At 61.7% G+C, this 57671-nt stretch carries 47 protein-coding genes (1 of these 47 running past the window's edge); 29 read left to right on the top strand and 18 right to left on the bottom strand.

Features of this window, described 5'->3' with window-relative positions; translation table 11 throughout:
- The 5 genes in view from folC to CSZ94_RS13450 are tightly spaced (at most 42 nt apart) and all read left to right on the top strand, a layout consistent with a single transcriptional unit that may run on beyond the window.
- On the top strand, nt 1–830 hold the 3' portion of the coding sequence (folC, locus tag CSZ94_RS13470; protein ID WP_102121962.1) for a bifunctional tetrahydrofolate synthase/dihydrofolate synthase. 469 nt of this gene lie to the left of the window's left edge; 830 of the gene's 1299 nt are visible here — the last part of the coding sequence; the start codon falls outside the window, past its left edge; its stop codon occupies nt 828–830.
- A 24-nt stretch (nt 831–854) separates the two neighbouring features.
- Entirely contained in the window at nt 855–1835 is a 981-nt protein-coding gene (locus CSZ94_RS13465) for an SPOR domain-containing protein (RefSeq protein ID WP_102121961.1), read from the top strand.
- A gap of 20 nt (nt 1836–1855) precedes the next feature.
- The gene (locus CSZ94_RS13460) at nt 1856–2344 is read left to right on the top strand and encodes a CvpA family protein (RefSeq protein WP_102121960.1); all 489 of its coding nucleotides are present in this window, start codon (nt 1856–1858) and stop codon (nt 2342–2344) included.
- Nucleotides 2345–2382: 38 nt separating this feature from the next.
- Nucleotides 2383–3906, top strand: coding sequence for an amidophosphoribosyltransferase (purF, locus tag CSZ94_RS13455; RefSeq protein ID WP_102121959.1), 1524 nt, complete (start codon nt 2383–2385; stop codon nt 3904–3906).
- Nucleotides 3907–3948: 42 nt separating this feature from the next.
- The gene (locus CSZ94_RS13450; RefSeq protein WP_102121958.1) at nt 3949–5190 is read left to right on the top strand and encodes a cystathionine gamma-synthase family protein; all 1242 of its coding nucleotides are present in this window, start codon (nt 3949–3951) and stop codon (nt 5188–5190) included.
- 78 nt (nt 5191–5268) lie between these two features.
- Here the strand turns inward: CSZ94_RS13450 and lexA are convergent, their stop codons facing one another.
- Nucleotides 5269–5916: a transcriptional repressor LexA gene (gene lexA / locus CSZ94_RS13445; RefSeq protein ID WP_102121957.1), complete on the bottom strand. Its 648-nt coding sequence runs from the start codon at nt 5914–5916 to the stop codon at nt 5269–5271.
- 276 nt (nt 5917–6192) lie between these two features.
- Between lexA and rpsF the strand changes: the two genes are divergently transcribed.
- From rpsF to CSZ94_RS13410, 7 genes are all read left to right on the top strand, one after another.
- Nucleotides 6193–6585 (top strand): 30S ribosomal protein S6, encoded by a 393-nt coding sequence (gene rpsF / locus CSZ94_RS13440; RefSeq protein ID WP_058049076.1) that lies wholly within the window; start codon nt 6193–6195, stop codon nt 6583–6585.
- A 20-nt stretch (nt 6586–6605) separates the two neighbouring features.
- Entirely contained in the window at nt 6606–6914 is a 309-nt protein-coding gene (gene priB, locus CSZ94_RS13435) for a primosomal replication protein N (protein WP_102121956.1), read from the top strand.
- A 15-nt stretch (nt 6915–6929) separates the two neighbouring features.
- Nucleotides 6930–7220, top strand: a complete 291-nt coding sequence (gene rpsR / locus CSZ94_RS13430; protein ID WP_010400024.1) for a 30S ribosomal protein S18 — start codon at nt 6930–6932, stop codon at nt 7218–7220.
- A 27-nt stretch (nt 7221–7247) separates the two neighbouring features.
- Nucleotides 7248–7703 carry a 50S ribosomal protein L9 gene (gene rplI, locus CSZ94_RS13425; protein ID WP_102121955.1) on the top strand — a complete coding sequence of 152 codons (456 nt, stop codon included), beginning with the start codon at nt 7248–7250 and terminating at the stop codon, nt 7701–7703.
- A 135-nt stretch (nt 7704–7838) separates the two neighbouring features.
- Nucleotides 7839–9224: a replicative DNA helicase gene (locus tag CSZ94_RS13420; protein WP_071076107.1), complete on the top strand. Its 1386-nt coding sequence runs from the start codon at nt 7839–7841 to the stop codon at nt 9222–9224.
- 93 nt (nt 9225–9317) lie between these two features.
- On the top strand, nt 9318–9944 hold the full coding sequence (locus CSZ94_RS13415) for a DUF47 domain-containing protein (RefSeq protein WP_010400015.1): 627 nt from the start codon (nt 9318–9320) through the stop codon (nt 9942–9944).
- 42 nt (nt 9945–9986) lie between these two features.
- A complete protein-coding gene (locus CSZ94_RS13410) occupies nt 9987–10997 on the top strand; it encodes an inorganic phosphate transporter (protein ID WP_102121954.1) in 1011 nt (336 codons plus the stop codon).
- 52 nt (nt 10998–11049) lie between these two features.
- Here CSZ94_RS13410 and CSZ94_RS28015 read toward each other — a convergent pair whose 3' ends face one another.
- Nucleotides 11050–11220, bottom strand: coding sequence for a hypothetical protein (locus tag CSZ94_RS28015; protein WP_180977459.1), 171 nt, complete (start codon nt 11218–11220; stop codon nt 11050–11052).
- Nucleotides 11217–12194 (bottom strand): MBL fold metallo-hydrolase, encoded by a 978-nt coding sequence (locus CSZ94_RS13405; RefSeq protein WP_308410560.1) that lies wholly within the window; start codon nt 12192–12194, stop codon nt 11217–11219. The genes CSZ94_RS28015 and CSZ94_RS13405 overlap by 4 nt, the downstream gene beginning before the upstream one ends.
- A 198-nt stretch (nt 12195–12392) precedes the next feature.
- Between CSZ94_RS13405 and CSZ94_RS13400 the strand changes: the two genes are divergently transcribed.
- From CSZ94_RS13400 to CSZ94_RS13365, 8 genes are all read left to right on the top strand, one after another.
- Entirely contained in the window at nt 12393–14015 is a 1623-nt protein-coding gene (locus CSZ94_RS13400; RefSeq protein ID WP_102121971.1) for a GAF and HD-GYP domain-containing protein, read from the top strand.
- Nucleotides 14012–16267 carry a CHASE2 domain-containing protein gene (locus tag CSZ94_RS13395; protein WP_258000966.1) on the top strand — a complete coding sequence of 752 codons (2256 nt, stop codon included), beginning with the start codon at nt 14012–14014 and terminating at the stop codon, nt 16265–16267. The genes CSZ94_RS13400 and CSZ94_RS13395 overlap by 4 nt, the downstream gene beginning before the upstream one ends.
- A 211-nt stretch (nt 16268–16478) precedes the next feature.
- Complete coding sequence (locus tag CSZ94_RS13390) at nt 16479–18089, top strand: ShlB/FhaC/HecB family hemolysin secretion/activation protein (protein WP_102121953.1); 1611 nt, start codon at nt 16479–16481, stop codon at nt 18087–18089.
- A 16-nt stretch (nt 18090–18105) separates the two neighbouring features.
- Nucleotides 18106–25158, top strand: a complete 7053-nt coding sequence (locus CSZ94_RS13385; RefSeq protein ID WP_102121970.1) for a YDG domain-containing protein — start codon at nt 18106–18108, stop codon at nt 25156–25158.
- 4 nt (nt 25159–25162) lie between these two features.
- Complete coding sequence (locus CSZ94_RS13380) at nt 25163–25909, top strand: FecR family protein (protein ID WP_180977458.1); 747 nt, start codon at nt 25163–25165, stop codon at nt 25907–25909.
- 105 nt (nt 25910–26014) lie between these two features.
- Nucleotides 26015–28438, top strand: coding sequence for a heavy metal translocating P-type ATPase (locus CSZ94_RS13375; RefSeq protein ID WP_102121952.1), 2424 nt, complete (start codon nt 26015–26017; stop codon nt 28436–28438).
- A gap of 1 nt (nt 28439) precedes the next feature.
- Nucleotides 28440–28859 (top strand): Cu(I)-responsive transcriptional regulator, encoded by a 420-nt coding sequence (gene cueR / locus CSZ94_RS13370; RefSeq protein ID WP_102121951.1) that lies wholly within the window; start codon nt 28440–28442, stop codon nt 28857–28859.
- A 21-nt stretch (nt 28860–28880) separates the two neighbouring features.
- The gene (locus tag CSZ94_RS13365; protein ID WP_102121950.1) at nt 28881–29609 is read left to right on the top strand and encodes a glutathione S-transferase; all 729 of its coding nucleotides are present in this window, start codon (nt 28881–28883) and stop codon (nt 29607–29609) included.
- A 50-nt stretch (nt 29610–29659) separates the two neighbouring features.
- Here CSZ94_RS13365 and CSZ94_RS13360 read toward each other — a convergent pair whose 3' ends face one another.
- Entirely contained in the window at nt 29660–29860 is a 201-nt protein-coding gene (locus CSZ94_RS13360; protein ID WP_102121949.1) for a heavy-metal-associated domain-containing protein, read from the bottom strand.
- Nucleotides 29861–29943: 83 nt separating this feature from the next.
- On the bottom strand, nt 29944–30885 hold the full coding sequence (locus tag CSZ94_RS13355; protein ID WP_102121948.1) for a bestrophin family protein: 942 nt from the start codon (nt 30883–30885) through the stop codon (nt 29944–29946).
- Between the two features lie 481 nt (nt 30886–31366).
- Between CSZ94_RS13355 and CSZ94_RS13350 the strand changes: the two genes are divergently transcribed.
- Both CSZ94_RS13350 and CSZ94_RS13345 read left to right on the top strand, forming a co-directional pair.
- Complete coding sequence (locus CSZ94_RS13350; RefSeq protein ID WP_102121947.1) at nt 31367–33049, top strand: serine hydrolase; 1683 nt, start codon at nt 31367–31369, stop codon at nt 33047–33049.
- A gap of 157 nt (nt 33050–33206) precedes the next feature.
- Nucleotides 33207–34574, top strand: a complete 1368-nt coding sequence (locus CSZ94_RS13345) for an NAD-dependent succinate-semialdehyde dehydrogenase (RefSeq protein WP_102121946.1) — start codon at nt 33207–33209, stop codon at nt 34572–34574.
- A 23-nt stretch (nt 34575–34597) separates the two neighbouring features.
- On the opposite strand, the gene CSZ94_RS13340 is transcribed toward CSZ94_RS13345, so the two are convergent.
- The 10 genes from CSZ94_RS13340 to CSZ94_RS13295 form a co-directional block, all read right to left on the bottom strand.
- Nucleotides 34598–35272: a site-2 protease family protein gene (locus CSZ94_RS13340; protein WP_102121945.1), complete on the bottom strand. Its 675-nt coding sequence runs from the start codon at nt 35270–35272 to the stop codon at nt 34598–34600.
- Nucleotides 35273–35411: 139 nt separating this feature from the next.
- Nucleotides 35412–37217 (bottom strand): PhoH family protein, encoded by a 1806-nt coding sequence (locus CSZ94_RS13335; protein ID WP_102121944.1) that lies wholly within the window; start codon nt 37215–37217, stop codon nt 35412–35414.
- A 311-nt stretch (nt 37218–37528) separates the two neighbouring features.
- Nucleotides 37529–37999 carry a peroxiredoxin gene (locus CSZ94_RS13330; protein ID WP_102121943.1) on the bottom strand — a complete coding sequence of 157 codons (471 nt, stop codon included), beginning with the start codon at nt 37997–37999 and terminating at the stop codon, nt 37529–37531.
- 76 nt (nt 38000–38075) lie between these two features.
- A complete protein-coding gene (locus CSZ94_RS13325; RefSeq protein ID WP_102121942.1) occupies nt 38076–39035 on the bottom strand; it encodes a polysaccharide deacetylase family protein in 960 nt (319 codons plus the stop codon).
- Nucleotides 39035–40087 carry a bifunctional UDP-4-keto-pentose/UDP-xylose synthase gene (locus CSZ94_RS13320; protein WP_102121941.1) on the bottom strand — a complete coding sequence of 351 codons (1053 nt, stop codon included), beginning with the start codon at nt 40085–40087 and terminating at the stop codon, nt 39035–39037. Before CSZ94_RS13320 ends, CSZ94_RS13325 begins: the two co-directional genes overlap by 1 nt.
- Before the next feature lie 21 nt (nt 40088–40108).
- The gene (locus CSZ94_RS13315; RefSeq protein ID WP_102121940.1) at nt 40109–41026 is read right to left on the bottom strand and encodes a formyltransferase; all 918 of its coding nucleotides are present in this window, start codon (nt 41024–41026) and stop codon (nt 40109–40111) included.
- Entirely contained in the window at nt 41026–42021 is a 996-nt protein-coding gene (locus CSZ94_RS13310) for a glycosyltransferase (RefSeq protein WP_102121939.1), read from the bottom strand. Before CSZ94_RS13310 ends, CSZ94_RS13315 begins: the two co-directional genes overlap by 1 nt.
- An 11-nt stretch (nt 42022–42032) precedes the next feature.
- On the bottom strand, nt 42033–43169 hold the full coding sequence (locus CSZ94_RS13305; protein WP_102121938.1) for a DegT/DnrJ/EryC1/StrS family aminotransferase: 1137 nt from the start codon (nt 43167–43169) through the stop codon (nt 42033–42035).
- A 205-nt stretch (nt 43170–43374) separates the two neighbouring features.
- Nucleotides 43375–45048 (bottom strand): glycosyltransferase family 39 protein, encoded by a 1674-nt coding sequence (locus CSZ94_RS13300; protein WP_102121937.1) that lies wholly within the window; start codon nt 45046–45048, stop codon nt 43375–43377.
- Entirely contained in the window at nt 45045–45437 is a 393-nt protein-coding gene (locus CSZ94_RS13295) for an Mth938-like domain-containing protein (protein WP_102121936.1), read from the bottom strand. The genes CSZ94_RS13300 and CSZ94_RS13295 overlap by 4 nt, the downstream gene beginning before the upstream one ends.
- A 427-nt stretch (nt 45438–45864) precedes the next feature.
- Here CSZ94_RS13295 and CSZ94_RS13290 point away from each other — a divergent pair, with 427 nt between their 5' ends.
- Nucleotides 45865–47094, top strand: coding sequence for a pyridoxal phosphate-dependent aminotransferase (locus tag CSZ94_RS13290; protein ID WP_102121935.1), 1230 nt, complete (start codon nt 45865–45867; stop codon nt 47092–47094).
- An 89-nt stretch (nt 47095–47183) separates the two neighbouring features.
- The gene (locus tag CSZ94_RS13285) at nt 47184–48506 is read left to right on the top strand and encodes a homoserine dehydrogenase (protein ID WP_102121934.1); all 1323 of its coding nucleotides are present in this window, start codon (nt 47184–47186) and stop codon (nt 48504–48506) included.
- A gap of 21 nt (nt 48507–48527) precedes the next feature.
- Here CSZ94_RS13285 and CSZ94_RS13280 read toward each other — a convergent pair whose 3' ends face one another.
- From CSZ94_RS13280 to CSZ94_RS13270, 3 genes are read right to left on the bottom strand one after another with little or no spacing between them, the layout of a single operon-like run.
- Entirely contained in the window at nt 48528–48893 is a 366-nt protein-coding gene (locus CSZ94_RS13280) for a ribonuclease E inhibitor RraB (RefSeq protein ID WP_102121933.1), read from the bottom strand.
- A 21-nt stretch (nt 48894–48914) separates the two neighbouring features.
- Nucleotides 48915–50435: a sensor histidine kinase gene (locus CSZ94_RS13275; RefSeq protein ID WP_258000965.1), complete on the bottom strand. Its 1521-nt coding sequence runs from the start codon at nt 50433–50435 to the stop codon at nt 48915–48917.
- Nucleotides 50432–51154: a response regulator gene (locus tag CSZ94_RS13270; RefSeq protein WP_102121932.1), complete on the bottom strand. Its 723-nt coding sequence runs from the start codon at nt 51152–51154 to the stop codon at nt 50432–50434. The genes CSZ94_RS13275 and CSZ94_RS13270 overlap by 4 nt, the downstream gene beginning before the upstream one ends.
- Nucleotides 51155–51356: 202 nt before the next feature.
- Between CSZ94_RS13270 and CSZ94_RS13265 the strand changes: the two genes are divergently transcribed.
- From CSZ94_RS13265 to CSZ94_RS13245, 5 genes are all read left to right on the top strand, one after another.
- The gene (locus tag CSZ94_RS13265) at nt 51357–52418 is read left to right on the top strand and encodes a porin (protein ID WP_102121931.1); all 1062 of its coding nucleotides are present in this window, start codon (nt 51357–51359) and stop codon (nt 52416–52418) included.
- Nucleotides 52419–52421: 3 nt separating this feature from the next.
- Complete coding sequence (locus CSZ94_RS13260; protein ID WP_180977457.1) at nt 52422–53402, top strand: Bug family tripartite tricarboxylate transporter substrate binding protein; 981 nt, start codon at nt 52422–52424, stop codon at nt 53400–53402.
- Nucleotides 53403–53446: 44 nt separating this feature from the next.
- Nucleotides 53447–54544 (top strand): ABC transporter substrate-binding protein, encoded by a 1098-nt coding sequence (locus CSZ94_RS13255; RefSeq protein WP_102121930.1) that lies wholly within the window; start codon nt 53447–53449, stop codon nt 54542–54544.
- Between the two features lie 78 nt (nt 54545–54622).
- The gene (locus tag CSZ94_RS13250; protein ID WP_096237142.1) at nt 54623–56413 is read left to right on the top strand and encodes an ABC transporter permease; all 1791 of its coding nucleotides are present in this window, start codon (nt 54623–54625) and stop codon (nt 56411–56413) included.
- 22 nt (nt 56414–56435) lie between these two features.
- Complete coding sequence (locus tag CSZ94_RS13245) at nt 56436–57509, top strand: ABC transporter ATP-binding protein (protein ID WP_102121929.1); 1074 nt, start codon at nt 56436–56438, stop codon at nt 57507–57509.
- Nucleotides 57510–57671: the final 162 nt, after the last annotated feature.

Genomic DNA, 57671 nt, shown 5'->3' with positions numbered 1-57671 from the left:
ACGTGGCCATCGTCACCAGCATCGATATCGACCATACGGATTACCTGGGCGATACGCGCGAAGCGATCGGCTTTGAAAAGGCCGGCATCTTCCGTCCGGGCAAGGCGGCCATCTGCAGCGACCCCGTGCCGCCGCAATCCCTGATCGACCATGCCGAGGCCATCGGCGCCGACCTGTGGCTGATGGGCCGCGATTTCAATTATTCGGGCGACAAGCAGCAATGGAACTACGGCGGGCGCGAGCAGCGCCGCAATTCGCTCGCGTATCCAAGCTTGCGTGGCGCCAACCAGATCCTCAACGCGGCCGCCGTGCTGGCCGCGCTGGAAGTGCTGAAGCTGACACTGCCTGTGGGCGCGCAGGAAGTGCGCACGGGTCTGGTGACGGTGGAGCTGCCGGGCCGCTTTCAGGTCTTGCCTGGCCGCCCCAGCGTGATTCTCGACGTGGCGCACAACCCGCACGCAGCCTCGGCGCTGAACCAGAACCTGGGCAATATGGGCTATCACCCGTACACCTATGCCGTGTTCGGTTCCATGCACGACAAGGATATCGATGGCGTGCTGGCCGCGATGAGCGAACACGTCGACCACTGGTGCCTGACGGGTTTGCCTTCGCCGCGCGCGGCGACGGCTTCCGAACTGGCCGCCAAGGTGCAGATCATGCTCGACGATAAGCCCGACAGCAGTGAACATACTGTGTCTATTTTCGATGATCCGGCACAAGCTTTTGCAAATGCAATGAGCCGGGCCGGTGAGAATGATAGAATTGTGGTCTTTGGTTCTTTCCTCACCGTTGCCGGCGTGATGAAGGCCCGAAAATCCTCACTTCACTGAAACGCACTCGACTGAAAATCACGCATGGGCTTGTTCTCGAAACTGTTTAAAAACAAGCAAGAATCCTCTGGCGAAGACAGCGGCTTTTATGTCCCTGGCGAAGCACAGTCGCCGACCCGCAAGCGCGCCGCCAACACTTCCGGTGGCGGCGGATCGCGCCGTGGCGGCAAGGAAGCGCCGGACCCGGTCTTGCCGGAAAAAAAGCGCGCACGCCGCCGTCTGGTCGGGGCCATCGCCCTGGCCCTGGGCGTGGCTGTCGGCTTGCCGATGCTGCTTGATTCCGAACCGAAGGCGCCACTCAACGATATCGCCATCGACATTCCCTCGAAAGAAAAGGTAGTTGCGCCTACGCCTACGCCTGCGCCCGCTGTGCCCGCCCAGGCAGCTGCGCACAATGGCCTGGACCAGTCCGAGGAAATCATCGACGCGCCCCTGCCGCCTGCGACCAGGCCCACGCCGGCACCCGTGCTGGCCGCCGTCCAGCCTGCGCCTGCCAAGCCGGCCTATGTGGAACCCAAACCCGAGCCCAAGCCTGTCAAGGTGGAGCCAAAACCCGAGCCGAAGCACGAAAGCAAGCCGGAACCCAAGGCCGAGCCGAAACACGAGCCCAAGCCTGAACCGAAGCATGAGGTCAAGCCGGAAACCAAGCCTGAGGCTAAGCCTGCCAAGCCGGCGCAATCTGCCGACGATGCGGCGCGCGCCATGGCGATTCTGGAAGGCAAGCCACTCGACAAGCCACAAGAAAAAGCACAAGACAAGACACACGACGCCGGCAACGGCAAGTTCGTGGTACAGGTGGCGGCCCTGGCGACGCAGGACAAGGTCGATGAATTGCAGGACAAGCTGCGCGAAGCGGGCATCAAGTCCTATACGCAGAAAGTCTCCAGCCCGGCGGGCGAGCGTATCCGCGTGCGCGTGGGGCCGTTCGGCAACCGCGAAGATGCCGAAAAGACCCGCGCCAAGCTGCAAAAGCTGGGCCTGGGCGGCAGCCTGGTGCCGGCGTGATGTTGCAAGGCTGAGCGCGCGTGACCATCTTCGATTATCTGGTGCTGTTCGTGCTGGTGACTTCCGTGCTGATCAGCATGATGCGCGGCCTGGTCAAGGAAATACTGTCCTTGGTCAGCTGGATCGTGGCTTTCGTCATTGCCAACGCGTATGGCGCCACCCTGGCGAAATTCCTGCCGGAAGCCGTGCCGGGCGAAGCCGTCCGCCTGTTGCTGGCCTTCGTGGTGCTGTTCATCGGCGTGCGCATTTTGATGGGATTGCTATCCATGACGGTCGACGCACTGGTCAAGGTGACGGGCCTGAGCCTGGCCGACCGCAGCCTGGGCAGCCTGTTCGGCGTGGCGCGGGGTCTTGTGATCGTGCTGACCGCCGTCATCTTGTGTGGCATGACTTCCATACCGCAGCAGCCATTCTGGGAAAATGCGCTGCTCAGCCCGCTCGCGGAGCAGGGCGCGCGTGCCATCAAGCCTTATCTGCCTGCCGCTTACGCGCAGCATGTGAAATTTTGAATTTTTTTAAAATCAGTAGCACAGTTTAGGAGCACACCATGTGTGGCATCGTCGGCGTCGTTTCCCATCAACCTGTCAATCAATTGCTCTATGATGCATTGTTGCTCTTGCAACATCGCGGTCAGGACGCGGCAGGGATTGCGACCAATCACAGCAGTATGTTTTCCATGCACAAAGCCAATGGCCTCGTGCGTGACGTCTTCCGTACGCGCAACATGCGTTCGCTGCAAGGCACGACGGGCATCGGCCATTGCCGCTACCCGACGGCCGGTTCGTCGAGCGAAGAGGAAGCACAGCCGTTTTATGTGAATGCACCGTTTGGTATCACCCTGGCGCACAATGGCAACCTGACCAACTGGGAACAGTTGAAACAGGAAATGTTCAAGAACGACCGCCGCCACATCAATACCGATTCCGATTCGGAAGTGCTGCTCAACGTGCTGGCGCATGAAATCCAGGAAGCGACGACGGGCCTGAACCTGGACCCGGAAGCCATCTTCAAGGCGATCACCGTGCTGAACCGCCGCGTCAAGGGGGGGTACGCTGCCGTCGCGCAAATCGCCGGCGTGGGCTTGCTGGCTTTCCGTGACCCGCACGGCATCCGTCCGCTGTGCCTTGGCATCAATGAAACGGAGCTGGGTCCTGAATACCTGATCGCCTCCGAATCCGTGGCCCTGGAAGGCATGGGCTTCCGCTTCGTGCGCGATATCGGTCCCGGCGAAGCCGTCTTCATTGATGCTGACAAGAAATTGCACAGCGCCCAGTGCGCCGACAACGCCAGCCTGAATCCCTGCGTGTTCGAATTCGTTTACCTGGCCCGTCCCGACTCCGTCATCGACGGCGCCTCGGTGTACGCCACGCGCTTGAAAATGGGTGAATACCTGGCTGAAAAGATCCGTGCCGAATTGCCTGACGTGCATATCGACGTGGTCATGCCGATTCCCGATTCCTCGCGTCCGGCCGCCATCCAGCTGGCGCTGGCGCTGAACCTGGAATACCGCGAAGGCTTCATCAAGAACCGCTATATCGGCCGTACCTTCATCATGCCGGGCCAGGCGGCGCGCAAGAAATCCGTGCGCCAGAAGCTCAACGCGATTCCTTCGGAATTCAAGGATAAAGTGGTGTTGCTGGTCGACGATTCCATCGTGCGCGGCACCACTAGCCGTGAAATCGTGCAGATGGCGCGCGAAGCGGGCGCGACGAAAGTCATCTTTGCCTCGGCCGCGCCACCGGTGATCTACCCGAACGTGTATGGCATCGACATGCCGACGCGCGATGAGCTGATCGCCTACGGCCGCACGACGGAAGAAGTGTGCCGCGAAATCACGGCCGATTACCTGGTGTACCAGGATATCGGCGCGCTCAAACAGGCGATTGCCGATGTCAATCCGGCATTGACGAACTTCGAGGCTTCGTGCTTCGATGGCGTGTACGTGACGGGTGACGTGTCGCAGGAATACCTGGACCGCCTGGAATATGCGCGCCACCATCCGAAGGCGGCAGCGCCCGAAGATACGCCGCGTTCCCAGCTGAACCTGAACCTGGCGACAACGGAAGCATAAGTAACCTGCCCGGCCTGCGCCGGGCTTTTTTTTTCTGCGATCATGAACGATAAAAAAAACTACGGCTTTACCACCACCATCCTGCATAACGACCGCCGCAAAAGCATCGAGCACGGCTCCCTGCACAAGCCCGTGCACACCTCGGTCGCTTTTGGCTATGGCGATGCGCGCCAGCTCGCTTCCGTGTTCCAGGGCAAGGAACCGGGCTTTCGTTATGGCCGCCAAGGCAATCCGACCGTTTCCGCGCTGGAAGACAAGGTCAACAAGATGGAAGACGGCGTGGCGACCCTGTGCTTCGCCACCGGCATGGGCGCCATCGGCGCCGTGGTGCAATCCTTGCTGCGCGCGGGCGACCATGTGGTGTCGTCGGCCTTTCTGTTTGGCAATACCAACAGCCTGTGGCAAACGGTGACGGGGCAGGGCATCGCCGTGTCGTTTGTCGATGCCACCGATGTGGCCAACGTGGCCGCCGCCATCACGCCAGCCACGCGCATCGTGTTCGTGGAAACCATCGCCAATCCGCGCACGCAGATCGCCGACCTGGCGAAGATCGGTGCGCTGTGCAAGGAACGTGGCATTTTGTATATCGTCGACAACACCATGACGACGCCATACCTGTTCCGCCCGAAGGCGGTGGGCGCGGGGCTGGTGGTCAATGCATTGACGAAGTCCATCGGCGGCCACGGCAATGCGCTGGGCGGCAGCTTGACGGACACGGGCGTGTTCGACTGGACGCAGTACCCGAACATTTTCGACAATTATAAAAAGGCGGCGCCCGCGCAGTGGGGCATCGCGCAAATCCGCGCCAAGGCCTTGCGCGATTTCGGCGCCTCGCTGGGCCCGGAAGCGGCGCACCACATCGCCGTCGGCGCGGAAACCATGGCCTTGCGCATGGACCGCAGCTGCTCGAACGCCCTGGCGCTGGCCAGCATGCTGCAAGCGGACCCGCGCGTGGCTGGCGTGCACTATCCTGGCTTGGCGTCGCATCCGCAGCACGCGCTGGCGACGGACTTGTTCCGCAGCTATGGCTCGCTGTTCAGCTTTGAATTGAAGGACGGCATCGACTGCTTCGATTTCCTCAATCGCCTGAACCTGGCCATACCAGCGAGCAACCTTGGCGACACGCGTACCCTGGTCATTCCCGTCGCCCATACGATTTTCTACGAGATGGGTGCCGAACGGCGCGCCAGTATGGGCATTGCCGAGTCCCTGATCCGCGTGTCAGTCGGTATCGAGGATGAGGCAGACTTGCTTGAAGACTTCCGTAGCGCGCTTGAGCATTGAAACTTGCGTGTCAGGCATGAGAGGGGCCACAACTAAAAACTGGGGTCAGGCCCGGCGGGTCTGACCCCGGCATGCAACTTAATGCCAGCTGCGCATCAGTCCCACAGCCAGGCCCTCAAGGGCGAATTCATCTTCCGGCGACACGGTAATGACCTTGAAGTCGGGGTTTTCCGGCAGCAGTTCGATGACGGAGCCGGTTTTCCTGTAGCGTTTGACGGTGACTTCATCGCCGATGCGGGCCACGACGATCTGGCCGTTCTTGGCGCTGTCGACTTTCTTGACGGCCAATAAATCGCCATCCATGATGCCGGCGTCGCGCATGGACCAGCCGCGCACCTTCAGCAGGAAGTCGGGCTTGGCCGAAAACAGGGCCGGGTCCACGTTGTAGCTCGCTTCCAGGTTTTCCTGCGCCAGGATGGGCGAGCCGGCTGCCACGCGGCCGATCAGCGGCAGTGACATCAGCAGTGCTGCCGGCACCTTCGAGGACAGCGTGTCGGCGGCCGCACTCGCCGCGGCACCGATCAGGCGGATGCCGCGCGAGGTGCCGGGCGAAATCTCGATCGCGCCCTTGCGGGCCAGGGCTTGCAAATGCTCTTCGGCCGCATTGGCCGATTTGAAACCCAATTCATTGGCGATTTCGGCACGGGTAGGAGGGAAACCCGTATTTTCAATCGCGTCCTTGATCAGGTTCAGGATTTGTTCTTGTCGTGCTGTCAGCTTGATCATGAGCGGTGGGTGCATATTAAAATGCTGTCTATATGAACAGTCTGTATTTTTGTACAGTATCGCCCACTATGCAAGGGAATTTGCCATATTTGCGTGATTTTCGTGCGAAATACTGGAATGCGCAGGAAAAAGCGCCTGGCGGGCCCCGTGCACCGGCCGCGTGGTGAAGGAATGATTGAAACGTTTGCAAAAGGCGGTTATAATCTTCGGCTGACCTTCCCACACCCGTCTTGACGCCGGGGTGGGCGATTATTAATCCGACCTGAAGGAGTTTGCATGCGTCATTATGAAATAGTCTTTATCGTCCATCCGGACCAGAGCGAGCAAGTGCCCGCGATGATCGAACGCTACAAAGCCAGCGTAACCACACGCGGCGGTTCGGTTCATCGCGTGGAAGATTGGGGCCGCCGTCAAATGGCTTACTCGATCCAAAAGCTGCCTAAAGCACACTACATCTGCCTGAACATCGAATGCGACAACGAGACCCTGGTCGAGTTGGAAACAGCATTCAAATTCAATGATGCCGTGTTGCGTCACCTGACCGTTAAAATGAAGAAAGCTGAAACAGCTCCTTCGCCGATGATGAAATCGGTACAACGCGAAGACGCGGCCAAAAGCCACCGCACCGAAGCACCAGCAGCAGCTCCAGCCGCCGCAGCAGCAGCTTAATTCTTGACCAGGATCGTGCGCTGAACCAGCTACAAGTCACCGCCATCATTGCCGAGCGCGAAATATTGCGCTATACCCCGGCAGGGCTGCCGATTGTGAATGCAGTATTGCAGCACAGTTCGCAGCAGATGGAAGCAGGGATTGCCCGTTTGACCGAGTTTGATGTTGCCGCGCTTGCCGCTGGCGAAATTTCAGGCCGGTTCAGCCAGGCAAGCTTGGGCGGGGTCTATCAGTTCACGGGTTTCCTGGCCAGGAAGAGCCGCAACAGCAAGAGTTTGGTGTTTCACATCATTGATTTTAGTGCAGTCACTTTGACTAGCGCATTTTAGATACAGGAGCCTGATATGGCATTCGGTAAAAAGTTCGACAAAAATAAGCTCAAGCTTAAAGAAAAACGCAAACAGCAAAATCCGTTGTTCAAACGCAAGAAGTTCTGCCGCTTCACCGCAGCTCACGTTGAGCAAGTCGACTACAAAGACGTCGACACGCTGAAAGACTTCGTCCAAGAAAACGGCAAGATCATGCCAGCACGCCTGACCGGTACCAAAGCGCACTACCAGCGCCAAGTCGACACCGCAATCAAGCGCGCTCGCTTCCTCGCGCTGCTGCCATACACCGATCTGCACCACGCTTAATCGGTCAGATATTCCTGGAGAAGAACTATGCAAATCATTCTGTTAGAAAAAGTTGTTAACGTCGGTAACCTCGGCGAAGTCGTCAAAGTCAAAGACGGTTACGCACGTAACTTCCTGATCCCGCAACGCCTGGCACGTCGTGCTACGGCTACCGCTGTGGCTGAATTCGAAGTCAAGCGCGCCGAACTGGAAAAAGCTGCTGCCGCCAAACTGGCTGCATCGCAAGCCCAGGGCGAAAAACTGAGCGGTCTGACCGTTCAAGTTGCTCAAAAAGCTGGCGTCGATGGCCGTCTGTTCGGTTCCGTCACCAACTTCGACATCGCTGAAGCGCTGACCAAGCAAGGTTTTGCTGTTGAAAAAGCACAAATCCGCATGCCTACCGGCCCGCTGAAGATCGTTGGCGAGCACAGCGTTTCGGTTGCTCTGCACACCGACGTGGTCGTGGAAGTCGTTATCGCTGTCGTTCCAGACGCGAACGCGTAATCGTTTGCGGGCCTGGCCCGCAAGCATTGCCGCACTATGAAAAGCCGGGTTCGCCCGGCTTTTTTGTGGCCTTTTTTTCGCTCAATTTTAGCCCTTTATTTTTGCCAGCACGCCGAAGCGGGTATAATTCGCGCCATGAACGCCCCCTCTGATCCGCAACTAGATTCCCTCCGTATTCCGCCGCATTCGATCGAAGCAGAACAATCCGTTATCGGTGGTCTGCTGCGCGACAATGCAGCATATGACCGCATCGCCGACTTCATGCATGCGGAGGATTTCTATCGCTATGACCATCGCATCATCTTCGAACAAATCGTCAAGATGATTAACGGCTCGAGGCCAGCCGATGTCATTACTGTTTTTGAAACCCTGACCCAGCTCGGCAAGGCCGATGATGTGGGCGGACTCGCTTATCTGAACGCCATGGCGCAAAACACGCCATCGGCCGCTAACATCCGGCGTTATGCCGAGATCGTGCGCGACCGCGGCGTGCTGCGCAAACTTATCACGGTCGCCGATGATATCTCCGGCACGGCCTTCAGCCCGCAAGGCAAGGAAGTCAAGCAGATGCTTGACGAGGCCGAATCGAAGATTTTTGCCATCGCCGAAGAAGGCGCGCGAGGCGCCCAGGGCTGGACCGCCATCCAGCCCCTGCTGACGCAGGTGGTCGAGCGTATCGACGAGCTGTACAGCCGCGACAACCAGAGTGAAATCACGGGCGTGCCCACCGGTTTCATCGACCTGGACCGCATGACCTCCGGTCTGCAGCCGGGCGACCTGGTGATCGTGGCGGGCCGTCCTTCGATGGGCAAGACGGCGTTTTCCGTCAACATCGGCGAAAACGTGGCCATCGACAGCGGCTTGCCCGTGGCCGTGTTCTCGATGGAGATGGGCGGCGCCCAGCTGGCCATGCGTATGCTCGGCTCCGTCGGGCAGCTCGACCAGCACCGCCTGCGCACGGGCCGCCTGAACGACGAAGACTGGCCACGCCTGACGAATGCGATTCAAAAGATGAACGACGCCCAGTTGTACATCGATGAAACGCCGGCCTTGAATTCCATCGAATTGCGCGCGCGCTCGCGCCGTTTGTCGCGTCAGTGCGGCAAGCTGGGCCTGATCATTGTCGATTACTTGCAGCTGATGTCCGCCAATTCCCCGGGCGACAACCGCGCCACGGAGATTTCCGAGATTTCGCGGGGCTTGAAAGGTCTGGCGAAAGAACTCGGTTGCCCCGTGATTGCGTTGTCGCAGCTGAACCGCTCGCTGGAGCAACGCCCGAACAAGCGTCCCGTGATGTCGGATTTGCGCGAATCGGGCGCTATTGAGCAAGATGCCGACGTGATCCTGTTCATTTACCGCGACGAGGTGTATAACCCCGACTCGCCAGACAAGGGAACGGCCGAAATCATCATCGGTAAACAACGTAACGGTCCGATCGGCAGCATCCGCCTCACCTTCATGGGGCAGTACACCAAATTTGGCAATTACAGTGGTGGCCTGGCGCTTTACCAAGGCGACTAAGACTCAGCAGCACTGATATTCCATTGGCCGCTTCCTCATACGAGGCGGCTTTCAGTAGTAAATAACACGACTCAATGCTTAACGGAGAATGACATGTTTGGACGCTTGATGCCCACTGAGGGCAAGTTTTTTGAATTGTTTAACCAGCATGCTGAATTGTGCGTCAAAGGCGCTAAAGAAATGCTCGGCCTGATGACCAATTTCGACGATCTGGAAAACCGCGTACATGCGATCGAAAGCATCGAGAAACAGGCGGACAAAGTCACCTACGCCACCGTGGAAATGCTGCACAAGACCTTCATCACGCCGATCGACCGCGACGACATCCATCAGCTGATCACGCGCCAGGACGACATCCTCGACCTGCTGGAAGACGCGGCGCAAACCGTCTCGCTGTATGACCTGAAAGCCGTTACGCCGGAAGCCAAGCGCCTGGCCGAACTGGTGCTGGCCTGTACCGAAAAAGTGCGCGACGCCGTCGCCATGCTGCACAACATGGACAACTCGCGCAAGATCGTCGCCATCTGCGAAGAGATCGACCGCCTGGAATCGGATGCCGACCACGTGATGCGCGCCGCCATGTCCAAACTGTTCCGCGACGAACCGGACGTGCGTAACCTGATCAAGCTGAAAGCGATCTACGAAATTCTGGAAACCGTGACCGACCGTTGCGAAGATGTGTCCAATATTATCGAAGGCATCATCGTCGAAAACGCGTAAGCGTTGGGCCTGTCCTGAACCAGAATCAGAAAAGAAACTACAATGACCATACAAATCAGCATCTACGTGCTAGGCCTGTTGATCGCCCTCGCGCTGCTGTTTGACTTCATGAACGGCTTCCACGATGCCGCCAACGCGATCGCCACGGTGGTCTCGACGGGCGTATTGAAACCGCAGACCGCGGTTGCCATGGCTGCCACCTTCAACTTCGTCGCCATTTTCGTGTTCCACCAGCTGACCGTGGCCGCCACGGTGGGCAAGGGCACGATTGACCCGACAGTGATCGACCAGTACGTGATCTTCGGCGCGCTGATGGGCGCCATCTTCTGGAATTTGTTTACCTGGTACTACGGCATTCCATCATCGTCCTCGCACGCGCTGATCGGCGGCCTGGTGGGCGCTGCCGTCGCCAAGTCGGGCACGGGCGCGCTGGTCGCGGCCGGCCTGTGGAAAACCGTCGCCTTCATCGTCATCGCACCCGTGCTCGGCTTTGTATTCGGCTCGATCATGATGCTGCTGGTGTCGTGGATATTCGTGCGTTCGACGCCGCGCAAGGTCGATAAATGGTTTCGCCGTTTGCAACTGGTATCGGCGGCAGCCTACAGCCTGGGTCACGGCGGCAATGATGCGCAAAAGACCATCGGCATCATTTGGATGCTGCTGATCGCCGCCGGCTACTCGAACGTGGCCGACAAGATGCCGCCGCTGTGGGTCATCATCTCGTGCTACACGGCGATCAGTTTCGGCACCCTGTTCGGTGGCTGGCGCATCGTCAAGACCATGGGCCAAAAGATCACCAAGCTCAAACCGGTGGGCGGCTTCTGCGCTGAAACGGGTGGCGCCATCACCCTGTTCTTCTCGACGGCGCTGGGCATTCCCGTGTCGACCACGCACACCATCACGGGCGCCATCGTCGGCGTCGGCTCGGCACAAAAAATGTCGGCCGTCCGCTGGGGCGTGGCCGGCAACATCGTCTGGGCCTGGATCTTCACGATTCCCGCTTCCGCGTTTGTTGCCGCAGTCGCCTGGTGGATTGGCCACCATATAATGTAATGGATAGCCAACGTCAGTAAAAAGGGAGCCTTGCGGCTCCCTTTTTTTATGCTTACTGGCCGCGAGGCCCCTTGTCGCCGCCTTGATGTTGCTTCAGGCCATCATTTTGTCGGATCGCGCCTTTATCATGTTCAGCTTGCTGGCGGATCTTGTTTGCTTCCTGCTGGGCTTGCTGGTCTTCCTGCTGTTGCTGCTCGCGTGGAGTGTCGTGGGGTTTGCTCATGGCGCTCTCCTTGAATGGTAGGTGTCCATGATGCCGCGTGGCGGGCGATCCCACCGTTCGGTGTGCAACATAGTGCCGCCGCCGCTGAGGCCAGTTCCACCGTGAGTCCTTCGCAGGCGAGGAATACCTGCAAGCCATCCAGGCGGCCCGCATAACGGCCCATTACGTCGGCAAACACGGCTTCGAGCTGTTCGTCGCTGCGGGTCGGTTCGTGGTGGGTGCAGTACAGGCGCCGCGCGCGGCAGCGCAGGGCCAGGTCGAAGGCGGCGTCGAAGGTGCCGTGGCCCCAGCCCTGCTTGCCCGGGTATTCCTCGCGCGTGTACGAAGTCCATGATCAGCGCATCGATGCCGGCGACCAAGGCGTCGATGCCGTCCTGGCGCTGCACATTGCGCTCTGCGCAGGCCGCATGGTCGGCATGGCCGGGCGGATGCAGGTTGTAGAATGGTTCATGGTCGCCGCTGAAAAATAGCGAGGCGCCGCCGCAGTCGATGCGGTAGCCGAGGTTGGCCACCGGATGGTTCATTTCCGCGCCGCGCACGCATGCCCCCCCCACCTCGACGGTTTCGCCGGGCGCCAGCGTGCGGTACTCGATGCAGGCCGCCATGGCCGCTTCGCTGACAGGGAAATAGCTGTCTTGCAGCTGCACCGCCATCACGTGCTCGATGCCGCGTCCGGCGACGGCATCGTGCGCGCCATGCAGGCGCATACGGTTGCCGGCCACGAACAGGGGGCTAAACATGGGCAGGCCGTGGATGTGGTCCCAGTGGCTGTGCGTGATGAAGACGTGTGCGTCGACCGGCAAGCCGGGCGGGAGTTGCTGCGCCAGCGAGAAGATGCCGCTGCCAGCATCGAGAATGATCAGGCTATCGTTGTCGGTGCGTACTTCGATGCACGTGGTGTTGCCGCCATAGCGCGCCGTGCGCGGGCCGGGGGAGGGGATGGAGCCGCGCACGCCCCTGAACGTGAATTTCATTCAGTACCTTGTTACGGTGTAATTATTGTTGATTCTATTCTAATTAATGAAATTGGCGGCAACATTTATGTGTGTTGCGATACGGCAAGTTATTTCATTTTGTTGTAGCTAAGTAATGTACAGTGCGGTAGGCGGCCGTTACACTGGCGCTTGCCGACATCCCTTTTTTTGCTTGCCCATTACCTGATTGTCACCAACATGCCTCAGTTGCACCCTGAGAAAATCGCCCACAGACTGGAGCAATTGACCGAGCTCAGTGTCGCGCTCGGCCACGGCCTGGGTGGCGAGGGACACGCTATCGGTGCGCTGTTGCAGCGCATCGTGCTGCTGGCAAAAAGCATGAGCGGCGCCGATGGCGTCACGCTGTACCGGCCCATGGCCGAGGGCCGCCAGTTGGCGTTCGATATCAGCGTCAACGATAGCCTGGGCATCGCGCAGGGGGCCGACATGGGCTTGCCGGGCGTGCCCCTGTTCGATGGCGCTGGCCAGCCCAACCTGGCATCGGTGGCCGCGTATGCGGCGAATATGCGCCGCAGCGTGAATATCGCCGACGTGTACCGCGACGAGGCCTTCAATTTTTCCGGCATGCGCGATTTTGACCGTCACCATGGCTACCACACGCAATCGATCCTGACGGTGCCCATGAGCGACCACGAGGGCGATTTGATCGGCGTGCTGCAACTGGTGAATGCCAAGGATGGGGAAACTGGCCAGGTGCGCGCCTTTTCCTCCACCGACCAGCGCTTCATCGAGGCCCTGGCTGCGCAGGCGGGCGTGGCGCTGACCAATCAGCTGCTTATTTTGCAGCTGGAAGAGCTGCTCGAATCGCTGGTTACCCTGATCAATATCGGCATCGATGAAAAGTCGCCCTACACGGGACGGCATTGCCAGTTCGTGCCCGAGCTGACGATGCTGCTGGCCGACGCCGTGCATGCGACGGACAGCGGCCCGCTGGCCGATTTCCGGCTCAGCGAGAACGAGCGCAAGCAGCTGTGGCTGGCCGGCCTGCTGCACGATTGCGGCAAGATCACCACACCCGCGCACGTGGTCGACAAGGCCACCAAGCTGGAAACCATTTTTGACCGCATCGCCCTGATCGACACGCGTTACGAGGTGCTGCTGCGTGACGCCGAGATCGCGGCCCTGCGCCAGCAGGCGGCGCAGCCGGAACGCAAGGATGCGATTGCCCGCGCGCTGGAGCTGGAGCTGGCCGCCCTGCGCGAGGAGCGCGATTTCATCCGCACGGTGAACATCGGCGGCGAGAGCATGGCGCAGGCCGACCAGGAGCGCGTGCGGCAGATTGCCGGGCGCCGCTGGCGCGCGGCCGATGGCGAGCTGCGCGATTTTCTCGACGCCGACGAGACGGAAAACCTGACCATCCGCGCCGGCACCCTGACGGCAGCCGAGCGGGCCATCGTCAACAACCATATCAGCGTCTCGATCCGCATGCTCGAAGCGCTGCCGTGGCCCAAGCACCTGCAAAAGGTACCCGAATATGCGGGCGGACACCACGAGCGCATGGATGGCAAGGGCTATCCGCGGGGATTGACGAAAGAGCAGATGTCGGTGCCGGCGCGGCTGATGGCGATTGCCGACATTTTCGAGGCCCTGACGGCGCGCGACCGCCCCTACAAAAAGGGCAAGTCGCTGTCCGAATCCTTGCGCATCCTCGGCAATTTCAGTCTGAACGGGCATATCGACCCGGAACTGTTCGACGTTTTCATCCGCAGCAAAGTCTATTTGATCTTCGCTGAAAAGCATTTGCATCCGAGCCAGATCGATGCCGTCGACGAGGCAGCCATTCCGGGCTATACCCCTTGAAGCTGTCGCTGGCCTTGCGCAAGCATGGTGCGCGCTTTTTGCTGGGTGTACTTCTGAGCGTGGCGGCCGCCGTGCTGTGCCTGGCCGGAAATGAGAATATTGCCCGCCTCGATGCCATGCTGGGCGACTGGCGCATGCGCCTTGATGCGCCGCAGCTGGACCGCCGCATCGTCATCGTCGACATCGATGAGCAAAGCCTGGCCCGCGTGGGCCGTTTTCCCTGGAGCCGCGACATCCAGGCGCGCCTGGTGCGCCAGTTGACGGGCAAGTATGGCGTTGCCACGCTGGCGTTTGACATCTCGTTTCCCGAAGCCGACACCAGTTCCGGTTACGCCGTGCTGCAAGGCCTGGCGCGCGGCGAACTGGCGGGTGTGGCGGGCTTGCCGGCGCAGCTGGAAAAACTGCGCCCCGCCATGGACTACGACGGCCTGTTTGCGCAGGCCATGCGCGGCCAGCCCGTGGTACTGGGCTACAGCGTCTCGGAGCAGCAAAGAAAGGGCGTGCTGCCCAAGCCAGCCTTCACAGTCGCCGATTTGAACGGGCGCAGCGTCACCGCCTACGTGGCGCGTGGCTACGAAGCCAATATCGCGCCCCTGCAGGCCGCCGCGCAAGGTGCCGGCATCTTCACGGCGCTGACCGATGCCGATGGCGTGGTGCGTTCCTCGACCCTGTTGCAGCGTATCGGCGACGGTTATTATCCTTCGCTATCGCTGGCCACCGTGGCCGTCTACCTGCAGGCGCGCGCCATCGCCCCCCGTTTCACAGGCACGGCCGATACCTTGTCGGCGCGCGAACTGGCCAGCGGCGGACTCGAACACATCATGCTGTTCACGCCGCGCGGCGCGCTGGCGATACCGGTGGGCGAAGCCTTGAGCACCACGGTGCAGTACCGCGGCGCTGGCGGCCCCGCTGGCGGCGCCTTCCGCTATGTGTCGGCTTCCGATGTGCTGGCCGGGACGGTGCCGCCCGCGCTGCTGAAGGGTACCATCGTGCTGGTGGGCACCACGGCGCCCGGCTTGAACGACATCCGCGCCACGCCCGTGAATGCCGAGTATCCGGGAGTGGAAGTGCACGCCAACCTGATCAAGTCCATGCTCGACGGGCGCTTCAAGGCGCGGCCCGACTACGCGCTGGCGTTCGAACTGGTGCAGATCGTGTTGTCTGGTTTGCTGCTGGCGGGTGCCCTGACCATGCTGCCGCCAGCCGGCGTGATGCTGGCCACTGTGGGCGCGCTGGCGGCCGCCATCGCCATCAACCTGTACCTGTACACCGTGTATGACCTGGTGCTGGGCGGGGCCGTGCAGCTGCTGCTGATCGTTGCGCTGTTCATCGCCAACCTGGCCTGGGGTTATTTTTTCGAGGTGCGCAAGGGCCTCGCGCTGGTGGCGCGCTTCGGCGAATATGTGGCGCCCGAGCTGGTGGCCGAGATGGCCGACGATCCGCAGCGCTACACCATGGAGGGCGAGAACCGCGAACTGACGGTGCTGTTTGCCGACGTGCGTGGTTTCACGGCCATTTCCGAGCAGCTGGCACCGGCCGTGCTGCGCGAATACATCAATCTGTACCTGACGGCCATGTCGGAAGATATTCGCGACAGCCATGGCGGCACCCTGGACAAATACATCGGCGACGCCGTGATGGCGTTCTGGGGCGCGCCCGTCGCCTTTGCCGACCACGCCAGCCGGGCCGTGGCCAGCGCCCTGCTGATGCAGCGCAGCGCGGCGCAACTGAATGGCGAGTTTGCCGCGCGCGGCTGGCCGGCGCTGCGCATCGGCATCGGCATCAATACGGGCGCCATGCATGTGGGCGACATGGGCTCGCGCATTCGCCGCGCCTATACCGTGATGGGTGACAGCGTCAACCTGGCGGCGCGCCTGGAAGGGGCCAGCAAGCTGTATGGCGTGGGCATCGTGGTGGGCGAGGCCACGCGCGCTGCCGCGCCGGACTTTGCCTACCGCGAACTCGATCGCATACGCGTGCTGGGCAAGCAGGAAGCGGTGGCGGTCTTCGAGCCGCGCTGCCTGCTGGCCGGTGCCCCTGCCGCCGAACTGGAGCAGCTGGAGCGCTGGCACGCGGTGCTGGCCTGGCTGCGCGCGCGCGACTGGGCGGCCGCTGGCGCGCAGCTGGCACGCTTGCAGGCGGACTTTCCCGACGACAGCCTGTACCACCTGTACGCGGCACGCCTGGAACGCTATCGCAGCATGCCGCCGCCTGCCGATTGGGATGGCGTAACCGTATTGAACAGCAAGTAAGCCTGCCGTCGTGGCGGTAAATGCACGCAATGGCGGCATTTTTCAGCATGGTGGGCAAACCGTTTGCTGCGCTGCGATGAAAATCAGGGAAAAATGTTAGAAATTTCTGACTGGAAACTAAAAGACGTCTAAAATTTGCCTTCTATCCATTGCCGGATACGCTGGCGCCTGCGGGCCGCGCGCTTGTCCGGTTACACAAGAAATCCTACACATGACATATCGTTTGGTGCACCTGCTTGCGGGTTCCGCGCTGCTGTTCGCCGTCGGCGCTGCCGGCGCTGCCGTTTCCATGGATGACGCGGCTCCTGCCATGCAGGAAGACGGCGTGCCGCGCTTCGAGATCCGCCGCTTCGACGTCCAGGGCAACACCCTGCTCACGCAAGCGCAGGTGCAAGCGCTGCTGGCGCCCTATGTGGGAGGACAGCGCGATTTTTCCGACATTGCCCGCGCCGTCGAGGCGCTGGAGGGGGCCTACCGCGTGCGTGGTTACAGCGCCGTGCAGGTGCAACTGCCCGAGCAGGAACTGGAGCGTGGCGTGGTGCGCCTGAGCGTGCTGCAAACGCCGCTGGGCAAGGTCGCCATCAACGGCAATGCCTACGTTGACGAGGCCAATGTGCGGCGCGCCTTGCCGTCGCTGCGCGCAGGCGAGACGCCGAACTTGCCGGCCCTGTCGCAAAGCCTGAAGCTGGCCAATGAAAATCCGGCGCGCAAGATCGAAGTGCGCCTGCAGGCCGACGAGCAGGCGGGCGCCATCGACGCCCTCGTCACGGTGGCCGATGAAAAGCCCTGGAAAGCCATGCTCAATGTGGACAACACGGGCAATGCGCAGACGGGCAAGACGCACGTGGGCGTGGTGCTGCAGCATGCCAACCTGTTCGGGCGCGATCATGTCGCCAGCCTGCAATACACGAGCAGCCTGGAAAAGCCGGACAAGGTGGGCGTGTATGGCGCCGGCTACCACTTGCCGCTGTATGCGCTGGGCGAATCGATGGATTTTTTTGCCAGTTACTCGAACGTCGATTCGGGCAGCATTTCGGCCGGTATTTTCGATCTGGCCGTCAGCGGCCAGGGCAGCATGGCGGGCATCCGTTACAACCAGAACTTTGCCCGTAGCGACGATTTCGAACCCAAGCTTGTATATGGCATTGATCACAAGGCTTACCGCAACAGCGTGCAGCTGTTCGGCATGGAACTGGGTGCCGACGTCAGCGTGCACCCGCTCAGCGTCAGCTACATCGGCAACTGGACCTTGCCCACGGGTGTGACCAGCGTGGCGCTCACGTTCGCGCATAACATTCCCGGTGGAAAACACGGCGCGCAAGCCGATTTCGACCGCGTGCGCGCGCACGCCAAGGCAGCCTACAACACCGTGCGCCTGAGCGCCAGCTCGGTGCGTGTGCTGGCCGACGACTGGCAATGGCGCGCGCTGGTCAATGCGCAAATCACGCCGGATGCGCTGGTGCCGGGCGAACAGTTCGGCGCCGGTGGCGCCGCCTCCGTACGCGGCTTTGCCGAGCGTGAGGTAGCCAATGATAGCGGCGTCAACCTGAACCTGGAACTGTACACGCCGAACGGGTACGGCCAGGCGCTCGGCTATCAGTGCCGCGCGCTGGCTTTCTATGACACGGCCTGGCTGCGCCGCAACCATGGGCTGCCCGGCGAGAGCGCGTCGCAAGGCATCAGCAGCGGTGGCCTCGGCTTGCGTTTGCTGCTGAGCCGCTACGCCAATCTGCAACTCGATTACGCGCATGTCGTCAATGGCGGCGATACGGGACAGCGGGGCGCCAAGCGCCTGCATTTCCGCCTCGCCTTGGCCTACTAGCATCAGGATGAACACCATGCACAATCACGTCCAGCACGCCTCCGTTTTCATCCTGACGCCATCCTTTTCATCACCCTTTGCGCCGCCCTTGCGCCGCACGGCGCTGGCGCTGCTGCTGGCCGGCTGTTTCGGCGTGGCGCAAGCCAATCCCGCCTTGCCGCAGGTGGTGAATGGACAGGCGACCTTCAACCAGCAGGGCAACATTTTCTCGATCACGAACACGCCCAACACCATCATCAACTGGCAGAGTTTCTCCATCCATGCGGGCGAAATCACGCGCTTCATCCAGCAAAACGGCAATAGTGCCGTACTCAACCGCATCACAGGACAAGACCCCAGCAAGATCCTGGGCGCGCTCGAATCGAATGGCAAGGTCTTCCTGATCAACCCGAACGGCATCGTCTTCGGTCAGGGTGCGAAAGTGGACGTGAACGGGCTGGTCGCTTCCAGCCTTGGCCTATCGAATGACGATTTCCTGGCCGGCAAGCGCCAGTTCACGGCCGGTGGCGTGGCCGGCGGCGTCAGCAATGCGGGCCTGATCAATGCGGGCAAGGGCGGGCAAGTGCTGCTGATCGCGCCGAACGTGGAAAACACGGGCATCATCACGGCGCCGAATGGCGAAGTGATCCTGGCGGCCGGGCGCAGCGTGCAGTTGGCCGACCCCGGCAATCCGCAATTGCGCGTGCTGGTCTCGGCACCGAACGACCAGGCGCTGAACCTGGGACAGATCATCGCCCAGGGCGGCAGCATCGGCATGGCCGGTGCGCTGGTCAGCCAGCGCGGCGTGCTCAACGCGAACAGCGCCGTCGTCGGCGAGCATGGCAAGATCGTCCTCAAGGCCAGCGGCAAGGCGCTGCTCGAAGCGGGCAGCGTCACCAGCGCCACGGGCGCGGCCGGCAAGGGCGGCGAGGTAATGGTACTGGGCGAGCAAGTAGGTTTGCTGGGCAATGCGAGCATCGATGCCAGTGGCGCCACGGGCGGCGGCACGGTCTTGCTGGGCGGCGATTACCAGGGTAAGAACGCGGCCGTGCAGAATGCGCGCCAGGTGCTGGTCGGCAAGGATGCAAGCATCTTTGCCGATGCCGTCAACAGCGGCAACGGCGGCAAGGTCATCGCCTGGGGCGACGAGTCGGCCCAGGTGCATGGCAGCATTTCCGCGCGCGGCGGCATGCAGGGCGGCAATGGCGGCTTCGTGGAAACGTCCGGCCATACCCTGGCCGTCGATGGCATCCGCGTGAATACCAGCGCGGCGCGTGGCAAGCGCGGCAACTGGCTGCTCGATCCTTATGATGTCGACGTGGTGCAAGGGGCGGGCGGCAACCTGGCCAATGTCGATCAGTTCAGCGACATGCCGACGACGGGCAGCACCAGCATCGGCGCCGATACCATCTCCGGCGCTACCAGCGATGTCACCTTGCAGGCCCTGCACCGCATCAATTTCAGCAGTTCGGTGAATATGCTCACACCCGGCGTCAGCTTGACGGCGACAGCGGGCGAAACCATCAATGTGTATGCGGCCATCACCACCAACGGTGGTAATGTGATCTTGTCGGCCAACGATGCTAGCAGCGGCGGCACCTATGGCCCGGGATCGAACGTCAACCTGAACGCGTCCATCAACAGCAATGGCGGCAATATTTCGCTATCCGGTGCCAGTGTGGCGGGGGCCGCTGCCGTCAATGTCGGCAACGGCAATCTGAGCTTGCGCGCGAATGACGCGCTGGGCGGCATCAACCTGTCGGGCGGAGCAAACCAGCTCACCGGCAGCGGCATCGCTGGCCAGACGGTGACCCTGCAGGCCGACAATATCACCCTTGCCGGCGGCATCGATGTCGGCGGCACGGCGGGCGGCGCGAATGTCATCATCAAGCCCTTGAGCAGTTCGCGCAGCATCGACCTGGGCACCAAATCGGGTACGGCCCTGAGTTTGAACGCGATTGAGCTGGCTGGTATCTCGGCCTCGTCGCTGACCATAGGCGATGGCACGAACACGGGCGGCATACTGATATCGGATGCGCTTGCCAGGGCAGGCGATCTGCACCTCAATGCAGCTTCCCCCATTACGGCCACGGGCGCTGTTACAGTCGGCGGCGCGTTTGCCCTCGACGGCGGCAGCTGGGTGCAAAACGCGGCGACCCTGCCAGGATTGAGTGCCAGAAGCTTTACCATCGGTAATGGCGCCAGTTTCCTGCGCGTGGCCGGTGGCAACGGCGGCACGTCCTCACCCTATCTGATCGCCGATATCTATGGCTTGCAAGGCATCGCCAGCCTTGGCCTCGGTGACAGCTATCGCCTGGCCGGCAATATCGATGCCAGCGACACTGTGAATTGGAACAATGGTCGGGGTTTTGTGCCGATTGCCAGCAGCGGCAGCGGTTTTTCCGGCGTGTTCGATGGTGCCGGATTTACGCTCAGCAATTTGAAAATCGACCGCAGCCTGGCCCCCGGTTCGGCGGCAGGCCTGTTTGGCACTGTACAGGGCGCTACCTTGCGCAACCTTACCCTGAGCGGCGGCAGCGTCGCCGGCACGGCGAACGTGGGCGCGCTGGCGGGCAATGTCGTGAGCGGTACTATCGATAGCGTGAACAGCAGCATGGCCGTCAGCGGCCAGCGCAACGTCGGCGGCCTGGTGGGCAGCAACGGCGGCGCCATCACGCTGTCCGCCAGCAGCGGCGTGGTCACCGGCGTGAATGCCGATAGTGGCGGCGCCATCGGCGGCCTGGCAGGATGGAATGCGTCTGGCGCCAGCATCGCAACCTCGTACGCCACCGGCGTGGTGACGGGCGCGCGTGAAATGATCGGCGGCCTGGTGGGCAACAACCAGGGCGCGCTGAGCCAATCGTATGCTACGGGCAATGTCAGCGGCGCGCGCAGCATCGGCGGCCTGGTTGGCCTGAACGGCGGCAGCATCAATGATGCGTATGCCAGCGGCGCCGTGGGCCGGGCAGGCATTGCCGATTCTTCATTGGCCAGGGAAAACATGGGCGGACTGGTCGGTGAAAGTACGGGCAGCGTCAGCCATGTCTTCAGCAGCGGCGCCGTGACGGACGACGGCTATGCGGCAGTGGGCGCGGTGGCCGGCCACGTGGCTACCGGTTCCCCGTTCGGCTATGGTTTTTTCAATTTTGAAACCTCGCTGGTGCAAATCGATGGCGGTGGCTCCAGCGGCCGCAGCACGGCGCAGATGAAGCAGCAAGGCATTTTCAACGACTACGATTTCAGCAGCGTGTGGCGCATCTATGACGGCTACACGACGCCGATGCTGAAGGTTTTCCTGAAGCCGCTGCAAGTGAATCTTTCTGCTAATGCCGCGGGCAAGGTCTACGATGGCCAGCTGGCCGCTTTCCTCGGTTCGATAGGCTATGTGGGGCTGCTCGATGGCGATACGGGCGTGAATGGCAGCCTCGGCTACGGCAGCAATGCGCGCAATGTGGGCAACTATGCAGCGACGGGCCTGTGGTCAAGCAAGTATGACATCAGCCTGGGCGGCACGACGACCTTTGCCATCACGCCGCGCGCGCTGACGGTGAGCATGGGCGGCAATGGCAAGGTGTATGACGGCACGCTGGGCTACGACGGCGCCAGTTTTGCGCTGGGTAACGTGGTGGCGGGCGACAACCTCAGCATCAGCGGCAGCGCCGCCTTCCTCGATAAGAACGCCGGCAGCGGCAAGGCCGTGCATGCCAGCGGCCTGGCCTTGGGCGGCAATGGCCTGGGCAACTATAGCCTGGCCGCGAGTACGCTGGACGGCACGGCCGACATCACGGCGCGCCTGCTGAACTATGGCGTCACGGGCGCGCAAAGCCGCGTCTACGATGGCAGCTTGCAAGCTGCCCTGAATGGGTATTTTGAAGGCATGGTGACTGGCGACCAGGTCAGTATGGCGGCCTTGCAGGGCAGTTTCCGCGACAAGAATGTGGGCACTGGTAAAGTGGTCGATTACCAGGTGACAGCAGGCCAGTTGACGGGCGCCGATGCGGGCAACTACGTGCTCAATGGAAGTGCGGGCAGTACCACGGCCGACATCACGGCGCGTACCCTGAACGTAAGTTTCAATGGCATCAACAAGACCTATGACGGCACGACGGGCGCGCAAATCCGCTTTGGCGACGACCGCATCCAGGGCGACGCCCTGAGCGTGAGCGGCAATGCGGCGTTTGGCAACAAGAACGCGGGTGCCGGCAAGGCCGTGCATGTAATGGGCGTGGCGTTGAGTGGTGGCGATGCGGGCAACTATGTGCTGAGCAGCAATACAGGCAGTACCACGGCCGACATCGCGGCGCGTACCCTGAACGTGAGTTTCAATGGCGTCAACAAGACCTATGACGGCACGACGGGTGCGCAAATCAGCTTCGGCGACGACCGCATCCAGGGCGACGCCCTGAGCGTGAGCGGCAATGCGGCGTTTGGCAACAAGAACGCGGGTGCCGGCAAGGCCGTGCATGTAATGGGCGTGGCGTTGAGCGGTGGCGATGCGGGCAACTATGTGCTCAATGGAAGTGCGGGTAGCACCACGGCCGACATCGAGGCGCGCACCTTGAACGTGAGTTTCAATGGCATCAACAAGACCTATGACGGCACAACGGGTGCGCAAATCAGCTTTGGCGACGACCGCATCCAGGGTGACGCCCTGAGCGTGAGCGGCAATGCGGCGTTTGGCAACAAGAACGCGGGTGCCGGCAAGGCCGTGCATGTAATGGGCGTGGAGCTGAGTGGTGGCGATGCGGGCAACTATGTGCTGGGCAGTAATGCAGGCAGTACCACGGCCGACATCGCGGCGCGTACCCTGAACGTGAGTTTCAATGGCATCAACAAGACCTATGACGGCACGACGGGCGCGCAAATCAGCTTTGGCGACGACCGCATCCAGGGCGACGCCCTGAGCGTGAGCGGCAATGCGGCGTTTGGCAACAAGAACGCGGGTGGCGGCAAGGCCGTGCATGTAATGGGCGTGGCGTTGAGCGGTGGCGATGCGGGCAACTATGTGCTGGGCAGTAATACAGGCAGTACCACGGCCGACATCGCGGCGCGCACCTTGAACGTGAGTTTCAATGGCGTCAACAAGACCTATGACGGCACGACGGGTACGCAAATCAGCGTCGGCGACGACCGCATCCAGGGCGACGCCCTGAGCGTGAGCGGCAATGCGGCGTTTGGCAACAAGAACGCGGGTGCCGGCAAGGCCGTGCATGTAATGGGCGTGGCGTTGAGCGGTGGCGATGCGGGCAACTATGTGCTGGGCAGTAATGCAGGTAGTACCACGGCCGACATCGGCGCGCGCGCGCTGAACCTGTCTGGCGTGGCCGGCCACAAGGTCTACGATGGCATGACGGGCGTGCAGCTGAGCCTGCTGGGCGATGACCGCCTCGCCGGCGACAGCTTGACGGCCTCGGTCGTGGCCAGCTTTGCGGACAAAAACGTGGGAGTGGCCAAGGCCGTGCAGCTGAGCGGCGCGACGCTGACGGGCGCCGATGCAGGCAATTACTTCATGGTCTTGCCGACAGGCTTGCTGGCCAGCATTACGCCCGCCAGCCTGACGCTGGCAGGCCTGAGCGCCGCCGGCAAAGTGTATGACGGTACGACTTCCGCGACGGTCAGCGCGTCGGCGAACGGCGTGCTGGGCCAGGATGTGGTCAGCGTGGTGGGCGGTAGCGGCAGCTTTGCCGACAAGAATGCGGGTACGGGCAAGCTGGTGACAGCCAGCGGTTTCCGTCTGGCGGGCGCCGATGCGGGCAATTACACGCTGGAAACCACAGGCGGCACGGCGCAGGCATCAATTGCTCAAAAACAATTGTCCACCTGGATCGGCAGTGGCAACGGCTTGTGGAGCGATGCCGTCAACTGGGACGGCGGCGTGGTGCCGGAAGGCGCGAACGTGCTGGCTGTCGACTTTAGCAACAGCAAGGGCATCGTCACCTACAGTGCGGCGGCCGGCAACACCAGCCTGAAAAACCTGAGCTCGGCGACAGGCTTGCTGTTGACGGGTGGCAGCCTGACCCTCGGTGAAAGCGCGCTCGACGCCTCCGTGCTGGGCGGCCTGGCCGGCCTGGAAATCAACGGTGGCAGCTTGCTGCTGAACGGCAGCCTGTTGGCGGATCGTTACGCGCAAGGCGGCGGTGTGCTGAGCGGCAATGGTAACTTGCTCGTCGCCAACAGCTTCAGCCAGGCGGCCGGCGCCATCCGGCTGGCGGGCCAACTGGCCATCACGCAAGCGGCTGGCGATTTGCGCTTCGCCAGCCTGGCGGCGAACGATGTGCGGCTGAGCGCACTGCATGGCGCCATCGGCCAGGACGGCGCGTTGCTCGCCAGCAGCCTGACGGCGCAGGCGAAAAATGGCATCGTGCTGGACCATGCGGGTAACCAGGTGGACAGTTTTACCGCCAGCAATAGTGCAGGGGGTGGCATTGCGCTGAACAATACCTCGGCGCCGGGCACACTGACCCTGGGAACGCTGACCACTGGCGCGGGCAATATCGCCATCGACAACACGGGCGGCATCACGGCTGGAAATATCGATGCGCATGGCGGCAATGTGAGCTTGATCGCACACAGCACCGTCAATGTGCAGGGCGCCATCAGCGGCAACGACGTCACCGTCGACGCCAGCACGGACGTGGCCTTCGGCGACGGCGCGCACGTCAATGCGGCGCGCGCCATCGCGGTCACGGCCGGTACCGGCGTCACCTTTGCCGGCGCAGCCAGGCTCGATGTGCAGGCCACGGGCGGCATCGCCGTGCTGGCGAAAAACGGCGACCTGACCGCCGCCGAGACCGTGCGCATCAACAGCCGCGGCACGCCCGTGTCGCTGCTGGCGCCGAATGGCCGGGTCAACGTGCCGGCCTCGGTGCTGGTGGCCCAGCCGGTGACGACGCCCGTGGTGCCGCCAAGCACCATCATCCGCGCTGGCAATACCGTGCCTGCGTTCAGCGAGCAATACAACCCGCTCAACCAGCTCACTACGCCCAACAACGTGACCACGCCACTGCGGGCGAGTGCCACATCCAAAGAATCGACGAAGAAAGCAACAGATGATCCTCAAAATGGTATCAAGAAGACTTATTGCAACTAGGTCGATGCTGGTGGGCGCCATGCTGTGGCTGGTGCTGATGAGCATCAGCCTGCATGCGTTCGCCCAAGTGGCGGGCACGGTGACGCAGTTGAGCGGGCCGATGATGGCGAAAAAGGCCGACGGCAAGGTCAAGATATTGTCGCTCAAGTCCGAGGTGGAGGCTGGCGATACGCTGGTGACGGAGAAAAACACCTATGCCCTGGTGAAATTCATCGACAACAGCGAGATCACCCTGAAGCCAAGTACCACCTTTGTGGTTGAGCAGTTCGCCTACCAGGCCGATCAGCCCGACGGCGACCGGGCCTCGTTCAACCTGGTCAAGGGAGGTTTGCGTTCGCTGTCGGGCTTGCTGGGCAAGCGCAACAAAGAGCGCTTCGAGATGAAGACGCCGGTCGCCACCATCGGTATCCGCGGCACGTATTTCACTGCCGAGTATGTCAGCGCCGGTGGCTATGCGACACCAGGCTCGTCGCTACCCAAAACGGGATCGCCGGCAGGGTCGACCCTTGCGCCAGGGCTGTACACGTCGGTGAGCAACGGCCAAATCGTGGTGAGCAATCCAGGCGGCACGCTCGATATCGCCGCCGGCCAGTTCGGCTTTACGCCCAACATCAGGCAGCCGCCCGTGTTGCTGCCCGTCGATCCCGGCATCAAGTTCACGCCGCCGCCAGTCTTTTCAGCGCCGCCATCGAGTTCGGGCAGCGCTGCAGGCGGCAGCAAGCCTGCCGCCATCGATTGCGTGGTGCGCTAAGCTGTTTCCAGAAAGTCCGGCACGCCTGAAAAATAGGGCTTGACCTTCCCATCATGGGATAGCAGATCCTGATCCTATTCGTTAATCTTTCGTACAGGATCTGCCATGAACCAGAGTGCACCCGCTCCCGCCGCTTCCCCTCCCGTCGCCGCGCATGCGCAGGCGCTGGCCATCGAAGGCATGAGCTGCGCCTCATGCGTGGGCCGCGTGGAAAAAGCCCTGGCCGCCGTGCCCGGCGTGATCCTGGCCAGCGTCAACCTGGCCACTGAAGTGGCCAAGGTCACGTCCAGCACGCCAATTCCCCTGGCTACCCTGCAGGCGGCCGTGGAAAAGGCTGGCTACACGGTAGCGCAGCGCGAGATCGACCTGAACATCGCCGGCATGACCTGCGCCTCGTGCGTGGGCCGGGTGGAAAAAGCCTTGTTGAAGGTACCGGGCGTGCTGGCCGCCAGCGTCAACCTGGCCACGGAAAGCGCGCGCATCAAGGTGACGGGCGACCTGGAGGCGGGCACCCTGATCGCCGCCATCGACAAGGCCGGCTATGCCGCCACAGTGCCCGCCGCCAGCCAGGCCGGCGCGCCTGCCGCGGCGCCCAAGCGCGACGGCATGAAAGTGGCGTTCTCGGCCGTGCTGGCCTTCCCCCTGATGCTGCCCATGCTGCTCGAATGGGCTGGCATCCACCTGATGCTGCCCGGCTGGCTGCAGTTCGCCTTGGCCACGCCCGTGCAGTTTTACTTTGGCGCGCGTTTCTACAAGGCGGGCTGGAAGGCGGCGCGCGCCGGCAGCGGCAATATGGACTTGCTGGTGGCCTTGGGCACGAGCGCCGCATATGGCTTGTCTGTCTACCAATGGCTGACGGCGGGCGAGATGTCGCCGCACCTGTATTTCGAGGCATCGGCCGTCGTCATCACCCTGGTGTTGCTGGGCAAATGGCTGGAAAGCCGTGCCAAGCGCCAGACGGCCTCGGCCATCCGTGCGCTGCAGGTGTTGCGTCCCGAGTCGGCCCGCGTGCGCCGCGATGGCGTGGAGCTTGACTTGCCTGTGGAGCAGGTCAAAGTGGGCGACCTGGTGGTGATACGTCCCGGCGAGCGGGTGGCCGTCGATGGCGTGGTGGTGGAGGGTGCCAGCCAGATCAACGAATCGCTGATCACGGGCGAAAGCTTGCCCGTGGATAAGCATGTGGGCGACAAGGTGACGGGCGGCGCCATCAATGCCGATGGCTTGTTGCTGGTGCGTACGCAAGCCGTGGGTGGCGAGACGACCTTGTCGCGCATCATCCGCCTGGTGGAAGAGGCGCAGGCGGCCAAGGCGCCCATTCAGCATCTGGTCGACAAGGTTAGCGCCATCTTCGTGCCCGTGGTGCTGGTGCTGGCGCTGCTGACCTTGCTGGGCTGGTGGTTTGCCACCGGTGAGCTGGAAAATGCCATCATCAATGCCGTGGCCGTGCTGGTCATCGCCTGCCCATGCGCGCTGGGCCTGGCCACGCCGACGGCCATTATGGCGGGCACGGGCGTGGCCGCCCGCTACGGCATTCTGATCAAGGATGCGGAAGCGTTGGAAGTAGCGCACGCTGTCAATACGGTCGTGTTTGACAAGACGGGCACCTTGACCATCGGCAAACCTGCCCTGGCGGCCCTGCATGCGCACGGCATCGAGGACGCACGGCTGTTGCAACTGGCGGCCAGCATCCAGCGCGGCAGCGAGCACAGCCTGGCTACGGCCGTGCTGGATGCAGCGGCCGCGCGCCACATCGAGTCTTTGCCAGCCAAGGGCCTGTCGGCCTTGCCTGGGCGCGGCCTGGCGGCCCACGTCGATGGCCTGGAATTGAAACTGGGCAGCACGCGCCTGATGCAGGAGTTGCAGGTGGACATGGCGCCGCTGGCCAGCCAGGCATTGGCGCTGGAAAACACGGGCAACACGATTTCCTGGCTGGCCTCGGGATCGGAACTGCTGGGCCTGTTCGCCTTCAGCGACCAGGTCAAGCCGAATGCGCAGGCGGCCATTGCCCATCTGCACAGCCTGGGCATCCGCACGGTGATGTTGACGGGGGACAACCAGGGCAGCGCGGACGCCGTCGGCAAGCTGCTGGGAATCGACACGGTGGAGGCGAAAATGCTGCCGGCCGATAAAACCGCTAAAATTGTCGCACTGAAAGGCGCGGGCGCCAAGGTGGCCATGGTGGGCGACGGCATCAACGATGCGCCCGCGCTGGCCGCTGCCGACGTGGGCATCGCCATGTCGACGGGCACGGACGTGGCCATGCACGCGGCCGGCATTACCCTGATGCGCGGCGATCCGGCCCTGGTGGCGGACGCCATCGATATCTCGCGCCGCACCTACGGCAAGATACGGCAGAATCTGTTCTGGGCATTTATCTATAATATGATCGGCATACCGCTGGCCGCCTTCGGCTTGCTCAACCCCATGGTGGCGGGCGCGGCGATGGCCTTCAGTTCCGTCAGCGTGATCAGCAATGCCCTGTTGCTGCGCCGCTGGAAAGCCCGCAGTGCGCATACCAAGGAGTCATAGGATGAATATCGGCCAGGCAGCCAGTGAAACGGGCGTATCGGCAAAAATGATACGCTACTACGAAAGCATAGCCTTGCTCAAACCCAGCGCGCGCAGCGATGCCGGTTACCGCATCTACACGCCGAACGACTTGCACGCCTTGCGTTTTATCAGGCGCGGGCGGGGCCTGGGTTTTTCGCTGGAGCAAATCCGCGAACTGCTGTCGCTGTGGCAAAACGACCAGCGTGCCAGTGCGGACGTCAAAGGTATCGCCCTGGCGCACGTCGCCGATCTGAATACCCGCATCGCCGAACTGACGGAAATGCGCGATACCCTGGCCCATCTGGCGCAATCGTGCCACGGCGACGACAAACCCGATTGCCCCATCTTGCAAAGCCTGGGGCTGGCCGGCGACACGGAAGCGAAGGCTTGCTGCCATTGAGGTAAATCAACAGGAGGATGCATGGCCTACGAACTGTATTACTGGCCCACGCTACAGGGGCGCGGCGAATTCATCCGCCTGGCGCTGGAAGAGGCGGGCGCCGAGTACCGCGATATCGCCCGTTTGCCTGAACGCAAGGGACAAGGCATGCCGGCCTTGCTGGCTTGCCTCGATGGCGACAGCACGCCACACGCCGCCTACGCGCCACCCGTGTTACGCGACGGCGAGGTGCTGATCGGGCAGACCACGAATATCCTGCTGTACCTGGGTCGGCGCCTGGGCCTGGCGCTGCGCGCGGAGAGCGTCCGCCTGTGGCTGAATCAGCTGCAATTGACGATGGCCGACTGGCTGACGGAAGTGCATGACACGCATCATCCGCTGTCGATGAATCAGTATTACGAAGAGCAACAGCAGGCGGCCATGCTGCGCAGCGCGGACTTCCGCGAAACACGTTTGCCCAAATTCCTCGATTACTTCACCCAGGTCTTGCTGAGCAATCGCAGCCGCGGCCAGTACCTGGTAGGCGCAAAGCTCAGCTATGGCGACCTGTCGCTGTTCCAGATGCTGGCTGGCCTGCGCTATGCGTTTCCGCAAGCCATGGCGCGCCTGGCGCCCCTGTACCCCGCCCTGTTCGCGCTGCACGACGCCGTGGCGGCGAGGCCGAACATTGCCCGCTACCTGCAATCTAAACGCAGAATTGCATTCAATCAGGAAGGCATCTTCCGCCATTACCCTGAACTGGACGGGTAAACAAAAAACAGCCGGCGCGAAGGCCGGCTGTCCTGTGGATGCCACTGTTGTTACTGCGCGCTGGTGACGGGGTAGCCCGCTTCCACGATGGCGGCGCTGATGGCGTCCAGTTCGGCGGGCGATTCCACCGTGACGCGCTTGCTGGCCAGGTCGATCTGCACCTGTGCGCCAGGATCGATGCCGTGCACCGCTTTCGTGACCGAGCCGACGCAATGGCCGCAGCTCATGTTTTCAACTTGTAACTGATACATGGCAAGCACTCCTTGAATGATTAAGTGTGCCCACTGTAAGCCTTCCCCCGGTGGTAAGGTCAAGGGAAAAGCTGGTGTGTGGATCAATTCAGCAGAAAATCGACGGCTTGCATGGGCGGCGGCACATTCTCATCCTGCACGGATACGCGCAAGCTGATGTCGATGGCGCGGCACATGGCCGACAGGGGCAGGTCGTTGGCATCTTCGCCGAACGGTTCTTCGATCTCGTCGCCCAGGGCATCGAGGCCAAAGAAGGTGTAGGCGACGATGGCGACGACGAAAGGCGTCATGAAGCCGAGCGAATCGACCAGGCCGAAGGGCAGTAGGAAACAGTACAGATAGGCCGTACGGTGCAAGAGTAGCGAATACGAGAACGGAATCGGCGTGCTGCGGATGCGTTCGCACGAGGCTCCCGCGCCCACCATGGCCGAGATCGTGTTATCGATCTGCGTGGCGAGGATGCTGTCGATGCGCCCTTGCCTGAGGCTGTCGGCCAGGTCGTGGCCCATCTGCAGCATCAGGTAGTCGGACGGGTTCGCCGCCTGGCATGCCGCTTCCCATTCGGCCGGGCGCAGCAGTGGCTGCAAGTCGTCCGGTCCGCGCGTGTCGCGCAGCTGGTGGCGCAGGGCGTGGCAAAAGGCGATGGCGCGGTAGATCATGCGCACGCGGACATCGTCCAGGCCCAGCCGGGCGTGGGCTGGCGTATCGCTGCGTATCATGGTCTGGCACTGGCGCGAGAAATTACGGCTGCGCAACACCAGTTCCCCCCACAGCTTGCGCGCTTCCCAGTAACGGTCATAGGCGGCCGTGTTGCGAAAGCCAAGGAAGATGGCCAGCGGCAAGCCAATCAGGGTAAACGGGATGGTGGTGAGGATGATCTTGTGGTCGAACAGGGTGCCGTGACACCAGGTGACGAGGGTGGCGATCAGGGTGTTGACGATGAGAGTGGTGCGGATGCGCGGCAGGACGGAGCCGCGCACCACCAGAAACAGCCGTAGCGCCGATGGACGCTCGCGCACGATCATGAGCGACTCCCTGTCGGGTGCTGGGCAAGCGGGGAAACACGGGACCGGTGATTGCTTGGAAGTACAGAAAAACAGCGTGGCAGGGACGGGGAACAAAAAGCCCGCAGTGTGAGCGGGCTGAGCAGGGTGTGCATGGGAAGCAGTGTAGGGGAGAGCGCTGAAGTATAGGCCGCCATTTCGCTTGCGGCCAATTCACAGTATTAATGGGCATTATTCATTTCATGAATGAATGTTTCATTTGTGGTATATACGTAAATTTCAGCTTTCTGCGGCCAGCTGCCGCCGGATCTTTTCGCAAAAATCAAAGCGGCAAGTTGGCGTGCACAGCACCCTGTGACAAATGGGGAGTTTTGCTCCTGATTGTCTCTGTTAGGCTGAGTGAGCTAATTGGAAATATTTTCTAAGGCAAACGCGCCCGCCCGATAGCTGCCGCCAGGGGCCCTGGTCATGCCTGTTCATCCTTCTTTGGAAAGCGGTCTACATGTTTAAAGTTTCCAGCATCTGCCTCGCCACCCTGATCCTGTTGCAAGCAGCGTCCACCTGGGCCGACCAGCCCGCTCCACTGAGCCAGCAGCAGCAAGCGCTGGCCGCGCAAATCGATGCCAGCATCGCTCCCTATTACAAGGCCACGGAACCGGGCGCCGTCGTCATCGTCGTCAAGGATGGTCAGCCCCTGTTGCGCAAGGCGTATGGCCTGGCCAGTGTGCTCGATGGCCAGCCGCTGACGCCCGACATGTCGCTGCGCCTGGGTTCCATTTCCAAGCAATTCACGGCCGTCGCCATCCTGCGGCTGGCCGACCAGGGCAAGCTGGCCGTCACCGATGACATCACGACATTCCTGCCCGATTACCCGACGCATGGCAAGAAAATCACGATCGGGCAACTGCTCGCGCACACGTCCGGCATCCATGACTACACGAGGAAGCCGGAATTTGTGCCCAACAGCACGAAAGACTTGAGCGTGGCGCAAATGATCGATTTCTTCAAGAACGATCCCCTGGACTTTGAACCTGGCACGCAATGGAGTTACAGCAGTTCCGGCTATTTCCTGCTGGGCGCCATCATTGAAAAGGCATCGGGCCAGCCGTATGCCACGTTTGTGGAACAGCAGATATTCGTGCCGCTGGGCATGAACGACACGGCATACGAAGGCCACGAGCGCCGGCCCGTCAAGCGCGCGGCCGGGCATATCCGTTCGGGCGAGGCCTATGTACCAAACTTGCCCCTGAGCATGACGCAGCCGTATGCGGCCGGCGCGCTCGTTTCCACCGTGGACGACCTGGCGCGCTGGGATGCGGCCATCTCGGACGGCAAGCTGCTCAAGGCCGCCACCTGGCAGCAAGCGTTCACGCAGGCCAAGTTGAACGATGGCAAGGCGACCCGTTCCGGCTTTGGCTGGAAGGTGGGCACCTGGCAAAACACCCCCGTCATCCACCATAGTGGCGGTATCAATGGTTTTTCCACGTATGCGATGCGTTTGCCGAAGGAAAAAGTCTACGTGGCCGTGCTGGAAAACTCGGACACGGGCCTGGTCGATCCCGATGTGGTCGCCCGCAAGGCGGCCGCCATCGCCGTGGGCCGGCCGTATCCCGAGATCAAGGTCATTACGCTCAAGCCCGCCATCCTCGATGCGTATGCGGGCGTGTACACCATCAATGACAAGGCTGGCTACACGATCCGCAACTTCGAGGGCACCCTGTTGCTGCAGCGTACGGGGCGCCCGGCGCAGCGTCTGCTGGCCTATTCGCCCAATGGTTTTTTGATTGAGAATACCCTCACCACTGCCGAGTTCGAGCGAGGTCCCAAGGGCGAGGCGCAGCTGATCCTCAACGATGGCGGCGAATCGAAGTCCGTGCACGAGCGGGCCAGCGCCGTCAAGCCGGCCCGTACGGTGGTCGCCATGACGACTGCACAATTCGATGCCTACGTGGGCCGCTATGCGCTGGCGCCCGAGGTCTACCTGGAGGTGACGCGCGAAGGCGACAAGTTCTTCGCCCAGGTGACGGGTTTCCGCAAGCTGGCCATGCTGCCCATGAGCGAGACGGCTTTCTTCTCGAATGAAGTCGATGCGGAAGTGCGTTTCAGCAAGGATGCCGATGGCAAGACAGAGCAACTGGTGCTGCGCCAGGAAGGACAGGATATGCCAGCCAAGCGGGTGAATTAAGCCGTTCCGGTCGACTAGTGATTCCTCCACAGGCGCCGCGAGGCGCCTGTGGTCTTTGGCCACTATGTTCGCGTGCGTACTGTCGCGTCGGCCGCTTACCAGCATACTGTTAAGCTACCCCGCGCCTTCCCCGGGGCACCACGACCAAGGAAATCAGATGAGCTATCAGACCACGAATCCCTACAGCGAACAGATCGAGCAGACTTTCACTCCGCATAGCGATGCGCAAATGGACAGTATATTGGCCCAGGCCGCCACCACCTTCGAGAGCGACTGGCGCCAGCGCAGCTTTGCCGAGCGCAAGGCTGTGGTCAAGAAAGCGGCCACGCTGTTGCAAGAACAGCGCGATGATTTCGCCAAATTGATTACCATGGAAATGGGCAAACTGTTCAAGGAAGCACAGCAGGAAGTAGCGCTGTGCGTGCAGATTCTCGATTATTACGCCGACAATGCCGAGCAATTCCTGGCGCCCAAGCCACTCGACGTCAAGCGCGGTGAAGCGACGGTGGAAATCGCGCCGTTGGGCGTGATATTCTGCGTCGAACCGTGGAATTTCCCCTATTACCAACTAGCCAGGGTGGCAGGACCGAACCTGATGGCAGGCAACACCTTGGTGGTAAAACATGCTTCCAACGTGCCCCAGTGCGCGCTGGCCTTTGAAAAACTGTTCCTCGACGCGGGTGCGCCGGCGGGCGCCTACACGAATGCTTTCTTTTCCAGTGAGCAAGTGGCCACGGCGATTGCCGACGTGCGTGTGCAAGGCGTGGCGCTGACGGGCAGTGAGCGGGCTGGCGCCTCTGTGGCCGCCACGGCAGGCAAAGCCCTGAAGAAAACCACGATGGAATTGGGCGGCAGCGACGCTTTCATCGTGCTCGACGACGCCGACATGGATCTGGCCGTCAAACTGGCCGTCATCGGCCGCATCCAGAACGCGGGCCAGGTATGCGATGGCTCGAAGCGCTTCATTTTGCTCGACAGCATCGCCGACATCTTTGTCGAGCGCTTCCAGGCGGAACTGGCGAAATTGCAGCCAGGCGACCCCATGGACGCTGAGACTACGCTGGCTCCACTGTCCAGCGAGGCGGCGCTGGAGCTGGCCGTCAAGCAAATCGGCCAGGCCTTGGAAGGGGGCGCCAAGGTGCTGCTGGGTGGCCAGCGCATCGAGCGCCCGGGCTACTTCCTGCAGCCGACCATCCTGGCCGAGGTGGCGCCGTCGAACCCCGTGTACTACCAGGAATTTTTTGCCCCCGTGGCCATGATTTTCCGTGTCAGCAACGAGCAGGAAGCCATCGCGCTGGCGAATGACTCGCCATTCGGTCTGGGCGGCACCATCATCACGGCCGATGTGGCGCGCGGCAAGCGTCTGGCCAGCCAGATCGAGACGGGCATGGTCTTCATCAACTCGCCCGCCATCACGGCACCGGACCTGCCATTCGGCGGCGTGAAGCATTCAGGCTATGGCCGCGAATTGTCCGACCTGGGCATCATGGAATTTGTTAACCGCAAGCTGGTGCTGGTCGGCTGATTGGGCGACTTTGCGGCGCTGCCTTACACTGGTAGCGCTTTCCAGCCATACCAGCAAAACGCCACTACCCACGCCAGCAAGATCGCCAGACCCGGCAGCAATAGCCACTTCGCTACCGACTCTTCCCACGCCACATAGGGCTTGCCGCCGCGCGCGATGGCCAGCAGCGCCTGCCCACCGTTCAAGCCGGCAAACGGCAGCAGGTTGAAGGCGCACAGTTTGAATGAGCACAAGGCGAATACCAGCGCAAAGCCGTGCGTGCGGGCAAACGTTGCGCCGTCACCGAGCAATTCCTGCGCCGCCGACAGCGGTGCCAGCGCGCCGTGGATGATTTGCCCGAAGGCAGCGACAAAGCTGTCCCAGCCCGAGGCTCCCATGATGCCCAGCGACAAGGCCAGCAAGACGGCCACGCCGCTCAGCGGCAACACGAACTGCTTCCACAACGGCTGGAAGTTATAGGCGTCAAGGCAGGGGTCGTCGTCATACAGCGTTTCCTCGCGCGTATCTTTCAGCATCAAGCTGCCGGCCAGGGGCAGCAGCCTGATCTTCACTTTCCCCAGCGTCAGCAAGGTCGGTCCCACGCCATAGCTGACGCTGCGGACCGTGATGCCGAACAGCCTGGCGCAGGCCGCCATGACGGAAATGTGGATCAACATGAAGATGAGGAGGGCAAGCAGCAACTGGAAGGCGGGAGGCATCGGATACGGAGTCCAGGAGGAAAGAGAGCGGTATTAGAACATGTCGCAGGGAAAAGTCGCGCACATGAAAAAAGCCCCGCCTGCATCGCTGCAGCCGGGGCTTTTGCATGACTGGGCAGCTTGCGCTGCCCGCTATAACTTACAGCACTTCGCTGGCGTGGTCGGCCAGGCGCGAACGCTCGCCGCGGGCCAGGGTGACGTGGCCGCTGTGCGTCCAACCCTTGAAACGGTCGACCACGTAGGTCAGGCCGCTGGAGCCTTCCGTCAGGTACGGCGTGTCGATCTGGGCGATGTTGCCCAAGCACAGGATCTTTGTGCCGGGACCGGCGCGCGTGACCAGGGTCTTGACTTGCTTCGGCGTCAAGTTTTGCGCTTCATCGATGATGAGGAACTTGTTGACAAACGTGCGCCCGCGCATGAAGTTGAGCGACTTGATCTTGATGCGCGAACGGATCAGGTCTTGCGTTGCCGCACGGCCCCATTCGCCGCCATCGGAGTCGGACTTGTTCAGCACTTCCAGATTGTCGTCGAAGGCACCCATCCATGGCGACATCTTTTCTTCTTCCGTGCCTGGCAGGAAACCGATATCTTCGCCGACGGGCACCGTCACGCGGGTGACGATGATTTCATTGTAGAGCTTGGTTTCCAGCACTTGCGCCAGGCCGGCGGCCAGGGCCAGCAAGGTCTTGCCGGTACCGGCCTGGCCCAGCAAGGTGACGAAGTCGCATTCCGGATTCATCAAGAGGTTCAGCGCGAAGTTCTGCTCGCGGTTGCGCGCCGTCACGCCCCACACATTGTTCTTCGTGTGGCTGAAGTCGCGCAGGGTTTGCAGCACTGCCGTCTTGCCGTTGATCTGCTTGACTTGACCATAGAACGGCGTTTCGCCGTTTTTCGGTTCCAGGTAGATGAACTGGTTGACCAGCAGCGATGGAATGAAGGGCCCCGTCACGCGGTAGAAGGTGGAGCTGTAGCCGTTCTTGCTTTCCTGCCACGATTCCATGTCCTTGCCGTGCTTGTTCCAGAAGTCGTCCGGCAATTGCACGATGCCCGAGTACAGCAAGTCCGTGTCTTCCAGCACATGGTCGTTGAAGTAATCTTCGGCTGGCAAGCCCAGCGCGCGCGCCTTGATGCGCATGTTGATGTCTTTCGACACCAGCACGACGGGGCGGCCTGCCTGTTCCGATTCCAGCGAACGCACGACGGCGAGGATCTGGTTGTCGGCCTTGCCCACTGGCAAGCCAGCCGGCAAGTCGGCGCTTTGCAAGCGCGTCTGGAAGAACAAGCGGCCCTTGGCATCCTTGTTGCCCAGCTTGGACAGCAAGATACCGTGTTCGATGGCGTCGTCATCCGTATTGCTGATCAGGGCATCGAGGGTACGCGACACCTGGCGTGCATTGCGCGCCACTTCCGTCATGCCCTTTTTATGGTTGTCCAGCTCTTCCAAGGTCATCATCGGCAGATACACATCGTGTTCCTCGAAGCGGAACAGCGACGATGGATCGTGCATCAGCACGTTGGTGTCGAGCACGAACAGCTTGCTGATGCCGCGCTGGTCGGCGGCGCGGCTGGCGGACGACTTGAGCTGCACTTCGACCGCCTTGTGCTTGGCCGGATGCGCTTGCTCAACCTGTTTGACGGATTTGATCGGCGTGACCTTGCCTTTTGTCACCGGCGCGGCTTTTGCTGGCGCCGCTGGTGCGGCCGCCGGCGCGGCAACGGCTGGCGCAGGCGCCGGCTTGGCGACCATCAGGGCCGCCACTTGCTTGATCTTCGTGGCCGCATTGCGGACCGGCTTGGCAACTTCGGCGATCGCCGCTTCAATGATCGGTGCAGCCACTTTCTTGGCTGCCGGGGTTTTGGTGGCCGGGCGCGCTGCGCCTACGGTTGGGTAATCTTGGGTTGCCAGGATGGTGGCTGGCTTGCTCGGTAATTTTGGCAGTGGCATCAGGATCTCAATCAAAAAATTTCTGGAATGAATCGCCCATGGGCAGCCAGCTTCTGGCGGCACTTCTCATGGGGTGGATGCGGGGGAACAACAATGCTACAGGACGAGAAACTGCCGGAAGGCCGGCAGCATGGCCGGTCATGGACGCCATCGGCGGGCTACAGGCCCGCCTGGCGGAGTGGGTGGAGGCGCTTCGTTGACTCAAAATGGCGATAGGTACCGTGAACTGAACTGCGGTTGAGCTAAGGTTGAGATAGTTTCGAACTAAGCTGGCTGGATGCCGACAACGCGCATGCGATCACAACAGATGATCAATTCAGACGCGCCATGCATTCCAGCACTTCTTCCACGTGAGTTGCGACCTTCACGCCTCTCCATTCTTTCACCAATCGGCCCTGGGCGTCAATCACAAACGTGCTGCGTTCGACGCCACGGACCGTCTTGCCATACATCTGTTTCATCTTCATGACGTTAAACAGCAGACATACGGCTTCGTCCGGGTCGGAAATGAGCTCGAATGGCAGTTCCAGCTTGGCTTTGAAGCTTTCGTGCGAGCGCAGGGAATCGCGGCTGATGCCGTAGATTTCCACGCCGGCGGCAATAAATTGCGGATAGGCATCACGGAAGGCGATGTTTTCAGTCGTGCAGCCGGGGGTGTTGTCCTTTGGATAGAAAAACAGCACCGTGGCCTTGGCCGGACGGCCCAGCAACTGAAAGGTCTTGCCGCTGGTCATGGCGGCGCTAAAGTCGGGTATGCTAACGAGGGATTGGCTATCAGCCACAGGTTCTCTCCTGAACGGTGATCATCAGCGCTGTTTTTTTAATCTGGCAACGCATCCAGGTGCAACAATACAGCATTCAGGCGGCTTTGCCCTGCACAATCAGGCGTCCCGAACGCCCGGGCAACTCATCCCAGGTGATGGGACAAACGGGCAAGTCGGAGTCTTTTATCTTTTCATAATAATCGCCCATCGCTGCAAACTGGTAGCCCTGGGCTGTCCAGCCAGCCAGCAGTTGTTCGAAAATGGGGGCGAGTTTCTGTCCTTCAAGTTCCGCATGCAAGGTATACACGTGGTCACGGGGATTGTCCGCCGTCAGCGACAATATGTGTGCGGCAACATTGCCGGTCGTGATCAGTTTGCCGTCGATTTCGCAGCCCAGCAACTCATCCAGAGTGGGCAGGGTGGTGGGCAATTGCACGCATTGCAGGATGGTGTTGCCATTGCGCACGCGATGCGGGCCATTGCTCGGATGCAGCATGGCGCCGCGCGCGTCGAGCATGACGCGGCCATCGGACGCAAAGCGGTAGCCGGCCGTGTCGTGTTCGATAAAGGCGCTGACATTCATTTGCCAGCCGGCCGCGCCATGCGTGTGCGGCGCCACGCCAAACACCTGTTCATAGCGCCTGGCGGCCTTGCGCATCAGGTTGATGGTCCAGGCAGCGTTGCGTTTGGCCACGTTGTCTTGCCACAGGGTGTGATCCCAGGTGTGGATGCCGCACTCGAAACCGGCATCGCGCACGGCGCGCAATTGCGCCGCGCATTGCTTGCCGATATCGGGTCCCGGCAGCAAGGTGCCGTACATCAATGTTTTCAAGCCGTAGTGCTCGACCACCGAAGTGCGTGACACCTTGCTGAAAAAACCGGGCCGCAAGGCGCGCCGCAGGGCCCAGCCCGTGTGGTCGGGGCCCAGCGAGAATAGAAAAGTGGCCTTGGCCTGGTGCGCGGCCAGCATGCGCACCAGATTGCCCATGCCGACACGGGTGCCGCGATAGGTATCGACGTCGATCTTCAGGGTCAGGAACGGCTTGCTCAACATTAATCCATCAAGGCTTTGGCTTGGGCTACCTGGCTGCGGTAGGCATCGAAAATATTGCGCAGGGAATCGGCCATGGTGGTGCTCGGCGCCCAGCCCAGTTCTTCGCAGGTATTCGTGATTTTCGGCACGCGGTTTTGCACGTCCTGGTAGCCGGCACCGTAGTAGGCGCCCGAAGTCGTTTCCACGATGTTCACGTGTTTCGCGCCTTCGGCATATTCAGGATACTCGGCAGCCAGGCTCAGCATCATGCCGGCCAGGTCGCGGATCGAGTAATTGTTAACTGGATTGCCAATGTTGTAGATCTTGCCGCTGGCGATGCCATTCTTGTTGGCGATAATGCGCATCAGCGCATCGATGCCGTCATCGATGTAGGTAAACGCGCGTTTTTGCGCGCCGCCATCGACCAGCGAGATGTTTTCGCCGCGCACGATATGGCCAAAGAATTGCGTCACTACCCGCGAGGAGCCTTCTTTCGGCGTGTGGATCGAATCGAGGCCGGCGCCGATCCAGTTGAAGGGACGGAACAGGGTGAAGTTCAAACCTTCCATGCCGTAGCCCCAGATCACGCGGTCCATCAGCTGCTTGGCGTTCGAATAGATCCAGCGCGGCTTGTTGATGGGGCCGCAGATCAGTTCCGAGTTTTCCGGATCGAATTCCTCGTCATGGCACATGCCATACACTTCCGAGGTCGACGGGAAGACCAGGTGCTTGCCGTACTTGGCAGCCGAACGGACGATAGGCAGGTTCGCTTCGAAGTCCAGCTCGAACACGCGCAGCGGCTGCTTGACATAGGTCGACGGCGTGGCGATGGCAACCAGCGGCAGGATTACGTCGCATTTCTTGACGTGGTACTCGACCCATTCCTTGTTGATCGTGATGTCGCCTTCGAAGAAGTGCATGCGCGACTTGTAGTTGTCATCTTCCAGCAATTCCGTGATGCGATCCGTATTCATGTCCATGCCGTAGACATGCCAGTCGGTGGTTTCCAGGATGCGCTTGGACAGGTGGTGGCCGATGAAGCCGTTGACGCCTAAAATGAGGACTTTTTTCATGTGAGATTCTCTTGAGTGATATCAGTGTGTGCTGACGCGGGCGGTCAGACTTGCTTGCAATTGCTGAGCCGAAATCGGCTCCCCGGCAGCCCTCAGCGCGGAAATGGCCAGCATGCGACCGTCTCCGCAGACGCCAAAGATGCAATTATCCACTACCGCCAAGCCCGCTGGCAAACTTCCTGCGGAACGCTTGCTCAAACGGGCTGCTACGATGGTGTAAATGATATCGTTGACTTCGGTGAACGCGCCCGGGTAGGGCGGCGCGACCGCCCGATGCAGGTTGTATACTTGTTGTGCAGCCAACTTCCAGTCGATGCGGCCGTCTTCCGGCTTGCGCCCGCCAAAATAGCCGCCTTGGCGCAAATCGTTGAGCTGGCGCGGCGCCGTACCGTCCAGCAAGACTGGCAGCACGCCCCACAGCGTTTGTTCCGCCGCCACCGTGACTTTGCCGAACACTTCGAAGGCCGTGTCGTCTGGCAGGATGGGCACGGCCGTTTGCGCCACGATGGCGCCGGCGTCGGGTTTGACCGTCATTTCATGCAGGGTGGCGCCCGTCTCCGTGGCGCCATGCAACACGGCCCAGTTGACGGGCGCGCGGCCACGGAACTGCGGCAGCAGCGAGCCGTGCATATTGTAGGCGGGAGCGACTTCCAAGATGCTAGCGGGCAACATGTGGCGGTAGTAAAAGCTGAACAGCATGTCCGGTGCTGCCGTCTGCACCTGCACCAGCAGTTCCGGCGCGCGCGCGTCGCCGGGCGTGATGTAGGGGATGCCTTCTTCCCGGCACAGGCTGGCGACCGATTCGAACCACAGGTTTTCCGTAGGGCTGTCCTCATGCGTGACGACCAGGGCGATATCGACGCCACCGGCCAGCAGCACCTTGATGCAGCGCACGCCTACATTGTGGTAGCCGAAGACGACGGCGCGTGGGGCGCCCATCAGCGGCCCACCTGGCGCTTGTCCAGGCGCACATACGATGGCGCCTCGGCTTCCGCCTGGACCATGCCATCCTGCAAGATGGTTTGCACCACATAGCGGGGGCGGGCACGTACTTGCTGGAAGATGCGTCCCACGTATTCGCCCACCAGCCCGATGCCGAACAGGATCACGCCCATGAAGAAGAAGGCGATGGCGAACAGGGTAAATACGCCTTCGGCCTCCGCGCCCAGCAGGAAGCGGCGGACCAGCAGGAAGATCACCAGCATTGCCGAACCCAGCGACATCGCCATGCCCAGCATGGAAAAGATTTGCAGGGGAATCAGCGAAAAGCCCGTGACCAGGTCGAAATTGAGGCGGATCAGGCTGTACAGCGAGTATTTTGATTCGCCGGCAGCGCGTTCTTCATGCTCGACGGTAATTTCCGTGGGCTTGCGGGCAAAGGTGTAGGCCAGGGCGGGCACGAAGGTGTTGACTTCGGCGCACTGGTTGACCAGGTCGATCACATTGCGGCCATACGCGCGCAGCATGTTGCCCTGGTCGCTGATCTTGACATTCGTGATCTTTTCACGCAGGCGGTTCATCATTTTCGACGCCAGCGTGCGCCAGGCAGAATCTTGCCGCTTGCGCCGGATCGAGCCCACGTAATCGTAGCCTTCGCGCATCTTTGCCACCAGGTTGCCGATTTCTTCAGGCGGGTTCTGCAGGTCGGCGTCGAGCGTGATCATGATCTGCCCGCGCGCCGCTTCAAAACCGGCCAGGATGGCCATGTGCTGGCCATAATTGCCATTGAACAAGATCACGCGCGTGACGTCGGGGCGCTGGCGGAACTGTTCCGCCAGGATGGCCACCGAATTGTCGCCGCTGCCATCGTTGACGAAAATGATTTCGTAGCTCGTTTGCAAGGCATCGAGGGCCGGATACAGGCGGGCGAACAGGCTGGCCAGGCCATCCTGTTCGTTGTAGATTGGAATGATAATGGACAGTTCAGGTTTCATCGGCGCGCTGCTCACTTGATGAGGATGGATTTGACGGTGGCGACGGCCCGTTCCACGTCCTGTGTCGTCATGGCGTAGAACATCGGCAAGGTTACGGTCAGGCGGCCGATCTTTTCCGAAACGGGGAACATGCCTTCGGTAAAGCCGCGTTCGCGGTACATGGTAAACAAGTGGATGGGTGCGTAATGATAGCCCGTCCCCACGTTTTGCTGCGCCATTTGCTGCATGAACGCGGCGCGCGTGCCGGGGCCGTTGTCAGGCAGGATGATCTGGAACAAATGCCAGTTGCTGTTCTCAAAATCCGGCACGGGCAGCTGGGCCCCGCTCGCCGCTTCGAAGTCGCTGCCGAATTGCGCGAAATAGTGGCGTGCCAGCGCGCGGCGGTGGGCCGTGATGGCCTCGATATTGGCGAACTGGCCCAGGCCGATGGCAGCCATGATGTCGCTCATATTGTATTTGCCACCCAGCACATCGACGTCGATGCCGTCGACGCCGCTGCGCGTGACGCCTTGCAGCCGGTATTTCTCGGCCAGCCTGGCTTCTTCCAGGTTGTTGAGGACGAGGCAGCCGCCTTCACCCGTGGTGATATTCTTGTTGGCCTGGAAGCTGAACGAGACGAAGTCGCCAAACGCGCCGATGCGCTTGCCCTTCCAGGTGGAGCCGAACGCTTGCGCCGCGTCTTCCACGACTCTTAAATTGTACTTTTCAGCAATCGCGTACAGACGGTCCATGTCGACAGGCAGGCCCGACAGGTAGACGGGGATGATGGCGCGGGTGCGCGGCGTGATGGCCGCTTCCAGCTTGTCGAGGTCGATATTGCGCGTGACGGGATCGATGTCGGCAAACACGGGCGTGGCGCCCACTTCGATGATGACGTTGGCCGTCGCTACCCACGACACGGGCGTGGTGATGACTTCGTCACCGGGCTTGACACCGGCGATGCGCAGCGCGATTTCCATGGTGCAAGTACCCGAATTGAAGGTGCGCACGGGGCGCCCGCCGAAATATTCGGACAGCTGGGCTTCGAAGGCTTGCACTTTCGGGCCGCTGGTGATCCATCCCGAGCGCAGTACCTCGCCGACAGCGGCGATGGTTGCTTCATCGATGGTGGGTTTGGAAAAAGGCAAAAAGGGCAGGGTAGAGGTCATGGGGCGCGGTTCTTGAATCTGTATTTTGTCAGGGTATCGGCATCGCCGAGGCTGCCAATGCGGTCAACGTCCGCAGGCAGGCATGGCTATTTTATATCGGCAGTATGGCGGCGCAGCCGGTTCAGCGGTGAAAAATTCTGCTGATGCGGGGGCGGGGCAAGCTGGCCGGGGGGCGAGCCGTGCTGCCTCGCGCCCCTTTAAATATTTATTTGTTGGCAATGACCATGCGGCGCGCATCCTCGGCAATGACACGCATGGGCACGCCACGTTGTTGCAAATCCTTGTAGCGGTCCAGGCTGATAATGGCCATGTTGCGCACGCCGGCATTGGCATCGTTCGTCCACTGCGTGATGAACGGCTCGATGGTCGGGATGGACAGTTCGGGCTGCTGTTTCAGGCCAAACGTAAATTCATCCCAGTAATCGACGAGGATCACGGGCCGCTGCAGATAATAGGTCAGCGACTGTTCATAAATGCCGACCGAATAGAGCTTGGTATCGGCCGTCAGTTCGGCCTGGATCTGCGGCAGCATGTCGGTGCCTGCGCGGTTCTGGCCATACAGTTCGGAGCCTGCCAGGATGCAGTGCGTGGCCAGGAAGCCGGCACCGGCGATCGTCAGTACGGTCATGTCGCGGCGCAACTGGCGCGCATGCAGCAAAGCCAGCGCGCCGCCGGCCAGGACGAAGAAGCCGGCCGCCATCAGCCATGGCTGGTAACCCTTGAGCGCGATCAGGGCTTCCGCATCGCGTGCGCTGGCCTTGCCGAAGGCGATCGGTCCGCCGATCAGGACGGCTGCGCCCAGCACGCACAGCAGGCCGGCGGCCAGCATGCGTTGGCGGCGCGACGCCGATTCCAGGTACAGCCCTACCAACAATGCCAGCGCCGGGAAGATGGGCACGATATAGCCAGGCAGCTTCGAGGTCGAATAGCTGAAGAAGAAGAAAATGAAGATGGCCCAGACCAGCAGCATCAAACGGGGCTGGAACGCGCCCTCCTGGCGCTTGAAGGCGGCGGCCAGGCTTTGCGGCAGCACGCCTATCCATGGCAGGATGCCGGGAATGAGCAGGACCAGGAAGTAGTACCAGGCGCCTTCGCGCTTGTGACCCTTCATCAGGAAACGCTGGAAATGTTCGTGGATGAAGAAGAAATGCGGTTGCTCCGGATTGCGCAGGGCGACCAGCACGAACCAGGGCGTGGCGATGGCAAAGAACACCAGCAAGCCCTTGACCAGGTGCAGGCGCGTCCAGATGCGCCAGTCGCGCGCACACAGCGAATACAGCACCAGCACGGCGCCCGGCAAGACGATGCCGATCAAGCCCTTGGCCAGCACGGCCAGCGCCATGCCTGCCCAGCATACCAGCATCCAGTTGCGGCGCTCACGCGCGGTGGCGTCGTCGCGCTGGGCAATCAACAGGCTGGTCAGGGTCAGGGTCATCATGCCCGACAGCCCCATGTCCAGCGAATTGATCTGGCCGGAAGCGAGCCAGAACAGGCTCGACGCCAGCACCAGGCCCGCATACAAACCCACGCGCGGACCGAACACTTTCTTGCCTGCGTACGCCGTCATGCACACGCCGATGATGCCGCACAGGCCAGTCCACAGGCGTGCCTGCCATTCGCCCAGGCCGAAGGCGGCGAAGGTCAGCGCATTCATCCACGTTTGCAGCGGCGGCTTTTCAAAGTACTTGATGCCGTTCAGGCGCGTGGTGACCCAGTCGCCCGTGACGAACATTTCGCGCGCCATCTCGGCATAGCGGCCCTCGTCGGGCGGCACCAGGGTGCGTACGCCCAGCGCATACAGGGTGACGACGATGAAGATGCCCAGCAGGGACCACATCAGCAGCCGCGAGCTGTGCAATTCGTTGACGTTGATTTTCATGCGGCCTTGCCTGCGCCAGGAGCCAGGATCAGGGCCAGGGTGACTTTGCGCCCTTCGCCCATCAGGATGTTATAGGTGCGGCAGGCTGCCTGGCTATCCATGCACTCGACGCCGATGCGGCGCATGGTCAGCGCGGCCGTCAGCTTCGGGTGCACGAAGCGCTGGCGCTCACCCGTGCCGAGGATGACCACGTCGGGCGCATCGGCCAGGATTTGCGCGAAATGCGCCTCGCTCAGCTGTTCGAAAGTGGCCACCCCCCACGCCCGTGGCGGCATTTCCGGCATGACGATCAGGCTGTAGTTGTACGGTTGGGCATTGATCTCGACGCCGTTCTCGTCATAGCCGGTGACAGTCTGGTATTGTTGGGTGCTGCTGGCATGGAGTTTCATGGCGATATCGGGGGGGCTGGTCGTGTCGGTTGATCGGTACGCGCGCGGCCGAACTGCGTGCCGCCGCCATGGGCGTAAGCATGCCATAAATGACAGAAAAGAGCGACTGAAAAGCAATATCCTTTCCAAATTGCAATGTTCTGCGCCACAGTGGCGGTGCATGCTTGCGCCATGGTAATGGTGCAAGATTAAGGGAAGATGAAGATGGCGCCTGCCGGATTGTCGTCCGGATGGCCCGGCGTGGCAGAATCGGCGTCAAATGCTGGGGTTCGCCATGTTTAATTTGATAAAATGGCCTGTTTTCGGCGAGAATGGTTGTTTTCGCCTTGCAGTCTTTCGCATTGGAGTTTCACGGGTTCACAGTTCTGGCGCGGCTTTCATGCTGCAAGCGTAGGCCAACCGCGCCGCATCACGACAGGGATTTATTTTGCGACCGATTCAGAAATCGAATAAATTGGCGGACGTCTGCTATGACATCCGCGGCCCGGTCCTGGAAAAATCCAGGCAAATGGAAGAAGAAGGCCACAAGATCACCAAGCTCAATATCGGCAATCTGGCCGTGTTCGGCTTCGATCCGCCCGATGAAATCGTGCGCGACATGATGCTCAATCTGCAGAATGCGGCTGGCTACACGGATTCGAAAGGCATGTTCGCGCCGCGCAAGGCCGTCATGCACTACACGCAAGGCAAGAATATCGCCGGCGTGACCATCGATGACATTTACCTGGGCAATGGCGCTTCCGAACTGATCGTGATGTCGATGAACGCCCTGCTCAATAGTGGTGACGAAGTGCTGGTGCCGGCGCCCGACTATCCCTTGTGGACGGCTGCCGTCAGCCTGTCGGGCGGCAATCCCGTGCATTATGTGTGCGATGAGCAGAACGAATGGTATCCCGACATCGAGGACATGCGCCGCAAGATCACGCCGCAAACGAAAGCCATCGTCGTCATCAACCCGAACAATCCCACGGGCGCGCTGTACCCGGTTTCCGTGCTGCAGCAGATCGTCGACCTGGCGCGCCAGCACCAGTTGATCATTTTCGCCGACGAGATCTACGACAAGGTGCTGTACGACGAAGCCGAGCATGTGTCGATCGCCTCGCTGGCCGACGACGTGCTGTTCATCACCATGAACGGCTTGTCGAAGAATTACCGTTCCTGCGGCTACCGCTCCGGCTGGATGGTGGTTTCGGGCGAAAAGCGCCACGCAAAAGATTACATCGAGGGCCTCAACATGCTGGCGTCGATGCGGCTATGCGCCAACGCGCCGGGGCAGTTTGCCATCCAGACGGCGCTTGGCGGCTACCAGAGCATACAAGACCTGGTGGGGCCCGGCGGGCGCCTGTTGAAACAGCGCGACCTGGCGCACAAGCTGCTGACCGATATCCCGGGCGTCACCTGTGTCAAGCCGAAGGCCGCACTGTACATGTTCCCGCGCCTGGACCCGGAGGTCTATCCGATCGACGACGACCAGCAGTTTGCCTATGAATTACTGGCTGAAGCCAAGGTCCTGATCGTGCAGGGCACGGGTTTCAACTGGATTGCGCCCGACCATTTCCGCGTCGTCTTCCTGCCCAATTCCGATGACCTGACCGAGGCCATGGGGCGCATCGCGCGCTTCCTCGAAGGTTACCGCAAGCGTCACGGCCGGGGCTGAACCGGCCAGCAGCAGTAATTTCGATCAACCATACCGATCAACCTGGCGCCGCCCAAGGGGGCGCCACTTATGAGCAGTCAAGCACAACTATGAAATCCATCAAGATCGGCCTGCTGGGCCTGGGCAATGTCGGTTACGGCACGTTCAGCGTCCTGAAACGCAACCAGGAAGAAATCAAGCGCCGCGCGGGCCGCGGCATTGACGTCGTCGCCGTCGCCGTGCGCGACGTGGCGCGCGCCGAAGCGCTGGTCGCCGGCGCCTGCAAGGTCGTCAATGACCCCTACCTGATCGTCAACGATCCCGAAATCGACATCGTCGTCGAACTGATCGGCGGCTACGACCTGTCGAAAACCCTGGTGATGCAGGCCATTGCCAACGGCAAGCACGTGGTGACGGCCAACAAGGCCCTGCTGGCCGTGCACGGCAACGAAATCTTCGCCGCCGCCCAGGACAAGGGCGTGATGGTGGCTTTTGAAGCGGCTGTCGCCGGCGGCATCCCCATCATCAAGGCGCTGCGCGAAGGCTTGACGGCGAACCGCATCGAATGGATCGCCGGCATCATCAACGGCACCACCAATTTCATCCTGTCCGAAATGCGCGACAAGGGCCTCGATTTCGCCACCGTGCTGAAACAGGCGCAGGAACTGGGCTACGCGGAAGCCGACCCCACCTTCGACATCGAAGGCGTCGATGCCGCGCACAAGGCCACCATCATGTCGGCCATCGCCTTCGGCATCCCGGTGCAGTTCGACAAGGCTTACGTGGAAGGCATCAGCAACCTCAATGCCGTCGACATCCGCTATGCCGAGCAACTGGGCTACCGCATCAAGCTGCTGGGCATCACCAAGCGCGCCACCGTCAATGGCGTGGAAGGCATCGAGCTGCGCGTGCATCCGACCCTGATCCCGGCCAAGCGCCTGATCGCCAACGTGGAAGGCGCCATGAATGCGGTGCTGGTGCACGGCGACGCAGTCGGCGCCAGCCTGTATTCGGGCCGCGGCGCGGGCGCCGAGCCGACCGCTTCGTCGGTGATCGCCGACCTGGTCGACATCACGCGCCTGGCCACGGCCGACCCGGAACACCGCGTGCCGCATCTGGCGTTCCAGCCGAATGCGATGACCGACATCGCGATTTTGCCGATGTCGGAAATCACCACCAGTTACTACCTGCGCATGCATGTGGCCGACCAGCCGGGCGTGCTGGCCGACTTGACGCGCATCCTGGCCGAACGCGGCATCTCGATCGACGCCATGCTGCAAAAAGAGCCGGCCGAAGGCGAGACGCATACGGACATCATCATGCTGACGCACCAGACGCAGGAAAAGAACGTCACGGCCGCCATCGAAAAGATGGAAGCGTTGAGCAGCGTGGTGGGCACGGTCACCAAGATTCGTCTGGAAAACCTGAGCTGAGCGTTTTGCATGCAGACTGTCTTACAGTTGCGGCACGTCGGGTGCGCCGACGGGGCCTACATCCATGCCGTCATAGCTGGCCAGTTGGTTTTCCTGGGCAAACACCATCAGTTCGCCGTTGCGCGCATGCAGGCTGTCGACGCCATGCACTTCCGCTTTTTCCACGTGCAGCACCCACACGGGAGCGGCGGCCGGGTCGTCCAGTTCCGGCTGGTACAGTTCCACGGGGCGGTAGCCCTGCAGCGCCAGCAAGGTGGCGGCCTGCTCCAGCGGTTCGGAAGTGGGGTTGGTGAAGTAATAGCCCCACAGCAGCGGCCGGGACAAATCCCACGGCGCGTTTTCGGCGATATTGGCGAACAGTTCGGTTACGTCTTCTTTGGTCATCATGGCGGAGCCTTCCTTAAAATCTCAGGGCGCGATCTTAGCACCGACTGGCGCTGCGGCGAAATACACGCTGACCTTCAAGCCATGTCCATTCGCCGCCGTGGCCAGTTCCAGGCTGGCACCATGCAGGGCGGCGATGTCGCGCACGATGGCCAGGCCCAGTCCCGCGCCTCCCGGGTTGCTCTCAAGCGCCGCGCCGACCCGGTAGAACGGCGTAAATACCCGTTCGCGCTCGGCCGACGGGATGCCGGCGCCGCTGTCCTCCACCTCCAGCACCGCGCCTTGCCCCGTCTGTGCAGCACGCACGCGCAGGATCACCGTGCCGCCCTGCGGCGTGTAGCGCAGGGCATTGTCGACCAGATTGGCCAGCAGTTCGTGCAGCAGCAAGGCCTGGCCATGCACGGGCGCGTCGTCGGGCGCTTCCAGCGACAGGTCGATACGCTTGCCGACGGCAGCCATGGCCATTTCCAGCCCTACCTGCTGCGCCACGTCGCGCAGCGAGACGGTATCCATGGTCAGGCTGTCGTCGCCATGCTCGATGCGCGCCAGGGTCAGCAAGCGGTTGGCCAGCAGCACGGTCGAATCGGTGGTGACGGCAATCGAGCGCACGATGTCGCGCAGGGCGGCGATGTCCGGCGGCGCGCCCGCCTGGCGGTCGCATTCGCGCATGGCCAGTTCGGCCTGGGTTTTCAGCACCGTCAACGGCGTGCGCAGCTGGTGCGAAGCGTCGGCGATGAAACGGCGCTGGCTGGCGATCAGTTGCTGCAGGCGCGACATGGCGCCGTTCATGGCGCTCACCAGCGGGCGCATTTCCTTGTGCACCAGTTTGGGATCGACGTCGGACAGGTCGGACAGGGTGCGCGTCTCGACTTCCGTTTTCAAGCGCATCAGCGGCCGCAGCACCAGGCGCACGGCAAACCACACGAGGGCGCCCATCACCAGTATCATCGCCGCCTGCCAGCTCAGGGTGTCGAACAGGATCTGGTTCGACAGGCCGCGCCGCGCATCGAGCGTTTCAGCCACCTGTATCAGGGCGATGCCGCGCATCGAGTCGTCATACACGGGTTGCAGCAGGGCGGCGATGCGGATCGGCTTGCCGTGGTAGTCGGCGTGGTAGAAGCGTACCAGGGCCGGATAGTTCTGCGAGCGGGGCACGTTTTTCGGCACGGGCGGCAAGTCGCCATAGCCCGAGACCAGTTCCCCGTTGATGCCCGTGACCTTGTAGTAGATGCGGCCCAGGGTGTCTGTCTCGAAGCTGTCGAGCGCCACGTAAGGCACTTCGGCCACCACCTTGCCGCCGACGATGGAGACGCGCTCGGCCAGCGCCCGCGTCGACGCCAGCAAGGAGCGGTCGTAGGCCATGTCGGCCGCGTCGAGTGCGTTGCGGTAAACAAAAAAAGCGTCGAGCAGCACCAGCATCACCAGCGGGATGAGCAGCCAGCGCAGCAGTTGGCTGCGCAGGCTGCCCAGCGGCCGGCCTTGCGCCCAGCGCCGGCGCAGGCGCGCGAGCAGGGGCAGCCGCTGGTGTTGCGTGGTGGTGCTCATTTTGGCGCAGCCGGCGCCATCGCGCTGCGCGGTTGCAGCAGGTAGCCGATGCCGCGCAGGGTGGTGATGACGGCGCCGTCGGGCGCGCCGCTTTCCACGCCACTTTCCAGCTTCTTGCGCACGCGGTGGATATACAGTTCGATGGCGTCCAGGTTGACGTCGTCGGCCAGCGCGAAGACTTCATCGAATAACTTTTCCTTCGATACGGCGCGCCCGGAGCGCGTGATCAGCGCTTCGAGCACCGCGTGTTCGCGTGGCGTCAGGGGAAAAGGGGCGCCGGCATAGCTGAACATGCGCGTGACGGTATCAAAACTGAGCGCGCCGCAGCTGTGCACGAGTGCTTCGTTACCTTGGCTGCGGCGCAGCAGGGCTTTCACGCGCGCTTCCAGTTCGGCCAGTTCGAACGGCTTGGCCATGTAGTCGTCGGCGCCCAGGTTCAAGCCCTGGACTTTTTCATCCAGGCCACCGCGTGCCGTGAGTATCATGACGGGAGTCTTGCCGCGCGTGCCGCCGCGCGCGCGCAGGCGGCGCAGCACGTCCAGGCCGTCCATCTTCGGCAGGGTCAGGTCGAGCAGCACCAGTGAGTATTCCTGCGTATGCAGAAGGGCGTCGGCATCGGCGCCGTTGTGGGCGGTCTCCACCGTCAGGTGCGCATCGCGCAGGGCCTTTGCCAGCCAGTGCGACAGCTCCAGATGATCTTCCACTAATAATATGCGCATGGTCTCCGCCATTCCTTGAAATGATGCAGTGTAAGCCTGGCGGCAGGGGAGGCGATGAATATGTTGATGTCCATTGTGGCTGGCCGGCGACACCTGTCATGCTGAAAGCGAATTGAAAGGATGGCGCTCATATAGTGTGATCCTGATTCACGAAATGGATCAGGCATATCACCAATAACTATATCTAAGGGAGACACTTTACATGAAGAAAACTGCATTCTCGCTGGCCGCCCTGGCGGTACTCGCCGCTGCCGGCAGCGCCCACGCCCAGTCGAACGTCACCCTGTACGGCCGCCTGGACGCCGGTATCAGCAACACCAGCAATGCGGGTCCGAACAAAAGCTCGGTGACGCAAGTCAGCTCGGGCGGCATGAACACTTCGCGCTGGGGCATCCTGGGCAGCGAAGACCTGGGCGGCGGCCTGAAAGCCGTGTTCAATCTGGAAGGCGGCATCCTGGCCGACACGGGCGCCGCCGATGGCGCGCTGTTCAAGCGCCAGGCCAATGTGGGCCTGGAAGGCGCGTTTGGGCGCGTCGTGCTGGGGCGCTCGTTTACCACCGTGTATGACTTCGTGCTGCCGTTCGATCCGATGGCCTATGCGCCGTTCTACTCGTGGGCTACCTCGGGTAACGCGACGGGCGCTAGCAAGTACGGCATGACGACGGCCTTTGACAACATGGTCAAGTACTCGGGCAAGACGGGCGGCCTAAGCTACGGCGCATCGTATGGTTTCGGCGAGCAGACGACGGGCAGTTCGGACAGCGCCAAGCTGTCCACCGGTGTCAGCTATAAAACAGGGCCTGTCAGCCTGCTGGCCACGTATGAACAGGTGAACGGCAATACCATCGCCGGCGGCGCGCGCGACAAGACCACCGTGTACCACCTGGGCGCGATGTATGACGACGGCCCGTGGAAAGTGCAGGCGGCGGCGCGCGACTACAAGCTCGATCCGGCTGCCGCCGGCAAGGCCGACGTGCGCGGCACCCTGTACTGGGGTGGCGTCAGCTACAAGACCACACCGGTCATCACCCTGACGGGCGCGATCTACTACCAGGACGTGAAAAACGTGGCCGCCAACCTCGACGCCGATCCGATCATGTACGTTGCGCGCGTGCGCTATGCGCTGTCCAAGCGCACCGACCTGTACGTGGCTGGCGCCTACGCCAAGGCCAAGCACAAGCAGTTGGTCAGCCTGTCGCGCGACGATGCCGGTTTCGGCGACACGCAGCGCGGCCTGATCGCCGGCATCCAGCACCGCTTCTAAGCCATGACGATGCTGCGCTCCCTGTTCTTGTCTTTACTGTGTCTGCTGCCCGCTATGGCGGGGGCACAAGCGTCCGCGCCGGTCGAGTGCGTGGTGCCGTCCAAACCGGGCGGCGCCATGGATTTGACGTGCAAGCTGGCGAAAAAGGGCCTGGCGCAGGAGGGTGCAGCGGGTGTGGCCGCGCCGATGCGCATCAGTTATCTGCCAGGCGGCATCGGCGCCGTGGCCTGGCATTCGATGGGCTCGCAGCGCCGCCGCGCGGAAGCGAACACCCTGGTGGCGTTTTCGGGTGGTTCGCTGCTCAATCTGGCGCAGGGGAAGTTTGGCAATGCGAAGGCGGGTGACGTGCGCTGGGTGGCGGCGCTGGGTGCTGATTACGGCATGATCGCCGTGCGCAGCGATTCGCCCTACAAGACCCTGGCCGACCTGATCGCCGCACTGCGCCAGCATCCGGACAAGGTGCTGATCGGCGTCTCCGGCACCATCGGCAGCCAGGACTGGCTGAAAATGGCGCTGCTGGCACGCCATGCCGGCATCGATCCGAAAGTGCTGCGTTTCGTCGCGCTCGAAGGCGGCGGCGAAGTGTTTACGGCGATGCAGGCCGATTACGTGCAGGTGGTCTCGGGCGACACGTCGGAGGCTACCTTGAACGCCAGCGCCAACCATGCGCGCGTGCTGGCGGTGCTGTCGGATAAACGCCTGCCCGGCGTGCTGGCGAACGTGCCGACGGCGCGCGAGCAGGGCTTCGACGTCGTCTGGCCCATCATCCGCGGCGTGTGGATGGGACCTCAGGTGCCCGAGGCGGACTACCAGCGCTGGGTGGCCACCTTCGAGCGCGTCATGGCCACGCCGCAGTTCGCCGAGTGGCGCGCGCAGGCTGGCTTGTACCCATTCGCCCTGACGGGGCCGAAGCTGACCACGTATGTCAAGAAGGCGGTCGACGATTATGCCAGGCAGGCGAATGAGCTTGGCCTGATGCGCTGAACGACATCCTATTAAAAAAACCTATTCATAGACGGAGACAACCCATGCAAACCAAGACCCTGCTTCAAGCCACCCTTGCCACCGTGTTTGCCAGCCTGGCTGGCGCCGCTTTCGCGCAAGTGCCGGCCGGCTATCCGGCCGACTACCAGAAGATTATCGACGCGGCCAAGAAGGAAGGCAAGGTGGTGATCTACAGCGCCACCGACAGCAAGGCTGCCGCTCCGCTGGTCAAGGATTTCAACGCCCTGTATCCGGGCATCTCGGTTGAATACAACGACATGAATTCCACCGAAGTGTATAACCGCTTCATTTCCGAAGTGGCCGCCGGTGGCAACACGGCCGACGTGATGTGGTCGTCGGCGATGGACTTGCAGATGCGCCTGGCCTCCGATGGCTATGCGCTCAAGTACAAATCCGTCGAAGCGGCGAAGATTCCCGGCTGGGCCATGTGGGACGACCAGGCTTACGGCACCACGTTCGAGCCGGCCGCCATCGTTTACAACAAGCGCCTGCTCGATCCCAAGGAAGTGCCGAAGAATCACGATGACTTCGTCAAGCTGATCGCCACGCCGAAATTCAAGGACAAGGTCACCACCTACGACATCGAAAAATCGGGCGTGGGCTTCATGTTCATGGCGCAGGATGCCAAGGAATACCCGCAATTCCTGGCGCTGGAAAACGCGTTTGGTGCCGCCAAGGTGCGCGTGCAGTCGTCGACGGGCACCATGATGGAGCGCATCTCGTCGGGTGAAAACCTGATTGGCTACAACGTGCTGGGCTCGTATGCCCTGGTGCGCGCCAAGACCGATCCGTCGATCGGCGTGGTGCTGCCCAAGGATTACACCCTGATCCTGTCGCGCGTGCAGTTCATCAACAAGAGCGCGAAGAACATCAACGCCAGCAAGCTGTGGCTCGATTACATCTTGTCGCACCGCGGCCAGACCATCATTGCCAACGGCGCCAAGCTGTTCGCGATTCGCGCCGACGTTACGGGCGAAACCACGTCGGCTGAACTGATCAAGCAAATCGGCGCATCGAACGTCAAACCGATACCAGTGCACCCGATCATCCTGCAATTTTTGGGACCTGCCAAGCGCATGGCCTTCCTGAAACAATGGAAAGAGACAGCCGGCAAGAAGTAGGAATAGCCAACGCCGTATTGGCCGCCCGCGAGCCTGGCTTGCGGGCGCACGCCGCACCCTTCATTCATTGGATTCATCATGCAAACTGCCATCTTGCCGCTACCTGCACGGTCGCGCTCTCCCTTGTCGCGCCTGAACTGGTCGCGCGGCGTGGTCGTGACGATCACGCTGATCGCCATTTTCTTGCCGCTGTTCCTGATTTTTTATCAGAGTTTTTTGAACGCGCCGTTTTTTATGCCGGTGCGCGAATTCGGCTTTGACTCCTACCGTTTCATCTTTGATGATCCCGATTTCGCCATGGCCTTCAAGAATGGCCTGATGCTGGCCTTCGGCCTGACCGTCATCGCCGTGCCGCTGGGCGGCATGCTGGCGTTCTTGATGGTGCGCACCGATTTGCCGGGACGCGGCTGGGTGGCGCCGATGCTGCTGGTGCCCATTTTTGTCTCGCCGATGGTGATGGGCTTTGGTTACGTCGTCTCGATGGGGCCCGTGGGCTTTTACTCGATCTGGGCCAAGGAGCTGCTCGGCTTCGTGCCCTGGAATATCTATTCGTTCACCAGCATCGTCATCATCGCCGGCCTGACGCACGTGCCGCACGTCTATCTGTATGCCTCGTCAGCCCTGAAAAGTCTGGGCTCGGACGTGGAAGAAGCGGCCCGCGTGGCCGGTGCCTCGCCGATCCAGGTGATGCTCAATGTGTCGCTGCCGATGATCATGCCGGCGCTGGCGTATGCGGGCGTACTGGTGTTCTTCCTCGGCTTCGAAGTGTTCGGCCTGGTGCTGGTGCTCGGTGATCCGGAAGGCCATCTGGTGCTGCCGACCTATCTGTACAAGCTGACGAACAAGCTGGGCACGCCGTCCTACCACCTGATGGCTGCCGTCGCCGTCTGCCTGGTGATGGTGACCATGCCGCTGGTGATGATACAGCGCTGGCTGCTGAAGTCGGCCAACAAGTATGTGTCGATCAAGGGCAAGGGCGCGCGCAGCAAGGCCATGCCGCTGGGCCGCTGGAAGTGGCTGGCCTTTGCCTTGCTGGCCGGCTGGCTGATCTTCACCATCATCCTGCCATTGACGGGCATCGTGCTGCGCTCCTTCGTGCAGTACTGGGGCGAAGGCGTGCACCTGGCCGACGTGCTGACACTGCAGCATTTCCGCGATATTTTCGACCAGCCCTCGCTGGTGCGCGGCATCGTCAACACCATCCTGATCGGCGTCGTCGGCGGCGCGCTGGCCGTGGGCTGCTACAGCTTCATCGCGCTGGCCATGCACCGCAAGCAGGACGGCATCACGCGCCTGCTCGATTACAGCGTGCTGGTGCCGCGCGCCGTGCCGGGCCTGCTGGCCGGCCTGTCGTTCCTGTGGGTGTTCCTGTTCGTGCCGGCCTGGCTCGACGGCATGCTCAAGGGCATGGACAACGGCGTGGCCCTGTGGCTGAGCGGCCATGTGATCCCCGTGCTGCGCGAAGTGCGCTCGACCATCTTCGCCCTGTGGCTGGCGTATTCGGTGGTGTGGATGGCCTACGGCATGCGCTTGATTTCCACCGCGCTGTTGCAGGTGGGCCCGGAACTGGAAGAGGCGGCGCGCGCCGTCGGCGCCAACCGCGGCCAGGTGACGCGCGACGTGACCCTGCCGCTGATCAAATACGGCTTGCTGGGCGCCTGGCTGATGGTGTTCCTGATCTTCGAGCGCGAATATTCTACGGGCGTGTACCTGCTCTCGCCGGGCACGGAAGTGATTGGCGCCATGCTGGTATCGCTGTGGGCGGGAGGCTCGACCGACCTGGTGGCGGCACTGTCCTTCATCAATATCACCCTGGTGGCCATCGGCCTGGGCATCGCGCTGCGCTTCGGCGTGAAGTTACATAATTAAATACAAAGACTGAGACCACATCATGAATGAATTGACCGTCAATGAATTGCACCTGGACTACGGCACCGGCGCTGCCGCCAACCAGATACTGAAGGGTGTTTCGATGCACCTGAAAAAAGGCGAAGTGGTCGCCTTGTTGGGGCCTTCGGGCAGCGGCAAGACCACCTTGTTGCGCGCCGTCGCCGGGCTGGAAAGCCCGAAGGCGGGCACCATCGAGATCGGCGAGCGCAATGTCTACGATGGCGCGAAACACTTCGAAATGCCAGCCGAGCATCGCAACCTGGGGCTGGTGTTCCAGTCGTACGCGCTGTGGCCGCACAAGACCGTGTTCGACAACGTCGCCTACGGCCTCAAATTGCGCAAGATGGGCAACACGGAGATCGCCGCGCGCATCAAGGAAGTGCTGACGCAGCTGGGCCTGGGGCACCTGGGCGAACGCTATCCACATCAACTGTCGGGCGGCCAGCAGCAGCGCGTGGCGATCGCCCGCGCACTGGTGTACAACCCGCCCGTGATCCTGCTCGACGAACCGCTGTCGAACCTGGACGCCAAGCTGCGCGAGGAAGCGCGCGCCTTCCTGCGCGAACTGATCGTGCGCCTGGGCCTGTCGGCCCTGATGGTGACGCATGACCAGGGCGAGGCGATGGCCATTTCCGACCGCATCTTGCTGCTCAATAACGGCAAGATCGAGCAGCAGGGAACGCCGCAAAGCATGTATGAAACGCCGGACACCCTGTTTACGGCCGAATTCATGGGCAGTAACAACCGCCTGCCCGGCAAGGTGGTGCAGCGCGACGGCAACCAGGTGCGTCTGCTGGTCGATGGCGCCTCCATGCAGGGCGTGGCGCGCGGCGCCAACGTGGGCACGGACGTGACCACCATGATCCGCGTTGAGGAGGTGAAGGTCAGCGCGACGCAGGTCGACAACGCCATCGAGCTCCCGCTCCTGACCTGCATGTACCTGGGCGACCGCTGGGAATGCCTGTTCGAGCGCGCCGGCGCCGAGAACATCAGCCTGCGCGCGTATTCGCGCCACAAGCTCGAGGCGGGCAAGTACTGGCTGCATATGCCGGCCGATAAACTCTGGGTGTTTTAACGAGGGTGTAAATAATTTTGTGTAAACGGTCATTTGGCAGGACACTGCCGCCACCAAGGAGAAACAATGACCGTTGTAAAGCGTAACAAGCGGGCCAAGCCCGACCCGGAACTGCTCAAACTGGCCGACAGCTTGCTGGCCAACTACCAGAAGCCCGAGGAT

The organism is Janthinobacterium sp. ROICE36 (genome assembly GCF_002869965.1).
Taxonomy (GTDB): domain Bacteria; phylum Pseudomonadota; class Gammaproteobacteria; order Burkholderiales; family Burkholderiaceae_D; genus Janthinobacterium.
The sequence above is the reverse complement of the archived record's forward strand: the minus strand, read 5'-3'. Positions and strand labels throughout refer to the sequence as shown.

What these genes read in the sequence shown, in the direction of transcription:
- CSZ94_RS13465 (WP_102121961.1), top strand. Translation starts at nt 855, where the DNA reads ATGGGCTTGTTCTCGAAACTGTTTAAAAACAAGCAAGAATCCTCTGGC.
- purF (WP_102121959.1), top strand. Translation starts at nt 2,383, where the DNA reads ATGTGTGGCATCGTCGGCGTCGTTTCCCATCAACCTGTCAATCAATTG.
- CSZ94_RS13450 (WP_102121958.1), top strand. Translation starts at nt 3,949, where the DNA reads ATGAACGATAAAAAAAACTACGGCTTTACCACCACCATCCTGCATAAC.
- lexA (WP_102121957.1), bottom strand. Translation starts at nt 5,916, where the DNA reads ATGATCAAGCTGACAGCACGACAAGAACAAATCCTGAACCTGATCAAG.
- rpsF (WP_058049076.1), top strand. Translation starts at nt 6,193, where the DNA reads ATGCGTCATTATGAAATAGTCTTTATCGTCCATCCGGACCAGAGCGAG.
- rpsR (WP_010400024.1), top strand. Translation starts at nt 6,930, where the DNA reads ATGGCATTCGGTAAAAAGTTCGACAAAAATAAGCTCAAGCTTAAAGAA.
- rplI (WP_102121955.1), top strand. Translation starts at nt 7,248, where the DNA reads ATGCAAATCATTCTGTTAGAAAAAGTTGTTAACGTCGGTAACCTCGGC.
- CSZ94_RS13420 (WP_071076107.1), top strand. Translation starts at nt 7,839, where the DNA reads ATGAACGCCCCCTCTGATCCGCAACTAGATTCCCTCCGTATTCCGCCG.
- CSZ94_RS13415 (WP_010400015.1), top strand. Translation starts at nt 9,318, where the DNA reads ATGTTTGGACGCTTGATGCCCACTGAGGGCAAGTTTTTTGAATTGTTT.
- CSZ94_RS13410 (WP_102121954.1), top strand. Translation starts at nt 9,987, where the DNA reads ATGACCATACAAATCAGCATCTACGTGCTAGGCCTGTTGATCGCCCTC.
- CSZ94_RS28015 (WP_180977459.1), bottom strand. Translation starts at nt 11,220, where the DNA reads ATGAGCAAACCCCACGACACTCCACGCGAGCAGCAACAGCAGGAAGAC.
- CSZ94_RS13405 (WP_308410560.1), bottom strand. Translation starts at nt 12,194, where the DNA reads ATGAAATTCACGTTCAGGGGCGTGCGCGGCTCCATCCCCTCCCCCGGC.
- CSZ94_RS13400 (WP_102121971.1), top strand. Translation starts at nt 12,393, where the DNA reads ATGCCTCAGTTGCACCCTGAGAAAATCGCCCACAGACTGGAGCAATTG.
- CSZ94_RS13390 (WP_102121953.1), top strand. Translation starts at nt 16,479, where the DNA reads ATGACATATCGTTTGGTGCACCTGCTTGCGGGTTCCGCGCTGCTGTTC.
- CSZ94_RS13385 (WP_102121970.1), top strand. Translation starts at nt 18,106, where the DNA reads ATGCACAATCACGTCCAGCACGCCTCCGTTTTCATCCTGACGCCATCC.
- CSZ94_RS13380 (WP_180977458.1), top strand. Translation starts at nt 25,163, where the DNA reads ATGCTGGTGGGCGCCATGCTGTGGCTGGTGCTGATGAGCATCAGCCTG.
- CSZ94_RS13375 (WP_102121952.1), top strand. Translation starts at nt 26,015, where the DNA reads ATGAACCAGAGTGCACCCGCTCCCGCCGCTTCCCCTCCCGTCGCCGCG.
- cueR (WP_102121951.1), top strand. Translation starts at nt 28,440, where the DNA reads ATGAATATCGGCCAGGCAGCCAGTGAAACGGGCGTATCGGCAAAAATG.
- CSZ94_RS13365 (WP_102121950.1), top strand. Translation starts at nt 28,881, where the DNA reads ATGGCCTACGAACTGTATTACTGGCCCACGCTACAGGGGCGCGGCGAA.
- CSZ94_RS13360 (WP_102121949.1), bottom strand. Translation starts at nt 29,860, where the DNA reads ATGTATCAGTTACAAGTTGAAAACATGAGCTGCGGCCATTGCGTCGGC.
- CSZ94_RS13355 (WP_102121948.1), bottom strand. Translation starts at nt 30,885, where the DNA reads ATGATCGTGCGCGAGCGTCCATCGGCGCTACGGCTGTTTCTGGTGGTG.
- CSZ94_RS13350 (WP_102121947.1), top strand. Translation starts at nt 31,367, where the DNA reads ATGTTTAAAGTTTCCAGCATCTGCCTCGCCACCCTGATCCTGTTGCAA.
- CSZ94_RS13345 (WP_102121946.1), top strand. Translation starts at nt 33,207, where the DNA reads ATGAGCTATCAGACCACGAATCCCTACAGCGAACAGATCGAGCAGACT.
- CSZ94_RS13340 (WP_102121945.1), bottom strand. Translation starts at nt 35,272, where the DNA reads ATGCCTCCCGCCTTCCAGTTGCTGCTTGCCCTCCTCATCTTCATGTTG.
- CSZ94_RS13335 (WP_102121944.1), bottom strand. Translation starts at nt 37,217, where the DNA reads ATGCCACTGCCAAAATTACCGAGCAAGCCAGCCACCATCCTGGCAACC.
- CSZ94_RS13325 (WP_102121942.1), bottom strand. Translation starts at nt 39,035, where the DNA reads ATGTTGAGCAAGCCGTTCCTGACCCTGAAGATCGACGTCGATACCTAT.
- CSZ94_RS13320 (WP_102121941.1), bottom strand. Translation starts at nt 40,087, where the DNA reads ATGAAAAAAGTCCTCATTTTAGGCGTCAACGGCTTCATCGGCCACCAC.
- CSZ94_RS13315 (WP_102121940.1), bottom strand. Translation starts at nt 41,026, where the DNA reads ATGGGCGCCCCACGCGCCGTCGTCTTCGGCTACCACAATGTAGGCGTG.
- CSZ94_RS13310 (WP_102121939.1), bottom strand. Translation starts at nt 42,021, where the DNA reads ATGAAACCTGAACTGTCCATTATCATTCCAATCTACAACGAACAGGAT.
- CSZ94_RS13305 (WP_102121938.1), bottom strand. Translation starts at nt 43,169, where the DNA reads ATGACCTCTACCCTGCCCTTTTTGCCTTTTTCCAAACCCACCATCGAT.
- CSZ94_RS13300 (WP_102121937.1), bottom strand. Translation starts at nt 45,048, where the DNA reads ATGAAAATCAACGTCAACGAATTGCACAGCTCGCGGCTGCTGATGTGG.
- CSZ94_RS13295 (WP_102121936.1), bottom strand. Translation starts at nt 45,437, where the DNA reads ATGAAACTCCATGCCAGCAGCACCCAACAATACCAGACTGTCACCGGC.
- CSZ94_RS13285 (WP_102121934.1), top strand. Translation starts at nt 47,184, where the DNA reads ATGAAATCCATCAAGATCGGCCTGCTGGGCCTGGGCAATGTCGGTTAC.
- CSZ94_RS13280 (WP_102121933.1), bottom strand. Translation starts at nt 48,893, where the DNA reads ATGATGACCAAAGAAGACGTAACCGAACTGTTCGCCAATATCGCCGAA.
- CSZ94_RS13275 (WP_258000965.1), bottom strand. Translation starts at nt 50,435, where the DNA reads ATGAGCACCACCACGCAACACCAGCGGCTGCCCCTGCTCGCGCGCCTG.
- CSZ94_RS13270 (WP_102121932.1), bottom strand. Translation starts at nt 51,154, where the DNA reads ATGCGCATATTATTAGTGGAAGATCATCTGGAGCTGTCGCACTGGCTG.
- CSZ94_RS13265 (WP_102121931.1), top strand. Translation starts at nt 51,357, where the DNA reads ATGAAGAAAACTGCATTCTCGCTGGCCGCCCTGGCGGTACTCGCCGCT.
- CSZ94_RS13260 (WP_180977457.1), top strand. Translation starts at nt 52,422, where the DNA reads ATGACGATGCTGCGCTCCCTGTTCTTGTCTTTACTGTGTCTGCTGCCC.
- CSZ94_RS13255 (WP_102121930.1), top strand. Translation starts at nt 53,447, where the DNA reads ATGCAAACCAAGACCCTGCTTCAAGCCACCCTTGCCACCGTGTTTGCC.
- CSZ94_RS13250 (WP_096237142.1), top strand. Translation starts at nt 54,623, where the DNA reads ATGCAAACTGCCATCTTGCCGCTACCTGCACGGTCGCGCTCTCCCTTG.
- CSZ94_RS13245 (WP_102121929.1), top strand. Translation starts at nt 56,436, where the DNA reads ATGAATGAATTGACCGTCAATGAATTGCACCTGGACTACGGCACCGGC.